The following is a 55,401-nucleotide window of genomic DNA, read 5'->3' as shown; positions in this document are numbered from 1 at the left end:
GGCGCGAATGACGGGATCGTTTCCGTCGCCGCGACCGTGGTGGGCGTGGCCGGTGTGACGAACGATGTCACCCCCATCCTTGTGGCCGGCGCGGCCGCCGTCGTCGGTGGTGCCGTATCTATGGCTCTTGGGGAATATGTCTCCGTCAGCAGCCAGAGCGACAGCCAGCGGGCCCTGATCGAGAAGGAACGCCGCGAACTCGAAGAGGATCCCGAGGGCGAACTGGCGGAGCTCACCGCGATCTACCAGGCCAAGGGGCTCTCGGAGGCCACGGCCCAGACGGTGGCCCGGGAATTGACCGACCACGACGTGCTGGGTGCGCACCTCGAGGCGGAGCTGAAGATCGACGAGCACGAAGTGGTCAGCGCCTGGCACGCCGCCATGGCCTCGGCCATCGCCTTCACCGTTGGCGCGATCCTGCCGTTCCTGACCATCATCCTGACCCTCGCCGAGGTGCGCATCCCGCTGACCTTCGTCGCCGTCGTCATTGCACTGGCCATCACGGGCACGATCAGCGCCAGGATCGGCGGCAGCTCCAAGCGGAAGGCCACCCTGCGCCTGGTGATCGGCGGGGCGCTGGCCATGGCGTTCACCTACGCCGTGGGCCTGCTGCTCGGCACCACCGGCATCGCGTAGGGCGCCGACCCAGCCGGCGGTAAATGACAGCGGGCGGCGTCGCCCAGAACCGATCCCAGGGGTGGGGTCAGCGGGAAAGGACAATGCTGGCAGCCACTGCGGCGGCGAGCAGGAGCACCGCAACGGCGGCCGTGCGGAGCAACCCGGCCGAGGGGGCGTCGGTGCCGCGCCGGAGGACCCGGGCCCGGGCAATCACGCAGCCCGCGATCAGCACCGTTGCCGCTGCGGCGGCCGCGGCGGCGATCCCGAGGCCCAGCGCGTAGCCGCCGGGTCCGCCCTGTTCGGGGGAGTGTTCCTGGATGCGTTCCAACCCAAGGTGAGTGAGCCAGGAGCGCCAGATGAAGAAGTCCGCCACCAGGAGTGCCAGCAGGGTCCGCCGCCAGGCCAGCGAGGTCCGCTCCGGTTGAAGGCCGGGATCCCGGCCCGGGACCGTTCCGCCGTCGGCCACGGCGGTCATCGGCCCAGCAGGATCAGGACGGCGAAGACGACGGCGGCCGCCGCGATCACTCCGGTCATCGCCACCAGCAGCCAGGCGTGCGGGAGTTCGCGGTTGTTCCGCATGGCCTGTTCCTGGAGGGCCCAGCGGCGGTAGGCCTCGACGGCCAGCAGGGCGCCGATGACCGAGAGGACCAGGCACAGCACCACCCGCACCGGCTGGGGCGCGATCTGCGGCGTGAGCTGGTCGATGGCGATAGCCCCCGCGAGAATGGCCATCGCGGTGCGGATCCAGGCCAGGAACGTCCGTTCGTTGGCCAGGGAGAACCGGTAGTCGGGCATCTGCCCCTCCCGACGCCAGCCGGGTTCGCGGGACAGGATCTTCTTCACGGGACTCCCTTCCCCGGCCAAAGGGCCGGCGGCAGCCCGGGTGGCCACCGGATCTAGGCTAGCCCGGACATGACAATGGCGGGGGAGCCGACCAGGTCAGCACCCCCGCCATTGCCGGGTTTCGCGGTACTTAGACGCGCGAGGATCGACCACGGACGAAGTGGAAGATCAGGACGATGACGGCGACGACGAGCAGCAGGTGGATGAACCCGCCGCCGATGCTGCCGAGCAGGCCGAGCAGCCAGAGAACGGCCAGGATAATCGCGATCCAAAGCAACATTATGACTCCTTGATGACTCTTTGGGTGAAGATATGGATGGTTCTTGGTGAGTCCCGGCCCGGGGGCCGCTTCAGAGGAAATAGTAAGGGTGCTTGCGATATTTTGCCAAGTGGCGCGCCGATAACGCTTCCAGCACGGGCCGCAGGTCAGGGTCGGTTCAGTCCGTGCAGCCGTTGACAGGCCGGAGCCTGTCCCTAGAACTGAGTGGTTCCCCGCAGCCGTCGGGGCCGGCCATCCGGGTCGACGATGAGCCGGTAGAGGGGCTCCGCCCAGAGCCGCTGCAGCCGGGTCACGGTCTCGACGGTGTGGCGGCGTACCTGGCCCGCGGGTCGGGGCCCCGTGCGGCCGCCGTCGTGCCAGTGCTGCAGGGCGGCGGCCGTCCCTTTCCAGAGGTCTCCCCAGGAATCGGCGTCGTCCATCCGGGGGTCGGCCGGGTCCAGGCCCAGGTGCTCGGCCCAGAGTTCGCGCCGGAGCTGCCGGGCCAGAGCCGGGGCCACGACGGCGCAGGTCAATTCGCTGTCCGTGGTCCAGGACCGGAGGTTGAAGTTGTCCGAGCCGCACGTGAACCAGGTGTCGTCGATGATGCAGACCTTGGCGTGGACGTACACCGGGGTTCCGGCGGCGTTTTCCAGGTCGAACACGGACACCCGGTCCGGGGCGGCCCGGTGCAGCCGGTGCAGGGCCTGGAGCTGGCCCAGCCGTCGCGGCGGACCGCCGAGGCGGCCGTCCGAGTCCGGATAGCGCGGCACGACGGCGATCACCCGGAGGTCGGGATTGCGTTCCAGTGCGTCGGCGATCCCGTCCGCCACCTCGAGGGACCACAGATACTGGTCCTCGATGTAGATCAGCGACCTCGCGCGGCCGAACGCCTTGGCGTAGGCACGGGCGATGCTGCGTTCGCCGTCGGGCGCGAACGGGAAGGGGGGCCGCTTCACCCCGTAGGTGCGCAGCACCTGGACCGAATGGGTGCCCGCCGGCGGGGGCGGCGGGGCGGTCTCCGGCAGCGGTTCCGGATGCCGCGGCATCCGGGCCAGGCGCTGCAGCAGCATCCGGTAGGGGGTCTTGCGGTCCAGGGGGTGGGGATCGTTCCAGCGTTCGGCGAAGACGGCCAGCACGTCCGCCACGATGGGCCCGCGCAGTTCCAGGGCGGCGTCATGCCACGGCGGGCGCTCACCGTAGCGCGGGTCCATCTCCACGGCCTGCGGATCCCCGGCGTGGTTTGCGTCGTCCCTGCGGCTGTGCGACAGGTCCAGGCCGCCGACGAACGCCACGTCCCGGGCAGGATCGTCCCGGCGCCGGATCACCACCAGTTTCTGGTGGTGGGAGCCAAACATCCGCACCCGCTGGTCGAGCAGGACTTCGCCGCCGGCGTCGTTGATCTCCCGGCCCAGCAGCTCGTTGGAGCGGCCGCTGATCGGTGCTGAAATGCGCTCACCGTGGGAGCGCCACACCAGGCCGCGGACCTCGACGCCGGAGCGCGCCAGGGAAGCCAGCAGGTCGCCGATGGTGGGGCCGTCGGGCACCAGGCGCTCGTCGGCGTCGCCGCGCCAGTCCGTGAACCAGACGCGGTCGCCGGCGGTCAGCGAGGACAGTTCCTCGTGCAGGCGGGCGAAGTAGGTGACCCCGTGGACCAGGGGCCGGACCAGGTTCCCCTCAGACCAGGCGGGACCTCCGTTCCGGCCGTCCTGCACCTCGCTGGCGGGATTACCCCGCTCCGGGCCGCTGAGGAACCATGCACCGGCGTCGCTGTCCATCCAGACCTTCTTTCGGCTGTGGGGGCGGCCGGGACGCTGCCGCCTGCCTCCAAAGGTAGCCGGTGGCGCGCAGATGACGGCTAGTCTCGAAGCACACCGCCCCTGATCCCGCCGGAGGAACCCGCGCCCATGACCGCCAGCAGCCCCACCATCCTCGCCACCTCCGGCGGCCTGCGCCCCGGCACCCGGACCCGCTTCCAGTTCAACAAACTGGTGCATCACGCCGTCGAACTGTCCGGGGTCTCCGGCCGGGCGCCGCGCATCAGCCACGTCGGCACGGCCAGCGGCGACCAGCGCTGGTTCAACCACGAACTCAGCGAGGCCGGCAGGGTGGCCGGGTTCGACCTCAGCCACCTGAACCTCTTCACCATGCCGAACGTCGGGAACATCGAGGATTATCTGCTGGGCCAGGACGTCGTCTGGGTCAACGGCGGCTCGGTGGTCAACCTCCTGGCGGTCTGGCGCGCGCACGGCCTGGACGAAATCTTCCGCCGCGTCTGGGAGGCCGGCGTCGTCCTCGCCGGGGTCTCCGCAGGGTCCATCTGCTGGTTCAAGGGCGGCACCACCGACTCGTTCGGCCCCGAACTCCGGGCCGTGGACAACGGGCTGGCGCTGCTGCCCTACGACAACGGCGTCCATTACGATTCCGAGGCCGCGCGCCGTCCCACGGTGCACCGGCTGGTGGCCGACGGCACGGTGGGGGAGACGCACTGCACCGACGACGGCGTGGGACTGGTCTACCGCGGCACCGAACTCACCGACGTGGTCACCGAAACCCCCGGCAAGGCGGCCTACCGGGTCCGGCTTGAACAGCCCGGAACATCAGAGGCCGCCGTCGTCGAGGAGAGGCTGGAACCCGCGGCGCTCTAAGCCGGACCCGGAACCTACCCGGTGGTGAGCCGGTAGCGCTCGATCTGCTTCAAGCGGCGCAGCAGGCTGTCGCGGCGGGGGTGCGGCACGGCGTCGGCGGGCTCGGCCGTGAGGTCGATGTGCGCGTGCCCGTACTCCCAGAGCAGCAGGTCATCGAGCAGCCGGTCCGGCCCGGGCGAGTAGCGGTGGTCCAGGGCCTTGCGGACCTCGGTGATGCGGGAAGCGCTCAGCAGCCCCGCGAGCTCCACGGTCTGGTTCAGCCCGTGGGCCGCCATCAGCTCCGCGGCCCAGCCCCAGTCGTCGTCGACCTTCCGGTCAACGTGCGGCAGCAGGGTCCGCCAGACGTCGCGGATCCGGTTCGGCGTCAGTTGTGCGGCGCCTTCGCCCTCCATGTCCCAGTAGCTGCGGACCTCCTCGTAGCGTTCGTGCAGGTCCGCGAAGGCGCTTTCCACCGTCTCGAGCATCGCGGCGGTCGCGGTGAACTGCCGGTCGAACTGCGGGGTCCAGGCGCGCGGGTCCTCGGCCTTGAAGCGGATGTCATGCTCGATCTCGCTCCACGCGTGGGCGAAGACCGTCCTGATCTGGCACTCGAAGAAGTAGCTGCCGTTGGGCTGGGCCTCCGGGTTGAAGACCTGCTGATACTCCTTGACCGCCTCATTCTGGATGCTGCGCAGGATCAGGTGCCGGCTGGAGTACCCGTAGGTCCCGGACTCGATCGAGCCGATGTCCTTCTCCCGGTCACCGCGGCAGTCGAAGAGTTGTCGCTGCCGCTTGATCAGGTTGGCCACGACGGCGTTCTCCGCCGGGAGCTTAGTGATCACCCGGATTCCCACCATGTCATTGAGCGTCCGGAACGGATCCGGGAACTTCAGCACCGGCGGCGCCCCGGGTTCCACCGGTTCCTCCACCCGGGAGATCTTCTCGCGGAAGGATTCCACCGTCTTGGTCCGTCCGGTGACGAACAGCGGGGTCACCTCGGTGCCCTTCAGCATGGTGCGCAGCGTCAACAGCACGTCCCGGGTTACGAGTTTCAGGGCAGGGCGGACCCGCTCGTAGAGCTCCACGTTTTCCTGCACCGATTCGCGCAGTGCGGGGTCCAGACGGTCCCAGTTGCTTGCCATGCGCCCCAGCATACGGTGCGGCGCCGACAGTGTGCCCGGGCCCCGCCGCCCTCCGGTTCCCCCGCGGACGTCCGCCCGGGCCTCCGCCGTACGGCCTCGGGCCCACGGTAGGCTCTGGGCATGGCTGATCTGCGGCGTCGGGTGTTGCTCGGTGCTGCGGCTACGGCGGCTCTGGGGGCCGCCGCCGTGGCATGCTCACCCGGCCCCCCGGAGGACACCGTGAAGCGGCAGAAGTATCACTACGGGGACGACCCCAGCCAGTGGGCCGAGTTGTTCCTGCCCGGCGGCACCGAAACCAGGGGCGTGGCGGTGGTCATTCACGGCGGCTACTGGCGTTCCCAGTACGGGGCCGAACTGGGCGAGCCGCTGGCCAAGGACCTCGCGAGCCACGGAATGGCCGCCTGGAACCTTGAGTACCGCCGGGCCGGCAACGGCGGCGGCTGGCCGCAGACCTTCGCGGACGTCCTGAACGGCATCGACAAGCTCCGGGACGCCGCCGGCGAGCACGACCTGGGCCTGGACCGCGTGGTGGCGCTGGGCCACTCGGCGGGCGGCCACCTGGCGGTCTGGGCCGCGGGGCGCAGCCGGCTGGGCGCGCTGGGACTTCCGGACGCGGACCGGCAACTGCAACGCAACGACGACGGCGCGGCGGTGCACCTGACGGGCGTGGTGAGCCAGTCCGGGCTGCTGAACCTGGCGGAGGCGGACCGACTGGACCTCAGCAACGGGGCCGTCAGCAACTTCCTGGGCGGCTCCTCGGAAAGATACCCCAAACGGCATAAGTTTGCGGACCCCATGACCGCCGTGCCCCTCAACGTGCCCGTCGTCGCGCTCCACACCACGGAGGATGACACCGTGCCGATCAGCCAGTCCGAGACCTATGCCGCCGCCGGCCGGGCCGCCGGCGCCGCAGTGCAGCTGGTCAAGGTTCCCGGCGACCACTTCGCCCTCATCGACACGAAGGCGCCGGCCTACCGGAAGTCGCGGGAACTGGTCCAGCAACTGCTCGCCTGAGCCGGCGGCCGGACCGGCCCACGTGCAGCCGGGCCTATCGCCTAGACTGGAGTCAGGTGCGCCGGGAAGTCTGGTCGGCATAATTTCGTCGACCCCACCGTGAGGACTTCCCAGATGAGCCAGACACCCACGACCCCTTCCCCGCAGCCGCCGGGCCAGAAGACGGCTTCGACCCGTCCCGCCCTGTTCAGCCGCGGCAGCTACGCCGAATCACTGCGCATCGGCGAGATCCTCCGCAAGGAAACCGTTGGTGGTGCGCTGCTGGTGGCCGCCGCCGTCGTCGCCCTGATCTGGGCAAACTCCCCGGCCTCGGGGAGCTACTTTGCGCTCCGCGACCTGACCATCGGCTACGAACCCTGGCACCTGAACCTCAGCCTCGGCGCCTGGGCCGCGGATGGCCTGCTGGCGATCTTCTTCTTCCTGGTGGGCCTCGAACTCAAGCGCGAATTCATCGCCGGCGACCTCCGGCAACTGAGCAAATCGATCGTCCCCGTGGCTGCCGCGGCCGGCGGTGTCCTGGTGCCGGCGGTGCTGTACGTGCTGGTGAACCTGGGCAACGCCGAAACGCTCCGCGGCTGGGCCATCCCCACCGCCACGGACATCGCGTTCGCCGTCGCCGTCCTGGCGATCATCGGCTCGCACCTGCCCAGTGCCCTGCGGATCTTCCTGCTCACCCTCGCGGTGGTGGACGACCTGATCGCCATCACCATCATCGCGGTGTTCTATTCCGGGGAGCTGCACGTGCTGCCCCTGCTGCTGGCGCTCGTACCGCTGGGCCTCTACACGTTCCTGGCCCACCGGTACCGGCGGTTCTTCGGCCTGAAGGCTCCCGCCGCCTGGCTGATCCTGCTGCCCCTGGGCGTCATCACCTGGGCCCTGGTCCACGCCTCCGGAATCCATGCCACGGTGGCCGGCGTGCTCTTGGGCTTTGCCATCCCCGTGATCCGTTCGCAGGCCAGCGGCGGCCCCGAGGCCGGGCCCGGACTCTCCGAGATCTTTGAGCACCGCTTCCGGCCCATCTCGGCCGGCGTGGCCGTGCCGGTCTTCGCGTTCTTCTCCGCCGGGGTGGCGGTCGGCGGCTGGGAGGGCCTCGGCTCGGCGCTCTCCGATCCGGTGGCTCTCGGCATCATCGTGGCGCTGGTCCTCGGAAAGCCGATCGGCATTCTGGCGACCACGTGGCTGCTGACCAAGCTGACCCGCGCCCGGCTGGACGGCTCGCTGCGCTGGATCGATATCACCGGGGTGTCCATCCTCGCCGGCATCGGGTTCACCGTCTCGCTGCTGGTGGCAGAGCTGAGCTTCGGCCAGGGCAGCCCCCACGACGACCACGCGAAGGTCGGCATTCTGGCGGCGTCCTTCATTGCGGCCCTCCTCGCCAGTGCGGTGCTCACCACCCGGAACCGGCAGTACCGGATCGCGGAGGAAGAGGAGCGCCGGGATTCGGACCAGGACGGCATCCCGGACGTCTACCAGCAGGACGCCGCGGGTTCCTGACGACGTCGGGTTCCTAACGACTTCGGCCGCTGCGATGGTCCGCCGACGGCGGTGCCCCCCCCTTGTGGGCGTTTAGCGCCGGTGGTCCGTCCCCCGCATCCGCAGGGCCACCACCACGCCGGACGCCGCGGTGAGGGCGGCCACCACCATGATCGCCGGCGGAATCCCGTAGGCGTCCGCAAGGACGCCGGACAGCAGCGCACCTACGGCGAAGCCGCCGTCGCGCCAGAGCCGGTAGACGCCCACGGACCGTGCCCGCCAGCCCGGATGGGCGACGTCGCCGATCGCTGCCAGCAGCGTGGGGTAGACCATGGCCGTCCCGATGCCCATCAGCACGGCGGCGCCCAACCAGGGGCCGAACCCGTGCCCCGCCGCGACCATCACCAGTCCCGCCGCCTGCACGCCCATCCCGCCGGCGATCAGCCATTTCCGGCCGAGGCGGTCGGACGCCGCCCCGGTGACCAGCTGCACCGCGCCCCAGACTGCCGGGTACACGGCGGCCAGGATTCCCACCTGCTCCAGCGGCAGGCCGGCGCTGGTGAACAGCACCGGAAACAGTCCCCAGGCGAGGCCGTCGTTGAGGTTGTTCACCATGCCGGCCTGGCTCACGGCGGAGAGGGAGCGGTCCCGGAAACTGGTGAGCGTGAAGACCTCGCGGCTGCTGAGTCCGCCTGAAACAGCGCCCGCAGCCGGACCCGCCGCCGCACCCGCCACGGATCCGGCGCGGGAGGCCGCCTCGGCCTTGGCGTGGTGGTGGGTCTCGCGGACGGTGAGCACGGACAGGCCCAGCCCCACGGCGATGAACGCGGCGCCCAGCAGGAACGGTGCCGGCCGCAGGCCGTAGGTGGCCGCGAGATAGCCGGTGAAGAGCGCGGTGCCGGCCACGCCCAGGTAGCCTGCCGCCTCGTTGAAGCCCATGGCCAGGCCCCGGCGGTGCGGCCCCACCAGGTCCATCTTCATCACCACGGTGGTGGACCAGGTCAGCCCCTGGCTCACGCCCAGCACCACGTTGGCGGCGACGATCCATGCCCAGCTGGACCCGAAGATCAGCAGCAGCGGCACCGGGAGAGCGATCAGCCAGCCGGTCACCAGTACCGGCTTGCGGCCGAACCGGTCCGAGAGTGTTCCGGCGGCGTAGTTCGTGGCCGCCTTGGCCAGCCCGAAGGCCAGGATGTACGTCAGGGCGGCGCTGTAGGAGTCCAGGTGGAACACCTCGCCGGCCAGCAGCGGCAGCACGGTGCGTTCCTGGCCCAGGGTTCCACCCACCAGCGCGTTGACCGCCACCAGCAGCAGGAACTGCGGGAGGTTGCTGCGCAGGCCAAGGACGACGGCGGAACCGACGGCATCGCGGCGTGTGGCATGGCTGGGGGCGGGAGTCGACATGCCTCAATGATATACCCCTGGGGGTATCTCTATAAAGTGGCCCGGGAGCGGCGCCATACCGGATTCTCTGGCAGAGTATGACCATGCTCACAGTCATTGGCGAGGCCTTGGTAGATGTCGTCCAGCGGTCCTCCGGCACCCAAGCCCACGTCGGCGGCAGCCCCCTGAACGTCGCCATCGGTTTGGCCCGGCTGGACCACCCGGTCCAGTTCATCGGCCGCTACGGCCGGGACGAATACGGCGAAGCGGTGGCAGCGCACCTCAGATCCGGGTCCGTGCTGCTGCCCCTCGGCCCCGATGACCTGCCCACCTCCGTGGCGACGGCGCTGATCGACGACGCCGGGGCGGCCAGCTACACCTTCGACCTCGCCTGGCAGCTGCCCGACCTGACCGAGCGTCTGCCGCTCATGCTGCAGGCCACCACCCTGCTGCACACCGGCTCCATCGCCACCATGCTGGCGCCCGGCGCCGCCGCCGTGTTTGCCGCCGTCGAGCGCGCCCACCCCTCCGCCACGATCGGCTTCGATCCCAACTGCCGCCCGAGCATCATCACCGATGCCGACTACGCCCGGCACCAGGCCGAAAAGTTCGTCGCCCTCGCCGACGTCGTCAAGGCCTCGGACGAGGACCTCGAATGGCTCTACCCCGGCGTGGATCCGCTGGATTCGGCCCGGCGCTGGCTCTCGCTGGGCGGCTCCGAAGGCCCCGCGCTGGTGGTGGTCACCCGCGGCGCCGTCGGCCCCTGGGGCGTCAACGCCGACGGCGAAGCGCAGGCGCCGGCGCCCCGGGTCAAGGTGGCGGACACCGTGGGCGCGGGGGATTCCTTCATGGCGGCGCTGCTGTCCGGCATCGTGGACCGCGGCCTGGACGGCGCGCAGAACCGCGGCGAGCTGCGCTCCCTCTCCGCCGGCAGCCTGCGCGAGCTCCTGGTGCACGCCGCGGCGGCCGCCGCCGTCACCGTCTCCCGGGCCGGCGCCAACCCGCCCGGCCGCGCGGAACTCTCCGCCATGGAACTTGGTAGCGTGAACACCAGCACGGCCCCGTAAGCTCCCGACCTCCGCGTTAGACCTGAAAGGCAGCCATGACCTCCCACGACCCGTATGCCCCGCTCCCGGACGTTCCCGCCTTCGACCTCCGCAGTGAATCCTTCGCCGACGGGGAGACCCTCCCGCCGCCGCAGCGCAGCGGGCTCATGGGCGCCGGCGGCGAGGACGAATCCCCGCAGCTGAGCTGGAGCGGCGCCCCGGAAGGCACCAAGAGCTACGCCGTCACCGTTTACGACCCGGACGCGCCGACGGCCAGCGGCTTCTGGCACTGGGCCGTCCTGAACATCCCGGCGGACGTCACTTCGCTGCCGGCCGGCGCGGGCTCCAAGGACGGCGCACACCTGCCCCGGGGTGCCCTGCAGCTGAAGAACGACGCCGGATTCGCCGGCTTCGTGGGAGCGGCGCCGCCCAAGGGCCACGGCCCCCACCGCTACCTCGTGGTGGTGCACGCCGTCGACGTCGAACACCTCGACGTCGACGCGGATGGCAGCCCCGCGTTCCTCGGCTTCAACCTTTTCAGCCACAGCATCGGGCGGGCCCGGCTGACCGGCATCTACGAACAGCACTGAGAAGTTTCTAACAGCACTGACCGTCGGCGTCCCGGGCAACCGCCCGGGGCGCCGACGTAGACTGGCAGCATGCGGCTGGTAGCGAGCGATATCGACGGAACGATCCTGGGACATGACGGCAGGATCAGCGAACGGACCGTCCGCGCCTTCCACGCCTGCCGCGACGCCGGCGTGGAGCTGGTGTTCGTCACCGGCCGGCCGCCGCGCTGGCTGCACCCCCTTCGGGACCAGCTGGGCCACACCGGAACCGTGATCTGCTCCAACGGGGCCGTGGTCTGGGACCTGGAATCCGACCGGGTCATCTCCTCCCGCGCCCTGGCCCTCGAATCGGTCTTCGAAGCCCGGCGGATCATCCAGGGCATCCGGCCGGACGCGCTGTTCGCCGCGGAAACCCTCGAGGGCTTCCACCTGGAACCGCACTTCCTGGGCGGCAACTCGGCCGGCCTTCTCGACGAGGTCACCCCCGCTCCGCTGCACGAGACACTCCGTCCCGGCGATTCCGTCGTGAAGCTGATGGCGATAATCCGGGAAGGCACTGCGGATGAGTTCCTCGCGGACGTCTCGCCCGCCGTCGCCCACCTCGCCGCCGCCACCCACTCCGCCCCCAATATGGCCCTGCTGGAGCTCTCCCTCCCGGGTGTGAACAAGGCCGTGACCCTCGCCGAATATGCCCGCGCCCTGGGCCTCGGCGCCGAAGACGTGGTGGCGTTCGGCGACATGCCCAACGACATCGAGATGCTGCGCTGGGCCGGCCACGGCTACGCCATGGCCAGCGGCCACCCGGACGCCATCCGCGCCGCCGCGCACACTGCCCCGCACTTCGACGACGACGGCGTGGCCCAGATCCTGGAGGCACGGCTCGCCGACCTCGGCGTCCGCCAGCCCTGACCCTCACCCCGCGGCCCTGACCCGCCGTCATTCCGTCGCGCGGCGCTGACCCGCCGCGCCGCCCGTACGGCAGTCCCGCCCGCGCCGCGGACATGTGATTCCCAGCTTGCGGCCAACTGCCGTTCACCTTGGCCTCTTACGCTCGAGTCACGGAACGGATCGGATGACTGAGGGCGGGCAATCATGGCCAGGAACGTGAAGCGACATATTGACGACCAGCCGCTGCGGCGGGTCACTCCGGACGCCCACTGGCAGAGCCTGCGCCAGGGTGACCGGGTCCGGGTGCGGATGTCCCCGGGCTACGAGGCGGACGGATTCGTGGACGCGCTCACCGTGGACCACACCACCGTCTGGGTGGACCTCGACGGCGGCGGACGCACCCTGCTGCACTGCAGCGACGGCGTCGAAATCCTGCCCCACGGCTAGGACCGCGGCTCCGGTACGCTGACCGGATGAGCGCAGAGCACCCCTTCCTCGCCCGCGACGGCGGCCCAGCCACTCCCGTGGCCATCGCCCACCGCGGGTTCTCGCCGGAAGGTGCGGAAAACTCGATGGCCGCGTTCCGCGCCGCCGTCGGCCTGGGCTACCGGTACCTGGAAACCGACGTGCACACCACCGCCGACGGCGTGCTGCTGCTCTTCCATGACGAGACCCTGGACCGGGTCACCGACGGGGCCGGGCGCGTTTCCGAACTCTCCGCCGAGACGGTGGCCCGGGCGCGCATCGCCGGTACCGAGCCCATCCCGCAGCTCGCCGAACTCGTCGCTGAATTCCCCGACGCCAGGCTGAACCTGGACGTCAAGGACTGGAACTCGGTGGAAACCCTCGCCGCGGCGATCGAACGGCACGGGCTGCACGACCGGGTGCTGGTGGCCAGTTTCTCCGACCGCCGCCGCCGCGCGGTGCTGCGCCGCCTGAGCCGGCCGGCCGCCAGCTCCGCCGGCATGGCCTCCAACGCGCTCTTCGTGCTGCTGGGTCCGCTGCTCCCGACGCCGGTGATGCGGCGCGTGACGGCGCGGGCGCTGCGTGGGGTCGACGCCCTGCAGGTCCCGGTCCGGTTCGGCGCGGTTCCCGTGGTGACGGCGGGCTTCGTGCGGCGCGCCCACCGGCATGGCCTGCACGTCCACGTCTGGACCATCAATGAGGAGGCGGAGATGCACCGGCTCCTCGACCTCGGCGTCGACGGCATCGTCACGGACCGGGCGGACCTGCTCAAGGCCGTGCTCCAAGACCGCGGCCAATGGCGGGACTGAGGGGGCGCCGCAGACCAGCGCTGACCTGACCCCCGCGACGCCGATGCCGATGCACCGGCTCGCCGCTCCGGCCCTGCCCGTGGCTGTCTGCCCCGGCTGGCAGGATGGAGCCATGCGCATCCTGATTGCTCCGGACAAGTTCAAAGGCAGCCTCACCGCGGCCGAAGCCGCCGCCGCCATGGCCGAGGGGGCCCTCCGCGTCTATCCCGAGGCCTCCGTGCTGCAGCTGCCCGTCGCCGACGGCGGCGAGGGGACACTGGAGGCCGCGGTCAGCGCCGGCTACGAGGAGCGGCTGAACGCCGTCGTCGGGCCTATCCTGGCGCCGATCGGCGCGGCCTGGGCGCTCCGGAAGGATGCCTTCGGCGGGGCCACCGCCGTCATCGAGACGGCCCAAGCCTCCGGGCTCGCCCACATGGAACCGACGCCGGAGAATGCCCTGCGGGCGCACAGCTACGGTTCCGGGCAGCTGATCGCCGCCGCCCTCGACGCCGGCGCCACGGAGATCATCCTGGGCGTGGGCGGATCCGCCATGAGCGACGCGGGCAGCGGCGCCCTGCGCGCCCTGGGCCTCAAGCCGCTGGATGCCAACGGCAACGTCGTGCCCCTCGGCGGCGGCTCGCTTGCGGACGTTGTGGCCGTCGACGTCAGCGGACTGGACCCCCGGCTGTCGGCCGTGACGCTGCGCATCGCCGTCGACGTGCAAAACCCGCTCTTCGGCTCGGACGGTGCCGCGCACGTCTTCGGCCCGCAGAAGGGCGCCGACGAGGACGCCGTCGAACGGCTCGACGCGGGCCTGCGGAACTGGGCCTCGGTGCTTCGGCAGGCCACCGGCCGGGACGTGAACGTCCCCGGCGCTGGCGCGGCCGGCGGCTTCCCGGCGTCGTTCCTGGCCTTCAGTAACGCAGCGCTGGAAAGCGGTTTCCAGCTCGTGGCGGGCCTCACCGGCCTTGCCGACAAACTGCGCGGAGCGGACCTGGTGATCACGGGGGAGGGGTCCCTCGATGAGCAGTCGCTGACCGGCAAGGCCCCGGTGGCGCTGGCCGACGCCGCGCACGCGCTTGGCATCCCGGTGATCATGGTCGCCGGCCGGATTCTGGTCAGTCCGGAGGACCTGGAACGGCGCGGTGTGGTTGCCGCGGCGCAGCTCGTGGACTCGGCCCCGAGCCCCGAGGAGGCGCAGGCGAAGGCGGCCAAGTACCTCGCCTGGACCACCAGCCAGGTGCTCGAGGGTGCCTAAGCTGCGGGTGGGGACTCTGGTTTAGCGGCTCCCCGCTGAATAAGATTGCTGCATTGGGGGCCGTGACCCCCTGCCAGGGCCACGCGCAGACCGGTGGCCGTGACAGGAGATCCGCATGTCCATGAAGCGCAGCACCGCCCGCCGCCCCAAGCTCAGGGAACGGCGGCTCGAGGTCGAACACATCAATGTCGTGGACCGGCGTGTAATGCGCAAGGCCCTCGGCGGGACCATCGTCGGCAACACCATGGAATGGTACGACGTCGGCGTGTTCGGCTACCTGATCACCACCATGGGCCCGGTCTTCCTGCCTGAGGCGGACAAGACCGTCCAGAACCTGTTCCTGCTGGGAACCTTCGGCGCCACCTTTGTGGCCCGGCCCCTCGGCGGGGTGTTCTTCGGCTGGCTCGGTGACAAGATCGGCCGACAGCGGGTTCTCGCCATGACACTGATCATCATGGCCGCGTCCACCTTTGTGGTGGGCCTGCTGCCCGGATACGCCACTCTCGGAATCTGGGCGGCCGTGCTGCTGGTCGCCACCAAGCTGATCCAGGGCTTCTCCACCGGCGGCGAATACGCCGGCGCCACCACGTTCGTCAGCGAGCACGCCCCGGACGCCCGGCGCGGCTTCTTCGCCAGCTTCCTGGACCTCGGCAGCTACATGGGCTTCGCCATCGGCGCCGCCCTGGTCACGCTGTTGCAGGTCACCCTCGGCCAGGACACCATGCAGGCCTGGGGCTGGCGGCTGCCGTTCCTGATCGCCGGTCCGCTCGGCCTGATTGCCATCTACTTCCGGATGAAGATCGAGGAATCCCCGGCATTCCAGGCCAGCCTGGACGCCCAGGCCGGCGGCGAATCCGGTGAGTCCGCGGACGCGAAGGGCCCGGTGGCCATCTTCGCCTCGCACTGGCGCGGAATCCTGCTGGCGATGATCCTGGTGGCCGCCGCCAACACGGTGGGTTACGCGCTGACCTCTTACATGCCCACGTACCTGACCTCGAACAAGGGCTACGACGAACTCCACGGCACCCTGCTCACCATCCCCATCCTGGTCCTGATGTCCGCCGCGATCCCGCTGACGGGCAAGCTCTCGGACCGGATCGGCCGCCGTCCGGTGCTCTGGATCGGATCGCTGGGCACCGTGGTCCTGGCTCTCCCGGCGTTCCTGCTTATCGGCGTCGGAGCCATCTGGTCCACGCTGCTGGGGCTGGCGCTGATCGCCTTCCCGCTGACGTTCTACGTGGCCAACCTCGCCTCCACACTCCCGGCGCTGTTCCCGACGGAAAGCCGCTACGGCGCCATGGGCATCGCCTACAACTTCGCCGTCGCCATCTTCGGCGGCACCGCCCCGTTCATCATCGCGTCCCTCATCGCCGGGACGAACAACGAAATGATGCCGGCCTACTACCTTATGGCCACGTCCGCGATTGGCGCGATCGCCGTCTACTTCATCAAAGAAACCGCCGGTCGGCCGCTGATGGGCTCGATGCCGAGCGTCGACACGGTCGAGGAGGCCCACGAGCTTGTGGCGGGACAGGAGGAAAACGAACTGCTGGACCTCAACGAGATGCCGTTCGACGAGACCTACCACCCGGCTGAGGGGGACCGGCCGGCGTCGGAGCAGAGCGCATCAGACCGGGAGGGCGACGCCGGGCGTGACAGCGTGTCGGAACGCAGGGACTAACGCGGGCTCAGGCGCCGGTATCGTAGTGGGGCTCGGCGACAGGCTTCGACTCCGGTGAACCCTTCTCGCGGAGGTAGACCGATGCTCCCACCAGGACGGCGACCGCGAGGAACTCACTCTGCCAGTTCTGGAAGGATTCGAACCAGAAGCGGCTGGTCGCAAGGTAACCGAGCACGCTTACGGTCGGCTGGCCATGATCCATCTGCTCCTGGTTGTATTCGTCGCTGCCCCCGACGGCATGCAGCGCCACGGAGCCGAGAAACAGCACCAGGAACATGATCGAGAGCGAGTGTTCGTAGATCTTCAGGATCCAGCCCCCGTGCCGCACGGGCCACGGCGAGGATGACGATACCCGCGCGGCACCCGGACCGTCGTCCTGCGGTGACTTCCTGCCCAACGGCTTCGATTCCGAGGACCCCCGCTGGAAGAGGAATACCGTCAGGAGGACGTACATCCCCATCTGCAGGAACTCGGATTCCCAGTTCTCAAACGTCGCCTCGAGGAAGGCCCCGGTGCCGAGATAGGCGCCGATACTTACGGCGGGGTGCCCGTGGGCAAGTTGGTCGTCGCTGTAGTCGGCGGCCCCGCTGATCACCATCCCGCCGAAAAACACTATGAACAGGCCGGCACTGGCCAACAGGAGTCCATGCTCCCGCATCCACTTAGTCATCGTTGCCTCCTCCGTTGCCTGAAGACGTGCTGGTATGCGAAGCGCGTTGCCCTTTGGCCCTCCGCCGTAGCCGGTCCGGCACCAGGACCAGGAGCACCAGCAGGACCGCCAGGAGCACCGCACCGGCCACAATCCCGGCGGTCCGGCCGATCGTGACATCGAAAACAAGGGCCGACGTCCCGACGCTGAGAAGGGCGACGGCGGCCAGGGCGGTCTTCGCGATCCGGTCCGCGCTGGAGACCAGAACCTCCTTCAGGCCCTGCCGGAACAGCCGGCGGTGAGCGCTGACCGGCAAGAGAATCAGGGCCGTGGTGAGCGCCGCGAGGACCACGTTGCAGAGATAAAGCCCGATTTCGAAGCTGTCCAGCTTCTCGAAGCGGCTCTGGAACGGCAGCGTCAGCAGGAAACCGGCAAGGATCTGCACGCCCGTCTGCAGCACCCGGAGTTCCTGCAGCAGTTCGCCCCAGTTGCGGTCCATCTTCTCGTCAAAGGTCTCACTCCGCCCGGCTTCCCGGGACTCATCGGTGCGCGCCATCGCTGCTCCTCTACTGAGATTTCACTCTAGTACTAAGCTTACTGACGAATTTCGGGTACGGTGGAAGAGCAGGGAAATTCTGCCAGGCTAACCGCCGGCCGCCGCTAACCAGGAGGAAGCATATGTCTGAAGACCAGCACCGCGTCGTCGAGGAAGAAGCAGGCGGCTACGGTACCCCCACCGCCGAGCAGGAGATGCCCGGCGGCGACACCAAGAGCTTCGCACAGCCGCGCGACGAAGAAGCGTTCGACGCCGCAGGCCTCAACCAGGACAGCCCGGACGGTGAAACCTTCCCGGCCGGCGCCCCGGATCTGAGCCAGTTCGGCGCGGAAGACCAGGACAGTGCAGGAGAACCCGGAGCGGGACGCTTCGGAGGAACGGAGGAGCAGATGAACGCGGAAAACGAGAGCACCGAGCAGGGCTTCGAGTCCGGCGACGAGACCGCAGCCGAGAACGGCGGCGCCGTGCCGTCGTCGGAAGCTGACATGGACTCCGCCAACACCGAGGAGGCCGAACCGGGCCGCCCGTTCTCCTCGGAGTCCGGGCAGGACGCCGCCGGCATTCCCGACGGCTCCGGCACGGATCTGCCGGAGGAGCACTCGCCGAAGGATCGCGACGACGAGGACAAAGAGTCCTTCAACGCCGGGTGATCGCAGGCTTCGTCAGCAGTAAACAGCAAGGGCGGCGCCCCTCCTTTCCGGGAGTGCGCCGCCCTTTGCCATGTTGCCGGCCGCGATCGTCGGCTAGCGGCGCTTCTTGGGGGCGCGCTTGGCTGCTGCGTTCACGGCGCCCCGGGCGGCGGCCGCGGCTGCGCCGTCCTCGGTCTCAGGCTCGGCGACCGTTCCGCGGGCCTTCGCGATGGCCTTCATGCCGTGGTAGATCACCAGCGCGGCGGCCGAGCCGAGGGCGATGCCGGTGAACTTCAGGTCGCCAATGGTCCAGGTGTAGTCGGCGATTCCCACGATCAGGGCGACGGCGGCCGTGGTGAGGTTGACCGGGTTGGAGAAGTTGACCTTGTTCTGCACCCAGATCTTCACGCCGAGGACGCCGATCATGCCGTACAGCATGGTGGCGGCGCCGCCCAGGACACCCGCCGGGACGGTGGCGATCAGTTCGCCGAACTTCGGCGAGAAGCTGAGGATTACGGCGAAGAGGCCGGCAACCCAGTAGGCCGCCGTCGAATACACCTTGGTGGCGGCCATGACGCCAATGTTTTCAGCGTAGGTGGTGGTGCCGGAGCCGCCGCCGAGGCCGGCGAGGACCGTCGCGGCGCCGTCGGCCATCAGCGCGCGTCCGGAGACGCCGTCGAGGTTCTGCCCGGTCATGGCGGAGACGGACTTCACGTGGCCGATGTTCTCGGCAACCAGCACCAGGACTACCGGCACGAAGAGGCCGACGACGCCGAGGTGGAACTCGGGGGTCTGGAAGTGCGGCAGGCCGATCCAGGCGGCGGCGTCGACCTTGGCAAAGTTGACCTCCCCGCGGATGATCGCCACAAGGTAGCCGACGACGACGCCCACCAGGATGCTCAGGCGGCCGAGGATGCCGCGGAAGAAGACGCTGACCACGATGATGACGGCGAGCGTGATCAGGGCGGTGATCGGGGCGGCGTCGAAGTTGTTCTTGGCCGCGGGGGCGAGGTTCAGGCCGATCAGGCCGACGATGGCACCGGTGACGATCGGGGGCATGAGGCGGTTGATCCAGCCCGCCCCGAACTTCTGTACGATCGCGCCGATGATGGCGAGGCCGATGCCGGCCATCACCACGCCGCCGAGGGCGCCGGGGATGCCGAACTGCTGCTGCGAGGCCATGATCGGGGCGATGAAGGCGAAGGAGGAGCCGAGGTAGCTGGGGACGCGGCCCTTGGTGATGACCAGGAACAGCAGGGTGCCGACGCCGGAGAAGAACAGGGTGGTGGCCGGGGGCATGCCGGTGATGATCGGAACCAGGAAGGTGGCGCCGAACATGGCCACGACGTGCTGCATGCCGACGCCGATGGTCAGCGGCCACGCCAGGCGCTCGTCGGGCCGGACGACCTCGCCGGGGCGGATGGACTTGCCGTTTCCGTGGATCTTCCAGTTGGTTCCGAGCATGCTCATGGCAGTGAGCCTTTCAAAAGGGTGTCGCGGGGCTGGGAAGGAATCTTCCGGGTGACACTTTACCGCGCCGGCGTCAGCGGCCGTCGGCCGGCGGGTGCGGCCCCGGCACCCCGGCGGAACAGGAGCACCGCCTGGGGCTGCTTCTCCGTCTCCCTCGGCGGGCGGACCATTTGCTCCACCTGCTCGAAGCCGTGCGCGGCGAAGCTGCGCGCGACGTCGCCGGGGTTGTGCAGTTCGGCGCGGAGCACGACGTCGTGCCCGTACGCGCGCGTCAGGGTGCGGGAGCCGCTTCCGGCCTGGAAGGCAACCAGCGCGGCGCCGGCCGGCCGGAGGACCCGGGCGAACTCCCGGGCGACGGCGTCGATCGCTTCCGGATCGAGGTGGATGATCGAGTACCAGGCCACGACCCCGTCCGCGGAACCATCGTCGGCGGGCAGGGCGGTGAGCTCGCCGGCCGTGAACTCGATCTCCGGGTGCAGGCGCCCGGCCACCCGGACCATGGTCGGTGAGAGGTCGACACCGTTCACGTTCAGCCCGGCGGTCCGGAGGTGGGCGGCATGATCGACGGGCTCCGGCATAGCCCGAGCCTACCGCGGCATGACAGTGCCGCCCGGCCGCGCCGCTGTATGGTGGGCCCGATGACGACGACTGAGCTCCTCGCGGCCTATGATCAGCAGCTTCGCACCGACGCGGAAACTCCCAGTGCGGTGGCCGTCGAACGGTTGGGTCCGCTGCGTCTCGTCACGTTTCCCGGCGGCAGAGGGTTCGTCACCTATCAGGATCTGGGCGGGGCAGACGCGCCGACGATCGCCGGGTGGGTGGCGGAGACCGTCGAGTATTACCGCGCCCAACCCGGGATTGACCGGTTCGAGTGGAAGACCCGCGGCCACGATCACGCCGCCGGCCTGCATGAGGCCCTCCTGGAGAACGGTCTGGAGGCCGACGAGACCGAGTCGATCATGATCGGCGCGGCCAGCGGCTTGGCGGTCGACGTCGACCTCCCGCCGGGCGTTACCGTCCGGCAGGTGTCCGACGAGGCTGGCATCCGGGCGATGTGCGCCATGCAGGACGAGGTCTTCGGCAGCCCCGCCTCGGACGGCAACGCCGAAGCGGTGTTGCGCCGCGCGGCCCGCGACGACGGAATGCAGCTGTGGGCGGCCGAACACGACGGTGTGATCATCAGCGCCGGGCGCCTGGAACCCGTCCCCGGAACCGATTTCGCTGGCATCTGGGGTGGCGCTACGCGGTCGGAATGGCGCGGGAGGGGCATCTACCGCTCGGTCACGGCGGCCCGGGCGCGTGCAGCGTTGGACCTGGGCAAGACGCTCATCCACAGCGACTCGACCGAGTTTTCGCGTCCCATCCTGCAGCGCTCAGGACTGGTTCGGGTGTCGACCACGACGCCGTATCTTTGGCGGCGTTCGTCCGGGGCCGACGGGAGCTGATGACCGACGTGTGGGACGGTGTGAACGGCCGTCGCACGGGGCGAGCTGCCACCGACTACGACGCGTACGCTGCCAAGATGCGAGGGCTGGTGGCATCCGGGCGGGACATGGAGGCCGATGCTCGATTCGTCGACACGTTGGTTCCGCGAGGGGCGGTCATCCTCGACGTGGGCTGCGGGATCGGCTCCGCCGTGGCCGCACTGCGGGAACGAGGCCATGAGGCGTTCGGTGTCGACCCGACGCCTGCTGTGCTCGAAGTGGCAACCCAAAGCCATGATCCTGCCTGGTTTCGGAAAGCTGCGGCCGCCGATCTGTCCTTGAGGAAGTTCGGCTTGGTGGACCTACCCAAGAGCTACGACGCAGTCATGGTGTCCGGGAACGTGCCGGCGTTTCTTACCGACGCGGAACTGGGGGGCGTCTTTGACCTAGCTGCCGAGATCCTTGTTCCAGCCGGACAGTTGGTCATTGGCACGACCACCCAGGCTCGCGGCGGCCCGGCAACCCAGGATGAACTCGCCGTCGGTGCCGGCCTTGGCCTCAGTCACCGCTTCTCTGACTGGCATTTGGGAGCATTCTGCGACTCCTCACCATGGTCCGTCAGCGTCTTCACAAACCCCGGCGCCCGGAGGGCGACGTTTGGCCCGGACGGCATGTTCATTCTGAATTCTTAGGTTTCAAACGCAGGGAGAGAGTGTCACAGCCGAGCGGCGCCTTTGTCCTCGCGATCTCCTTGTCTCGGCGCCTTCTCGTTCCCCGCCCTCGTTCGTAGTGGTAGTTCCGCGCTCAGCACTGCTGGATCGGCCGCGGTTCTCCTCTGCCTCAGCGCGTCACCGTGTGAAGTAGGGGTTTTGTCGGGGTTTTTGGTGAGGGTCGAGGTGGGGTGGCGGGATGTACCAAGGAGTCCCGTTGCGGGACTGGATGGTCCATTGTTCTTTGTGGATCAGGTGATGGTGGTGTGAGCACAACAGGACACCGTTATCCGTGCTCGTTGGGCCGCCGCGGGACCAGTAGTCGATGTGGTGGGCTTCGCACCACGGGGCCGGGATGGTGCAGCCGGGGAAGGTGCAGCCCTTGTCGCGGGCGGTGATGGCTTTGCGGATGTGGGACGGGAAGATTCTGCTGGTCCGGCCGATGTCCAGGACGCGGCCTTTGGTGCCGAGGAGGACGGGAATGATGTCCGCGTCGCAAGCGATCTTGCGGATGGTGGCGGCGGTGACGGGGCCGGTGAAGGCCAGCGACCCGGTCCCGGCCAGGCCTAGGGTGCCGCGCCCATCCGGGGTTCTGGCGGTGCCATCGTCGGTGGTGAGGCGGGTAAGGAGGTCGCGGTAGTCGATGGTGACCAGGACCTGGGGGCGGAGACCTCCGGCCGCGGGGAGCCCGCCGCTGGCGAGGGAGATTTTGGAGCCGGCGACCAGGCCGTCGAGCAGCCGTTGTGGACGGGTCCGGAGGTCCAGCCGCTCGTCGGGTATGCCGGGCTCCCCGGCGAAAGGATCCCCGGCCCCGGCCGGTGTCCCTGCAACCTGACTGGTTCCGGTGCGGGGGTTGGTGGCGGTGTTCATGACCGTGAGGAGGTGTTCGAACTGGTCAGTGGTGGCGAAGATTTCCAGGTGCTGGAGACCGTGCCGGGGTCGGCGGATGAACGCTCCCTGGAGTTGGCGGAGGAGCTCTTCGGTGGGTTCGGCGCCGTCCTGGTCCAGGCCGTCGACCCAGCGGCGGGCGACCCGGGTGAGGAAGTCCGGGTCGTGAACCGCCGCGACAGTGGTCAGGGCTTCTTCCATCCGGGTCACGGTGGCCGTGTCGGTCAGGAGCCGGACCCGGGCGAGGGCCTGGGTGATGATGGTCGCGGACCGGGAAGGGAGCTCCCCTTCCGCGAACGCCGAGGCCAGTTCCTCGTGAACGGCTGGAATTCTTTGGCCCGTCAGCCCAACCCTGGGCAGCAGTTCCCCGGCCAGGCATAGACGCCGGTGGGCTTCGGCGGTGCTGATCCGGAGGCGGTCGCGCAGGAAGTCAGTGGTCCGCCGATACCCGTCACCCTCGGGCCCGGGCGCGGAGCGATCAGAAGCATCGGCTGCGGCCCGGGTTCGCGTTCGGTCGACGGCTCCTGCGGCAACCACCTGCAGGAACTCCACTGCTCGGGCGATTTCCTCCACGTCCCCGGCGAAAGCCGCGGCCTCAGTGAAACCCAGGAGCCCGGCGTCGTCGACCGCGGCCGCGCAGACCTCGCGCAGCGCGGCGGTGATATCCCCCAATGCAATACCGCCGCGCCCGCCAGTTACCGGTCCGGGGACCGGAAGAAACGAAACCGCAGCCGTTGCGTTCATGGGTTAATCCTGTCCCCGACCACTGACAATTAAGCTCGCACCGGTGAACCGAACACGCCCGTCACAGACCAGCCGGGGAGCCGGTAGAGAAGAAACCGCAGCCAGTGCGTCCATGACCTGATACTCCCGCCGACCTCTGACAATTAAGGCCGCCCGCCAGCCGCGGCAGCCATGCCCGCCCACCAACCCCGCCCAACAACCCGAAACCAGCACCAAAGCCACGGAACCGCATAGATTGGTCCGGTGGAGAACGAAGAGGTCCTGGACGGCGGCAATTCGAGCGTAGTGGTGCGCGTGGGGGACACCGTCCGCCGCAACACAGGTCCGTGGACCCCCGCCGTGCACGAGTTCCTCAACGCCCTCCACGCCGGTGGCGTCACCAACGTCCCGGAGGCGCTCGGGCTCGACGAGCAGGGCCGCGAGATCCTCACGTTCGTGCCGGGCGACGTCGTTCGCTACCCACTCCCCGCCTGGATCTGGCACCCGGATATCCTCCGCGACGCCGCCACCATGCTGCGGAAAATCCACGACGCCGGAGCTCACCTCGCGGACCCAAGTCGGCCCTGGCTGCTGGCCAGCCACGAACCGGCCGAGGTCGTCTGCGCCAACGACTTCGCGCCCTACAACATGGTGTTCCGGGACCGGAAACTCACCGGGGCCTTCGACTTCGACGCCGCCTCGCCCGGCCCCCGCATCTGGGACGTCGCCTACTTGGCGTATCAACTGGTGCCGCTGATCGAAGGCACCGGCCCCGGGGAGCCCGCGGAGGAGGAAAAGCCCGGCCGGCTGGACGATCTCATCGAGGCCTACGGCCAGCCCTTCGCGCACGCCGACATCTTTGAGACCCTCGGCCGGCGGCTGCTGGAACTCGCGGACTACTCGGACCGGCGTGCCGTCGAGAGCGGACGCACGGAACTGCACGAGCACGCCGCCGGCTACCGCCGGGACAGCGCCCGGATGTTCGCCCGCGCCCAGGCGCCGGATGTGGCTGATCTCACGTCTTGAGGCGGGAAGCGGCCGGTGAACGCCCCGGTTAATCCCTAAGACAGCAGCGCTCCCTATGCACGGACTACGCACGGACAACGCACGGACCGGGCCGGGAAGCAGCAACGCAGACCAGGGAAAAGAGACGCACATGACCATCGCCCACGAAGAAGCAGTAATCGACGCCGAGGCTGTAGACGCCATCTTCGCCCAGGCCCGCACCGCGAACGCCTTCACCGGCGAGGTCACCGACGAGCAGGCCCGCGCCATCTACGAACTGACCAAGTTCGGCCCCACCGCCTTCAACTCCCAGCCGCTGCGCATCACCTACGTCCGCTCGGACGAGGCCCGCGCCACGCTGGTGGACGCCCTGTCCGCCGGTAATCGCGCCAAGACCGCCTCGGCACCGCTGGTCGCCATCCTCAGCACGGACACCGCCTGGCACGAACAGTGGGACGCCTTCCTCCCCGGCTACAACGCCCCGAAGGCCATGTACGACGCGTCCCCGGACCTCGCCGCCGCCACCGGCAACAACAACGCCCACCTGCAGGCCGGCTACTTCATCCTTGCCGTTCGCTCCCTCGGCTTCTCTGCGGGCCCGATGACCGGCGCCGACTTCGCCGCGATTGACGCCTCGTTCTTCCCCGACGGCAGCCAGAAGAGCTTCATGGTGGTCAACATCGGCCGCCCCGCCGAAAACGCCTGGGGCGCCCCGAAGCCCAAGTTCGCCTACGAAGACGTCGTCCGCACCGTCTAGGTCGGTGGCAGACTGGGCCCATGCGGAACCTGGTGGCCGTCGCCTTCGTAGAGCCCGTCAGCGCGGGGCTGGTCTTCGCGCGCGACGCGTGGCCGCTGCACATCACGCTGGTGCGCTTCGACGTCGCGGAGCCGCCTGCGGAGGCTAACGACGACGGCGGCCCCGGCGCCCCGGCGTCGGGCGCAGCGCCCTCGTCTTCGGGCGGGACTCCGGAAGCCGGCCCACCGGAAGCCGGCCCGCTGGCGTCGCACCCTCTGGAAACCGACGTCGCCCGGCGCATGGACCCGGTGGTACGCGCCGCCCTCGGCGAGGTCCTTACCGCGGGGGAACCGGCCAACTTCGGCCGGAACGGCTCGATCCCGGTCACCCTGATCGAACCCAACGACCGCCTCCAGCGGCTGCACGAAGGGCTGCTGGACGTCGTCGAATCGCTGCGCGGTCGGGTCGCCACGAGTGCCTACACCCGGTCCGGCTACCGCCCCCACGTCTCCCATTAGGGCACCAAACTGCTGAAAACCGGTGACCGGCTGGTCCTCGACCGGGTCGCGCTGGTGGACATGGCGCCGGGCGGCATCCACAGTTCCCGCGAGGTCCTGCGGCTGTGGGAAGCCACATTGTGAATTAAGCTCTTCATTTTTATCGTGGGGTGCCATACTGGGGGCACATGGGGAGTCTGACACCGCTGAAATGGGGTCACCGGGTGCTGGCGGGAGAAAAAGCGGATGGTGCTTGATACGTCGACCCTGCGAGTTTCGCTGGCCGTCGTCACGCTGACACTGTTGTTCCTCTTCTTCTTCATCACGTACCGCAAAACCCGCTCGGCCTACAGTGCCTGGTGGTGTTCCGCTCTGCTCTTGTTCCTCACCGGCTCCGCCTCCTATCTGCTGGACGGAACCGTGCATCAGGAGTGGGCCAACCCGCTCGGGAACACCCTCCTGGTCGGCGGCGCGGGGGCCATGTGGGCCGGGGCCCGCTCGCTCCGCCGCACCAGTCCCAGGATCTGGTACCTGCTCGCAGGTCCAGTTGTCACCGGTATCGTCTCAATCTTCGACAACCCGGCCACGAACAACTGGTCCGGCGGCCCGGTTCTCCTGGGGCTGATGGGCCTCATGCTGGGGCTGTCCTCGCGGGAGCTCTTCCTCCTTGAGGTCGACTACTCCCGCGTCCACCGGCCGCTCGCCTACGGCTCCGCCCTGCTGACCATCTTCTACGTCGGCCGTCTGGTGGTGTTTCTGCTGCAGGGGCCGAACAGCCCGGTGTTCGTCACGTATTTCGGCTCGGTCGTGACCACCGTGCTGACCACGATGGTCCTGGTGGTGGCGTCCTTCACCATGGTGGAGCTGAGCAACGAACAGCTGACCCGTGACCTGCGCGCGCGGGCGACGATGGACGGTCTGACAGGGCTGCTGAACCGGACCGCGTTCATGGACCTCGCCGCCGATGAGCTGCGCAGGCTTAGTAACGCCCGGACGCCGGCCGCCCTGGTGTTGGCCGACCTGGACCACTTCAAGACCGTCAACGACCGGTACGGCCATGCCGCCGGCGACGTGGCGCTGCAGGCCTTCGCCCAAGCTTGCATCGAATCGGTCCGCTCGACCGACTTGGTGGGCCGCTATGGCGGTGAGGAATTCATCCTTCTCCTGCCCGGTGTGAGCCCCGAGCGTGCCGGCGACATGACGGCCAACATCAGCCGGCGGCTGCAGGAAAAGCAGCCGCAGGTGGAGGCCAAGCTTCCGACCGTCAGTTACGGCATCACCGCCACCCGGCCCGGGCGTGCGGACCTGAAAGCGTTAGTGGAGTGCGCCGACGCCGCCCTCTACCGGGCCAAGACCCAGGGCCGCGACCAGTCGGTGCTGGCGGCCACCCTCCGCGAGGAAGAGACCGCCGGAACCGTCTGAGCCGGACAGCCAGCGCGCGGGGCGCCCGCCGAAGCAGGCGCCGCGAGCGAACCAGCCGAACAGGCCCCCGGGGCGCCGCAGCGCCCCGGGAACGGGTCAGGAGATGACCGAGTCCACAAGCGCCTTCGCCTCGGCCTGGACCTGCTTGAGGTGCTCCTCGCCCTTGAAGGACTCGGCGTAGATCTTGTAGACGTCTTCGGTACCCGAGGGGCGTGCGGCGAACCAGGCGTTCTCCGTGACCACCTTGAGGCCGCCGATGGCCGCGCCGTTGCCGGGGGCCTCGGTCAGCTTAGCGGTGATCGTCTCGCCGGCCAGTTCCGTCGCGCTGACGTCCGAGGAGGAGAGTTTGCCCAGAGCTGCTTTCTGCTCGCGGGTCGCAGCCGCGTCGATGCGGGCGTAGACGGGGTCGCCGAACTGGTCGGTCAGGCCCTTGTAGAGCTCCGACGGCGAGCTGCCCGTGGCGGCGGTGATCTCGGAGGCCAGCAGGGCCAGCAGGATGCCGTCCTTGTCGGTGGTCCAGACGCTGCCGTCCATCTTGTTGAAGGAGGCGCCGGCGGATTCCTCGCCGCCGAAGGCACCCTCACCGGAGAGCAGACCCGGCACGAACCACTTGAAGCCCACGGGTACCTCCACGAGCTTCCGGCCCAGGCTTTCGGCGACCCGGTCGATGATCGAGGACGACACGAGGGTCTTGCCGATCACAGACTGCGGGTTCCAGCCGGTGCGGTGCCGGTACAGGTAGTCGATGGCGACGGCGAGGTAGTGGTTGGGGTTCATCAGCCCGCCCCGGCCGTTGACGACGGGCGTCACGATGCCGTGCCGGTCGGCGTCGGCGTCGTTGCCCGTGGCGATGTCGAAGGGGGCGGCGCCGTCCGCACCCGCTCCCATCCGCTGGATCAGGGAGGCCATGGCGGCGGGGGAGGAGCAGTCCATCCGGATCTTCTCGTCCCAGTCGAGGGTCATGAAGGCCCACTGCGGGTCCACGGTGGGGTTCACCACGGTGAGGTTCAGGTGGTGGCGTTCGCCGATCTCGCCCCAGTAATCCACGGAGGCGCCGCCCATCGGGTCCGCGCCGATCCGGACGCCGGCGTCGCGGATGGCGTTCAGGTCCAGGACGGAAGGCAGATCGTCGACGTAGCTGGAGAGGAAATCGAACTTGCCGGTGGTGCCGGCGGCCATCGCCTCGGCGATCGGAACCCGCTTGACGCCGCGGAGGCCGTTCTCGAGCAGTTCGTTGGCGCGGTTGGCGATCCAGCCGGTCGCGTCGGTGTCCGCCGGGCCGCCGTGCGGGGGGTTGTACTTGAAGCCGCCGTCGCCGGGCGGGTTGTGGCTGGGGGTCACCACGATGCCGTCCGCCTGCGGGGCGCCGGCCGAGGCCTTGTTGTTGTGCGTAAGGATCGCGTGGCTGAGCGCCGGCGTGGGCGTATAGCCGTGGCGGGCGTCGATCAGCACGTGCACGCCGTTGGCGGCGAGGACTTCCAGTGCGGAGTTCTGCGCCGGTTCGCTCAGGGCGTGCGTGTCCTTCGCCAGGTACAGCGGGCCGGTGATGCCCTGCCCGGCACGGTATTCCACGATCGCCTGCGTGATGGCGAGGATGTGCGGCTCGTTGAACGAGGCCTTGAGGCTGGAGCCCCGGTGGCCGGAGGTGCCGAACACCACCCGCTGGCCGGGGTCTTCGAGGTTCGGCGCGACGTCGTAATACGCGTCGAGGAGCGCTGTGAGGTCAACAAGGTCCTGGGGTTGGGCAACTGTGCCCGCGCGGCTAGCCATGGCTCCAGCATGCCAGAACCACGGCCCCGGTGGCACGGTTTGGTCGCAATGCGGCCGCGGGTGACGGCGGAAACGATGTCGGGACGGTCGGCGGAAATGACGGCGGGAACCGCTGCCGCGCCCGCCGGCATCGCGGCGGTACGCTGGACGAACACACGTGAACAAGGGGAGTGCGATGACCGAGCAGACCGGGCCCGGGTACGACGGCGGCTACCGCGGTCAGGTACCGCCGATGCCGCGGTCCGCGCCCCACCAGGGGATCCCCGCCGGCGGTTACGGCCCGGCCGGCTCGGGCGCTGGCGGCCCCGGCGCCTACGGCCCCCCGGACTACCGGGGAGGCGCACGTCGGCAGCCTGCCGCGGTCGACGCCTACGGCCAGCCGCTCTATTACCCGGTGGCTGCCGCCCCGAAGGGCCTCAGCATCGCCAGCCTGTGCTGCGGCATCGCGGCCTTTCTGGGACTGGGCTTCTTCCTGCTCCCGCAGCTCGCTGCCGTCTTGCTGGGTCACCTTGCGCTGCTCCGCGAACCGGGAGGCCGCGGCCTGGCCATTGCCGGCCTGGTCCTGGGCTACATTGCGATTGCCATCACGCTGCTGGTGGTCATCGTCCTCGGCGTCGCCTTCTCTAACGCGGACTTCGTTACCCGATAAGGGCCTCCAGCAGCCGCCCGGCGTTGGCCTCCAGCCAGTCGCGGCGGCGCTGGATCAGTCCGCCCACGCCCTCGTCCCACATCCGGGCCCAGCCGCCGCCGAGCGTCCGGGCCCGCTCCTGCATCCGGCCGTAGCTCAGCTCCGCCGCCTCGACGCCCAGGGCGGGCACCCGGCGTCGTTCCTCCGGGGTCCAGCCGTAAGCGTCGGCAAAGATGCGCAGCCTGCGGAAGGGGTCCGTGCCGGCCCAGCCGGGCCACGTGTCCTCGGGGGCGCGCAGCGGAACCCAATGCATCGCCGCGTTGTAGGAATCGCGCAGGGCGGTGGCGGGACCGGCAAGGTCGAAGTCCACCAGCCCCGCGGCCAGGCCGTCCCGGACCACAACGTTCTGCGGCGTCACATCCAGGTGGCACACGAGGGCCGGGCCGTCTGCGGTCCGTAAGGAATCAGGAACGGGGAACGGCCGGTCCGGGAACGGGTGGGTGTCCGGGACGTACCCGGCGGAGGCCGCGTGCAGCCTGAGGACCAGGCGGCCCACCGAGGCCAGCAGCTCCTCGGACTGCACCCACGGTTCCGGCTTGGCCCCGGCGCAAGCCCCCGACAGGTACGTCAGCACGTCACGGCCCTGGCCGTCGCGGCCTAGGAACCGGGGCGACCCGTCGAACCCGGCCTCCTCCAGCCAGTCCAGGTACGCCGCGACGGCGAGGCTCTGGGGCTGATGCGGCCGGCGGATGGTCCCGCCGACCCGCACCACCCCCTCAGTAACATCGCCCGCCGGCATGAGTTCGACGTCGGACGCCTCGCCGGGGGCGGGGACGTAGACGCGCGCCTCAACCGGCGGGCGATGCGGGGTGCTCATTCGGCCTAGCGTACGCCGCCCATGAGCTTCTTGATGGCCGGGGACGCGGCCGCGAGGCCGACCGCCAGGACCATCGCGGTGCCGCCGACGCCGATGAAGTACGGCAGCTCATCGTCCGGGTTGTAGAGGCCCGAGAGGATGCCGGCCAGCGTGGTTCCGAGCGACACCGACAGGAAGAACAGCGCCACCATCTGGGTGTGGAACGCCTGCGGGGCCAGCTTGGTGGTCACGGACAGGCCGATCGGGGAGAGGAACAGCTCCGCGAGAGTGAACAGGAACAGAATCCCGATCAGCGCCAGCAGCGGGGTCTTGCCGCCGCCGGCCAGCGGGATGAACGCCAGGAACGCCAGGCCCATCACGAACAGGCCGATGGAGAACTTCAGCGCCGAACCGGGCTGCTTGCGGCCCAGTCGGGTCCACAGCGCGGCCATGACGCCGGCGAAGATGATGATGAACACCGGGTTGATCGACTGGACCCAGGCGGCGGGCATTTCCCAGCCGAAGAGGTTCCGGTCCAGCTTCTCCTCCGAGTACACGGCGATGAAGGTGAACTGCTGCTGGAACAGGGCCCAGAACGCGGCGGAGGCGATGTACAGCGGGATGAACGCGGTCACCCGGCCGCGCTCCAGCGTGGTGACCTTCTTGCTGCTGTAGATCAGCACGAAGTACAGCACCGAGGCGCCGATCGCGGCGTAGGCCATGGACATGGCCAGGTTCTTGGCGTTGACCGCGCCGGTGCCCAGCAGCAGGGCAATGACGACGACGATCGCCGCGAAGATCAGGCCGTAGCGGGTGCGCTGGTTGGCCGGCAGCGGGTTGGGGACGCGGTGCGCCTCGGCGGGGAGCTTGCCGCGGCCCATCGCGTAGATGCCCAGGCCGATGGCCATGCCGATGGCGGCGGCGCCGAAGCCCCAGTGGAAGCCCTGGCTTTCCTGCAGCCAGCCGGTCACCAGCGGGCCGATCAGGCCGCCGGTGTTGATGCCCATGTAGAAGATCGAGAAGCCGGCGTCGCGGCGTTCGTCCTTTTCCCGGTACAGGCTGCCCACGAGCGCGGTGGCGTTGGCCTTCAGTCCGCCGGAGCCGATGCCCACGAGCACCAGACCGGTTATCAGGCCGGGGATGCCCGGGATCAGCGCCAGGCCGATGTGGCCGGCCATGATCATGATCGCGGAACCGAAGAGGACCCGCTCGGAGCCGAAGAGCCGGTCGGCGAGCCAGGCGCCGAGGATGGTGGAGAGGTAGACGCCGCCGCCGTACGCGCCGACCAGGCTGGCGGCGAGGGCCTTGTCGATCTCCAGGCCGCCCTGGGTGGCCGAGAAGTACATGTAGTACAGGAGGATGCCCTGCATTCCGTAGAAGGAGAAACGCTCCCACATTTCTACGGAGAAGAGGCTGGCCAGCATTTTCGGGTGGCCAAAGAAGGAGGTGTCGCCCGGCGTAGTCGCGGGGGGATCAGCTAAATGAGTTGTGCTCATTTACTTAATGCTGACACCGGAGCCCGGGATTGTCACATTCGGAAAGCCCCCGGCGCAAGTCAATGCCGGGGTGTTTCGCGATGTCTCCGCACGTGGATCCGCTAGTCGGCGTCGAACAGGATGACCTGCCGCACGGCCTTCCCGTCGGCCAGCTGGTCCATGGCCTCGTTGATCCCGGACAGGCTGATCCGCGAGGTGATGAGCTCCTCGACCGGCAGCCTGCCCTCCCGCCAGAGCCGGGCGTAGGTGGGGATGTCGCGGGCCGGGACCGCGGAGCCGAGGTAGCTGCCCACGATGGTCCGCGCCTCGGCGGTGATGGTCAGTGGGGACAAGTGCGCGAGGGCGTCCGGGGCGGGCAGGCCGGCGGTGATGGTGGTGCCGCCGACGGCGGTGGCGGCGAACGCGGTCTCGAAGGCGCGGGCGCTGCCGGCGCACTCAATGACGTAGCGCGCCTTCACGCCCAGCTCGGGCAGTTCCTGCGGGGTGTACGCCTCGTGGGCGCCGAGGCGCCGGGCGTGTTCCAACTTCTCCGGGAGCGTATCAACGGCGATGATGCGCGAGATCCCCTGGGACACGGCGGTGATCAGCGCGGCCATGCCGACGCCGCCCAGGCCCACGATCATCACGCTGTCCTCGGGGCGTGGCCTGGCGGCGTTCAGGACGGCCCCGCCGCCGGTGAGGACGGCGCAGCCGAGGACGGCGGCGATGTCGGCGGGAATGTCGTCATCCACCGGCACGGCGGAGGCGCGGTCGACGACGGCGTGGCTGGCGAAGCCGGAGACGCCGAGGTGGTGGTGGACCGGTTCGCCGTCCCGGCTCAGGTGCCGGCTGCCGTGCAGGAGGGTGCCCTCGTTGTTGCTCTTGGAACCGGCGGTGCAGGGGAGCCGGCCGTCGGCGGCGCAGTTTTCACACTGTTCGCAGCGCGGCAAAAAGGACATCACCACACGTTGGCCGGGCGCAAGGTCCGTGACCTCGGCGCCGACCTCGACCACCCGGCCGGCCGCCTCGTGGCCGAGCAGCATCGGCACGGGCCGGACCCGGTTCCCGTCCACGACGCTGAGGTCCGAGTGGCAGATGCCCGCGGCCTCAAGCTTGACCAGGATTTCGGTGGGGCCGGGGCCGGTGAGTTCCAGTTCCGCGATGCTGATGGGTTTGGACTCCGCGAACGGCCGGGACCGGCCGATCTCCTCAAGCACTGCTCCGGTGATCTTCATCGATCCCTCTTCCGTCGTCGGGGCCGCCAGTGGCCGTGTCCGCTCCAGTAAACCGCAGCCGGGGGCGGCCGGGAAATCCGGTGCCCCGGCTCCGCGGGTCAGAAAGCCGGCGTCAGTAGCCCAGCTGCGCCGCGACCTGCAGGAGCAGGGCCTCCGAGCCCATCGGCCCGACCAGCTGGATGCCCATCGGCAACCCTTCGCCCGGCTGCCCGCCGGTCCAGTACACGGGGATGCTGATGGCCGGGAGCCCGCAGACGTTGATCATCGAGGACCAGGGCGCGAACTGGCACTGCCGGCGGTAGTCCTCGTCGGCGTCGCCGGCCCACTCCGCGGCGGGCCAGTACCCGTCGCCGTGCACGGCCCCGGTGAACCAGCCCACCGGGCGCGGGGTCTGCGCCAGCGCGGGCATCAGCATCAGGTCCCACGCCGAATACTGCGCCAGCGTGTCCCGCTGGAAGGTCCGCAGGAAGGACAGGGCCTCCTCCAGCTTGGCCGCGCTCCGCTGCTGCGCCCGGCGCCGGAACGTCCGGGTCAACGGGGTCAGCAGCGGTTCGCGCTGCGGCGGGATCCGGGCGCTTCCGACGCCGGCCGTCCAGGCGGTGGTGAACGCCGCCGGGTACCGGTTGTCGTACCGGATGGATGCCTCGCCGGTCCGGTGCCCCGCCCGCTCCAACAGGTCGATCCCGGCGGCCAGCGCGGCCAGGGCCTCGGGCTCGGGGGTGATCGGATAGGCGGCCTGCCACGGGTTGTCCAGGCTGACGCCGATCCGGAGCGGGGGAGGGGCCTGCCCGGTGCGCTCCAGGTACCCGGGCCGGCCCGGCTCCGGCGGTGCGAGGGCGTCCAGCAGCAGTGCGGCGTCCGCGGCGGAGCGCGCCAGCGGCCCGGCCACCACCAGCGCGGCCCGGTCGCCGGGGCTCTCCCCGGCGGGCACCAGCCCGCGGCCGGGCTTGAGCCCCACCAGGCCGCAGGCCGCCGCCGGGATGCGAATGGACCCGCCGCCGTCGGAACCCGGCGCAAACGGCAGCAGCCCCGCCGCCACGGCCGCCGCGCTGCCGCCGGAGGAACCGCCGGAGCTGCGGCTGGGGGAATACGGATTGCGCGAGGGCGGGGCGATCCGGTTCTCGCTGTACGCGGTCAGCCCGAACTCAGGAACCTGGGTCTTGCCGAGGGAGACGACGCCGGCGCCCTTCAACGCGGCGGCCAGGGCACCGTCCTCCGCCGCCGGCCGGGCCTCCAGCGCCGCGCTGCCGTGGCTGGTGGGGACACCGGCGACGTCGGTCAGGTCCTTGAACGCCACCGGCATGCCGTGCAGCGGCGGGAGCGAGTCCACGGCGCCGGCCTTGGAGGCCCGGTGGAACGCGTCGTCGGCGTCGTCGGCGTCCCTGGCGGCCTGCTCCGCGGTGACCGTGACGAAGGCGCCCAGCCGCGGATTCTGCTCCCCGATCCGGGCGAGGAAATGCGCCGCTGCCTCGCGGGCGGACAGCCCGCCGGCGCGGAGGGCGTCCCGCAGCGCTACGGCGGATAGTTCGTGGATCTCAGCCAAGGTTCGCTGCCATCGGTCTCCCTACGTCGTCCCAGAAGCGTAACCTGACGCGCCGGACGCGGGAGGGCGCAGGGCTGGCGATACGCTGGAGGCACACCTGGTACTGCGGAGAGGACTGCCATGAGTGACATCGATACCGTGACCGTTTCCGACATCCCCGAGTCGGCGAAGATTCTGGACGTCCGCGAAGACTATGAATGGGCCGCCGGACACGCCGAGCGCGCGCTGCACATCCCGCTCGACCAGCTGCCCGGCCGCATCGACGAGCTGGACCCGGACGAGGACCTCTACGTCATCTGCCGCACCGGCGGCCGCTCCTTCCGTGCCGCCCAGTGGCTGGTGGGCCACGGCTACTCGGCGCTGAACGTCGCCGGCGGCATGGACCAGTGGCTGGAGACCGGCCTGCCGCTGGTGTCCGACAACGGCCTCAAGCCCGTCATCCTCTAACTCCAAGGGACCCCATGCCTGCCGCACCGCTCACGTACACGTTCCTGGGACCGGAGGGAACCTTCACCGAGGCGGCCCTGCTGCAGGTTCCCGGCGCCGCGGAGGCCGTCCGCGTCCCGGCGTCGAACGTCAACACCGCCCTGGACAAGGTCCGCGCCGGCGAGGCGGACGCGGCCATGGTGCCGATCGAGAACTCGGTGGAAGGAGGCGTGACCGCCACCCTGGACGCCATCGCCACCGGCCCTGAGTTGCGGATCCTCCGCGAGGCGCTGGTGCCGATCACCTTCGTGCTGGTGGCCCGGCCCGGGGTGCGGCTCGAAGACGTCCGCCGGGTCTCCACCCACGGCCACGCCTGGGCGCAGTGCCGGCTCTGGGTGGACGCTCATATTCCCCATGCAGAATACATCCCCGGGTCCTCGACGGCGGCCGCGGCCATGGGACTGCTCGACGGCGCCCCCTACGACGCCGCCATCTGCGCGCCGATCGTCGCCGCGGAACAGCCCGGCCTGCAGGTCCTGGCGGAGAACATCGGCGACAACCCCGGCGCCGTCACCCGGTTCGTGCTGGTGGGACGTCCCGGCGAGCTGCCGGCAGCCACGGGTTCAGATAAGACCACCGTGGTGGTGCCGCTGCCGGAGGACCGGCCCGGTGCGCTGATGGAGATCCTGGACCAGTTCGCCAGCCGCGGGGTTAACCTGAGCCGGATCGAGTCCCGCCCCACCGGACAGTACCTGGGCCACTACTTCTTCAGCATTGACGCCGACGGCCACGTGCTCGACGCCAGGGTGGCAGACGCCCTAGCCGGACTGCACCGGATCAGCCCGGCCACCCGGTTCCTCGGCTCCTACGGCCGCGCGGACGGTCAGCGCACCGAGGTCGAGCCGCACACCTCGGACCAGGCGTTCCACGCCGCGCACGCATGGGTGCAGGGCCTTCGCTCCGGTACCGCCCCGGATTCCAGCGGGGAAACCCCGGCCGCCGGATAGCACTCCCGGCATTCGCCCAAAGCGAAGACAAATGCCCCATCCTGCACTTTCGCCCCTCGTAAACGGGCGTATGCTGGCGGGAACCAAACCGGGATAGACCTCGACTGGAGGGAGCAGGGCATGTCAACGACGAGCAATGACAACGATGGCCAGGGGATGATCGTCAACCCCAAGCCGACGGCGGAGAACCAGGACTGGGACGGCGACGACGCAGACCGCGCGGACCGCCTGCGCTTCGAAGAGGAGCAGGCCATGATCCGCGAACAGAGCGAGGCGCGCGCCGCCAAGGCCGCCGAGGACGCGAAGAAGGCTGAAGAGGCCGACAAGGAAGCCAGCTAGGCTAGACGGCTTCGTCTTCCCGGACCCGCACCAGCAGGGACCGGGGGGCGATTTGGACGGTGACCTTCGTGGCCTCGCCCGAGGGGTCACCGTCCACCTGCGTCGGCATCGGCTCGGCGCAGGTGATGACCACCTTGCCCGAGCGGTAGTAGGTCATCACGGGCAGGTTCCGCTTGTGCTTGAGCACGATCTTCCAATACATCGCCAGCCAGCCGATTGCGCTGCGGGGGCTCATCACCACCACGTCCAGCATCCCGTCGTCGATCATTGCCTGCGGGATGAAGTCGATGCCGCCGGGAATGAGGCCGCAGTTGGCGAACAGGACGCTGCGGATCTTGCGTGACTGCTCCGGTTCGTCGTCCAGGGAAATGGAAACCCGCTTCCGCCTGCCCGGCAGGTGCCGCACCCCGGCCTCGGTGTAGGCCAGCCAGCCAACCGCCTTCTTCAAGCCGTCGCTGGTGTCACTGACCACCTCTGCGTCCAGTCCGATCCCGGCGATCACCAGGAAGGCGTGCTCCGACGACTGACCGGTGATGCCGTTGGCCACCGTCATCCGGGCGGTGTCGATGAAGCGCTGGTGCCCGAACAGGGCCGTTTCCACGCAGGAATGCAGGTTCCCGATGTCCAGGTGGATGTTGCGCGCCAGCAGGTTGCCGGTACCCAGCGGCAGCAGTCCCATGGCGATGTCCGAGTGGGCCAGGACGTCGGCGACCACCCGCACGGTGCCGTCCCCGCCGCCCACCAGGACGACGTCGGCGCCGGCCGCGACGGCGGCACGCGCCTGCGAGAAACCGGGATCCTCCGCCGTGGTCTCGTAAAACAGCGGGGCCTCCCAGCCGGCCGCCAGGCACGCACCTTCCACCAGGGCACGGGCCTCGGACGCGCGGGCCTTGATGGGGTTTAGCACCACCGCGACCTTCTGCCGCTCCAGGCCCGGATGGTGGGTGTCCTCCCAGACGGCGCTGCGCGTGTGCTTGGCCTTGAGACGGCGCACGCCCCACCAGCTGGAGACGGCAAAGGCCAGGGCTCCAGCGATGACGAGGTAGAGCAGCCAGTCGCGCATGGTGCTCCAACACTAACCCGGGGCCGCCCCGCGGCCGGACTGCCCGGCGTCACCGTGCGGATTCGATACTCTTGTCTGGTGATCGACGTAAAAGACCTCAGCGAAAATCCGGACAAGTTCCGCGCCAGCCAGCGCGCCCGCGGCGCCGACGAATCCGTGGTGGACGCGATCATCGCCGCGGACGCGTCCCGGCGTGCGGCCCTGATCCGCTACGAGAACCTCCGCGCCGAGCAGAACGCCTTCGGCAAGAAGGTGGCGCAGGCCAAGGGCGAGGAAAAGCAGGCCCTGCTGGCCGAGGTCAAGGTCCTTGCCGCGTCGGTCAAGGAAGCGTCCGCCGAGGCCGACGCCGCCCAAGCCGCCCAGGAGGAGCTGCTGCGCGGCATCCCCAACCTCGTCGAGGACGGCGTCCCCGAGGGCGGTGAGGACGACTACGTCGTGGTTAAGACCGTCGGCACCCCGCGCGAATTCACCGATTTCGAGCCGAAGGACCACCTGGAAATCGGTGAGCTGATCGGCGCGATCGACATGGAGCGCGGCGCCAAGGTCTCCGGCTCCCGCTTCTACTTCCTCCGCGGCGTCGGCGCCCGGCTGGAGATGGCGCTGCTGCAGATGGCCATGGACCAGGCCATCACCGCCGGCTTCGTCCCGATGATCACCCCCACGCTGGTCCGTCCCGAAACCATGCAGGGCACCGGTTTCGACGTCAAGCACGACGCCGAAATCTACCGGCTCGCCGAGGACGACCTTTACCTGGTGGGCACCTCCGAGGTGGCCCTCGCCGGCTACCACGCGGACGAGATCCTGGACCTCTCCGCCGGTCCCATCCGCTACGCCGGCCAGAGCTCCTGCTACCGCCGCGAGGCCGGCTCGCACGGCAAGGACACCCGCGGGATCATCCGCGTGCACCAGTTCAACAAGGTGGAGATGTTCATCTACACCACGGTCGAGGACGCCGCCGCCGAGCACGCCCGGCTGCTGGCCTGGGAAGAAGAAATGCTGGCCAAGTGCGAGCTTCCCTACCGGGTGATCGACACCGCCGCGGGCGACCTCGGCACCTCAGCGGCGCGGAAGTTCGACTGCGAGGCGTGGGTCCCCACCCAGGGCGCCTACCGCGAGCTGACCTCCACGTCCAACTGCACCACCTTCCAGGCGCGTCGGCTGAACATCCGCGAACGCGTGATCACCGAAGACGGCACCGCCAAGGGCACCCGCGCGGTCGCCACGCTGAACGGCACCCTCGCCACCACGCGCTGGATCGTGGCCATCCTGGAACACCACCAGAACCCGGACGGCTCGGTCAACGTGCCGGCCGCGCTGCAGAAGTACCTCGGCGGGATGACCGTCCTGCCCGTCCTCTGACCATCCCCTCCAGCCCCCTCCGCCAGCCTCCCGCCGTCCGCCCCGCTACTGCGTCACCCAAGTGTTCACGGGCGCTTCATTTCGTGCTGTGGCGCGCGTCCTAGCTGGCTGTCGGGGGTGTCTGCTCTACTTGTTAGATGACTACATTGACTGAAACCTCAGTCGCTGGCAACGACGACCAGCGCAATGCCAACGACAAGCTGATGATCGCCCTCGACGTCGACGGAACCCTCGTCGACCACGACGGCCACATGTCCGTTCCCGTCCGGGAAGCCGCGCAGGCCGTGGTGGCCGCGGGCCACGAGGTCATGATCGCCACCGGCCGCTCCCTCGGCGCCACGCTGCCCATCATCGAGCACATCGGCATCGAGACCGGCTACGCCGTCTGCTCCAACGGCGGCGTCACCCTCCGCGTCGACTCCGGCCTCGCCGAAGGCTACGAGGTGCTGCACAGGGCCACCTTCGATCCCGGACCCGCGCTGCGGGCGCTCCGGAAGCGGCTGCCCTCCGCCAAGTACGCCCTCGAGGACGCCGACGGCAACTTCCTCTCCACCGAACGCTTCCAGGACGCCAGCTTCGGCGTCGAGGCGATCGGCGTGGACTTCCAGACCATGCTGGAGGCCACCGCCGTGCGCGTCGTGGTGTTCAGCTCGGAGAACACCCCGGAGGAGTTCAACGCCGCGATCCGCCACGTCGGGCTCGCCGGCGTCACCTACTCCGTGGGCTGGACCGCCTGGCTGGACATCGCCGCGGCCGGCGTCACCAAGGCCAGCGCGCTCGAGCAGCTCCGCGGCCGGCTGAGCATCGGGGCGCACCGCACCGTGGCGGTCGGCGACGGACGGAACGACATCGAGATGCTGACGTGGGCCCGGCGCGGGGTGGCCATGGGCCAGGCTCCCGCCGAGGTCATTGCCGCCGCGGACGAGGTCACCCACTCGGTGTTCGAGGACGGCGCGGCCCACGTGCTGCGTAGCCTGCTCTAGCGCACCTCGAGGATCAGGGACAGCAGCCGGGCGGCCGCGGGCCGTGCGGCGTGCTCCTCGTTCCACTGGGCGCGGGCCACGGCCTTGCTCACCGCCTGCGTGGTGATGCCGAGCTCCTCCGCCACGGCCTTCTGCTGGCCCCGGACGCCGGGCGTCAGCAGGTCCAGGACCCGCCATTCCGCCGCGCTGCGGTCGTGCACGATCTGGCCCAGCAGGCGCAGCACCGCCTCCGCTTCCGCGGCCAGCTCGGCCAGCGGGCCCTCGACGGCCACGGGGATGCGCTCCTTGCCGTTGCGCAGCCGGTCGACGGCCCGCCTGGCGTAGACCAGCCCGTGGCCGGAGGCGTCCTTGATCTGGTTGGGCAGCGGTTCGTTCACGGGCCCGACGCCGATCCCGACGTACCAGGCGCCGGTGCGCAGGGCGATAAGCGCCGCGTCCACGGCCTGCCGCGGGCAGTCCACGATGCCCTGGACCTCATCCTCGACGGACCGGTCGAAATCGAGGCGCGCCGGAATGTGCCGCAGGTCCTTGAGGAGCTGCGGCACGCGGTCGCCGTCGTGACGGCTGTCAGTCTGGTTGATGGTCAGGGTGAACATTCTGGGTGCCACACTACCGCGTGGCTGTTTCGCCGCAAACGGGCGACGTCGGCCGTCACAGTGTCGCCGCGGAGGTCCCGGACCAGCGTCCGGACCGCTGAGGCTTGTCAGCGCCTGCGGGAGATGTTGCGATGGACGCACACGCTGCCGACGGCGGCACGAACGGGGTGGAGTGCACTGTGGCGAATGTGGTGGGGCGGGAAACCGGGCGGCGGGACGCGCCAGCGGGGAGCACAGACGAACTGGACCTCGTCGACCGGTGGTGGCGCGCAGCCAACTATCTCTCGGTCGGGCAGATCTATCTGCGGTCCAATCCGTTGCTGAGGGAACCGCTGAGCGCCGGGGACACCAAGTCCCGTCTGCTCGGACACTGGGGCACCACGCCGGGCCTGAACTTCATCTATTCACACCTCAACCGCGTCATCCGCCGCGACGCCCAGGAGATGGTGTTCGTTGCCGGGCCCGGACATGGCGGACCGGCCGTGGTGGCGAACGCCTGGCTGGAGGGGACGTATTCCGAGATCTACAGCAACGTCGGCCCCGACGAGGTGGGCCTGGCCGAGCTGTTCCGGCAATTTTCCTACCCCGGCGGCATACCCAGCCACGCCGCCCCGGAAACCCCGGGATCCATCAACGAGGGCGGTGAGCTCGGGTACTCGTTGGCGCACGCCTACGGCACCGTCTTCGACAACCCGGAGTTGATCACCGCCGTCGTGATTGGCGACGGCGAGGCCGAAACCGGGCCGCTGGCGGCCAGCTGGCACTCCCACAACTTCCTGGATCCGGCGCACGACGGTGCCGTGCTGCCGATCCTGCATTTGAATGGCTACAAGATCGCCAATCCCACGATTCTCGCCCGGATGCCGGAGTCCCAGCTGGAGCAACTGCTGCGCGGCTACGGGCACACCCCGCACTTCGTGACCGTCGCAGACCCGGAGGACACGGCCGCGGCACACCGGGACTTCGCTGCGGTCCTGGACCGCTGCCTTGCCGAGATCCGCGCGATCCAGGCGGACCACAGGGAGACTGCGGCCCCCGGGCGTGGCGCCCGGAACGATGCGCCCGCTGCCGCGTGGCCGATGATCGTTTTTCGTTCCCCGAAGGGCTGGACCGGACCGAAAACCGTCGACGGACTGCAGGTTGAGGGAACCTGGCGCAGCCACCAGGTGCCCCTCGCGGAGGTGCGGACCAACGCCGAGCACCTGGCGCAGTTGGGCCGCTGGCTTGAGTCCTACCGCCCGGCGGAGCTCTTCGACGACGGCGGCCGGCTCCGGTCCGACGTGGCCGCCAACGCCCCCGACGGGGACCTGCGCATGAGCGCCACCCCGCACGCCAACGGTGGCGTCCTGCTGCGCGACCTGCGTCTCCCGCGCTACTCCGACCACGTGGTGGACGTCGAGCAGCCGGGCCGGGAACGGGTCAGCGCCATGATGACCCTCGGGTCCTGGCTGAGGGACGTGATAGCCCTGAACCCGGAGACATTCCGGCTTTTCGGCCCGGACGAGACGGCGTCGAACCGATTGCAGGACGTCTACAAGGTCACCGACAAGGTCTGGCAGTACCGGATCGAGGAGGTCGACGAGCATCTCGCCCGGGCCGGGCGGGTGATGGAGGTCCTCAGCGAACATCTGTGCCAGGGCTGGCTAGAGGGCTACCTGCTGACCGGCCGGCACGGCGTGTTCAGCTGCTACGAGGCATTCATCCACATCGTCGACTCGATGTTCAACCAGCACGCCAAGTGGCTCAAGGTCCACCGGCAGCTCCCCTGGCGCCGGCCCGTGGCATCGCTGAACTACGTGCTCTCCTCCCATGTCTGGCAACAGGACCACAACGGGTTTTCGCACCAGGACCCCGGCTTCATCGACCACGCGGTCAACAAGAAGTCCGAAGTCATCCGCGTCTACCTGCCGCCGGACGCCAACACCCTGCTCTCGGTTATGGAGCACTGTCTCGGTTCCCGGGATTACGTCAACATCGTGGTCAGCGGTAAGCAGCCCTCGCCAACCTGGCTGGGGCCGGCCGAGGCCTCCCACCACTGCCAGCGCGGCCTGGGGATCTGGGAATTCGCCGGCTCGGAGGTCCCCGGCGAGGAACCCGACGTCGTGCTGGCCTGCGCGGGCGATGTGCCCACCGTGGAGACCGTGGCCGCGGCCGAGCTGCTCAGGGCCGGTGCGCCGGGGTTGAAGATCAGGGTGGTGAACGTTGTGGACCTGATGCGGCTCCAGGACGCCGCCGAACACCCGCACGGGCTCTCGTCCCGCGACTTTGACGGCATCTTCACGGCCGACAAGCCGATCATCTTCGCTTACCACGGCTACCCCTCGCTGATCCACCGGCTCTCGTACCGGCGGACCAACCAGGAAGGCCTGCACGTGCGCGGCTATAAGGAGGAGGGGACCACGACGACGCCCTTCGACATGGCCATGCTGAACGGGATCGACCGGTTCCAACTGGCCATCGACGCAATCGACCGGGTGCCGGGGTTGGCCGAGCGGCATTCACTGTTGCGACAGTCGCTACAGGACCAGCGCATCCGGGCTCACAATCACACTCGCGAGTTCGGCGAAGACGCCAAGGAAATCAGCGGTTGGACCCTGGGCGGCCGGTAGCCGCCCGCCCCCTAGCCGGCCGCCAGCAATGTGTCCAGACCGCCCGTTGGTACGTGGATCCAGCCCTCGCTCCGGGCCGCCGCGGCGTGCGCTTCATCCGGCCCGACGGTTGCCCCGACCGCCACGGCCCGGGCCGTGAGGGCTGCGATCACGGCGTCGAACAGGTCATCGGACGCGGCCAGGCGTTCCTCGTGGCCGGCGAGGTCCAGCCACGGCGCGGCGTCGCGCAGCGCTGCCAGCAGGCCGCCCAGCCGCTCCGCCTCGGGCCCGCCCCGGCCCTTGTACCCGCGGGCCAGGAGCCCCCAGGTCTTCAGCGACCCCGCCGGGTACACCTCGGCCAGCCGTCCGCTGCCATCCCGCGGCTGCAGTCCGTGCTCCCGGGCGATCTTGGCCTGGATCACCGCGCAGCGCATCGCCGGGTGCGCCAGCCGGTCTGCCGAGACACTCAGCGGGATCAGGCCGGACAGCCCGGTGGTGAACCGGTCCGTCTCCCGGTACGCAAGCAGCCGGCGGCCCTCGATGCCGTCGTAGTCCAGCACCGGGTACGGCTCGCCGGCCAGGTGCGCGGCGATGAAGGGCAGGAACGCGTCGGGCCAACCCACCGGGCAGTCGATGCCCGTCATGGCACAGCCGCCGAAGAGCCGGACGATCTCGGCGTCGTCGACGTCAAGGGCCAGGTGCACCAGCGTTGCGGTCCCACCCTCCCACTCGAGGACGGCGGCCGCGGTCTTCTTCGTCGCCGCGGCCAGGTCCACGCCGAGGGTCCGCACGGCTTAGACCGCCCGGTAGCGGAGTGCGCCGGGGATCCCGCCGTCGTCGTCGAGCCCCTCACCGGAGGCGAAGCGGGCCCAGAGCGCCCGCATCGCCTTGCCCGGGACGTTGACGTCCTCCCAGCTGGCGCCCGCGAGCAGGCCTACCCCGGCCCAGGTCTGCTCGTCGCCGAAGAGCAGCGGCAGGTCCACGGTGTGGGCGGCCCCGTAGATGTTCCCCGGGGCGTGCCAGGAGAGCAGGTAGCGGTGCGCGCGGCCGCCCGCGCGGACGTGGCGGCGGGCGAACTTCCGCGTCGCCCGGCCGTAGACGGCCTCGGTGACGGCCCAGTTGACGGCCTTGACGACGGCGTTCCCCAGCACCGGGACCCGGCCAATCCGGCCCACGACGCGGTTGCGCGGCAGGAACATCCGCGCCTCTTCCGTGGTGTGTCCGATCAGGACCTCGATCCCGGCGGCGGTGGCGTCCCAGGCCTCCTCGATGTCGGCCTCGGGCGGCAGCGGGTCGTGGCCGTACTGCGTGCCGAAGGGCATGGCGGAGGCCAGTCCGAACTTCCGGGCCGTGCGCGCCACACTGGCCTCGGCGGCGACGACATCCAGTGCCGGGGTGTCCTCGGTGATGTGTTGGGCCGCGGCACCCATGGCGGCGCTCATCTTGTGGCGTCCGCGGGTGATGCCCAGCGGGGCGCTCTGGATGATGGCGCGGCGGAACAGCGACGGCGCCTCCGGCACGGCCATCAGGTGGGCGACGGCGTCCCCGCCCGCGGACTGGCCGAAGGCGGTCACGTTCTCCGGGTCGCCGCCGAACGCGGCGACGTTGCGGCGCACCCAGCGGAAGGCCTCCAACTGGTCCAGCAGCCCCAGGTTTGCCGGGCGGCCGTCGCCGGCGGCGAGGTAGCCGAAGAGGCCCAGCCGGTAGGTGACCGAGACGACAATCACCCGGTTCTCCGCCACCATGGCCTTGGGGTCGAAGATCGCCAGGTCGCCCGAGCCTGAGGTGTAGGAGCCGCCGTGCAGCCACACCATCACCGGGACCCGCTCGTCCGGCCCCAGACCCGCCGGCATGGTGATGGAGAGCCGCTGACAGTCTTCGCTGCCGGGCAGTTCGCCGTACCGGGTGCCCAGGATGTCGTCAAGGAACGGCACCGGCGCCTGCGGGCAGGCGGGGGAGGGGGTCGTCGCGGCGAAGGGCGCGGTCCATCCCGGGGCCGGGGCCGGCGGCTGGAACCGGGCGGCCGAGGCATAGGGGATGCCGGTGGCGCGCAGCACCTCGCCGTCGTGCCAGCCGGTCACGGGGCCGCAGGGCGGGTTAAACGCAGGCTCGGTGGTCATGAACCAACGATTTCACATCTTCCTGATTCACGGCTGGCAGTGTGCGCCGTCCACCCGGTGTCAGCAGCTGATCTAGACTCCGCCCCTTAAACGCCGGAGGCCACCCGGCGCCGCCGCCCCTGACGGGCGGTCGGCGCGGGGTGGCCCCGGCAGATGACGCTTAATGCTTTGTCGGTTACCGACGCGGCCTTAGTGAGCGTGCGGAACGAAGCGCTTGATTGAGGCTTCCAGTTCGGCTTCGGCGGCGGCGCGGTCGCCCCAGCCCTCGGCCTTGACCCACTTGCCCGGCTCCAGGTCCTTGTAGCGGGTGAAGAAGTGCTCGATTTCCTTGATCAGGAACTCGCTGACGTCGCTGATCTCGTTGATGTGGTCGAAGCGGGCGTCGGCCGGCACGCAGAGGACCTTGGCGTCCCCGCCGCCGTCGTCGGTCATGTTGAACACGCCGATCGGGCGGGCCTCGACGATCACGCCGGGGTGCAGGTCGAAGTCCTGCAGCAGGACCAGGGCGTCCAACGGGTCGCCGTCCTCGCCCAGGGTGTTCTCAAAGAAACCGTAGTGCGTGGGGTACTGCATGGAGGTGAACAGGACGCGGTCCAGGCGGACGCGGCCGGTCTCGTGGTCGACTTCGTACTTGACGCGCGATCCCTTGGGGATCTCGATGGTCACGTCATGCTTCATGGAATGCTCCTCGACGGATGTAAGGGGGTGCGCGGCACGGGCTGGCGCCCCAAAAAGGCCACCCGGTACCGCCGACTATTATTGAGGATATAGCGACAGGCCCTGGTTTCAGGAACTAGCGGGGACATTTCGGAACTAAGGACCATCAGCACCATGACACGCACAACCAGCCCGCGCGGGCAGGATTCCCGGGCCGCCGGGTGGCGCCGGAGCGTTCCGGCCGTGCTGTTGGGGCTGCTGGTCATCGCGCTCGTGATCCCCGCCGGCTTCGCCCTTGGCCCCGGATTCGCCGGCCCGTCCCGCCCCCCGGCAGTGCCAGCGGCGGGCCCGTGGCAGCTCCCGCCGTCGGCCCTCACCGCCGTCCCCGGCGCGGTTAAGCCGCTCGACGACGCCGCCCCCGTCCCGAACGCGGCCACCCTCGCGGACCGGCTTAACGCCACCCTGAAGACCGACGGCGGCGGCACCTTCACCGGGATGGTGCAGGACGCCGTCACCGGCGAGGTCCTCTTCGACCGGGCGGGCGACGAGGGCCGCGCGCCGGCGTCGAACATCAAACTGCTCACCGCGGCCGCGGCCTTCCGCACCCTCGGCCCGGACCGCCGCTTCACCACCCGGGTGATTGCCGGCGCCACCCCCGGCACCGTGGTCCTCACCGGCGGCGGGGACGTGCTGCTGGGCGCCGGGGATTCCGCCCCGGATGCGGTGCTGGGCCACGCCGGCCTGGCGACCCTGGCCACGTCCACCGTCACGGCCCTCCGGCAGGCAGGTGTGACCGGTGCGGTCACCGTGCAGCTGGACGATTCACTCTTCACCGGCCCGTCGCTCAGCCCCGCCTGGAGCCCGGAGGACGTGGCCGCCGGCGAGGTGGCGCCGCTGTTCCCGCTGGCGCTGAACGGGGCCCGGTTCGCGCCCGGCAGCACCGCCGGCGCCCGGCCGCAGGACGCGGCCATGACCGCCGCCGAGGCCTTCGCCGCCCGGCTGGGGGAGGCCGGCGGGTCTGCGGGCATCACCGTGGCACCCGGCGTCGTACGCGCCAAGGCGCCCACGCCGGAAGCGGGTGGCAAGGGCCAAGGAAGCAAGGATCAGACAGGCAAGGGCGACGGCGGCGCGTCCGGCGGTTCGTCCGATAGTTCGTCCAAGGCGGCGGACGCCGGTCCCCGTGCCGGGACTGTGCTGGCCGAGGCCGACTCCGCGACCGTCAGCGAACAGGTGGACCTGCTGCTGCGCACCTCGGACAACTACCTCGCCGAGGTCATGGGCCGCATGGTGGCCCTTGCCAGCGGACAGCCGGGCAGCGGCGAGGGCGCCATCGCCGCCGTCCTGAAGCAGCTGCAGGAACTCAAGATCCCCACCGACACCCTGCACGCCGCGGACCTGGCCGGGCTGACCCTGGACAACCGGGTCACCGCCCGGCAGCTGACGGCACTGGTCCGGGCCATGACCAACGGTCCCGACACCCGGCTCCGCTCCGCGCTGGCCGGCTTCCCGGTGGCCGGGCTTACCGGCACGCTCGGCAGCCGGTACACGGATGCCACCACTGCCGCCGGTGCGGGCCTGGTCCGCGCCAAGACCGGAACGCTGAACTCCGTGATCGCCCTCAGCGGCTACGTGGTGGACGCCGACGGCCGGCTCCTGGTCTTCTCCTTCATCGGCAACGGCCTGACCCCCGGGGCGGCCGGGAACAAGGAAGCCCTGGACCGGACCGCCTCCACCCTCGCGGCCTGCGGCTGCCGCTGAGGGAATTGCCCGCACCGTCGAAACGGGCCAGTCCTGTGCGGCGGCCCGGGCCCTGTGATCTGATGGGGACTATGGAGACCCCCTCGCGTGCCGGATCAGCAGAGACGTCAGCCCAGGCCCAGGCCCTGGTGAATTGGGAGCTCGCGGCGTCCACTGCCGCGCGGCTCACCCCGGCCGGTCCCACGCTCGGGACCAAGGAAATCGGAGCCGCGGTGGAGAACCTCCGCCTGATGGCCGACCTCTCCGTCCCGCACGTCCACGACATCACCGGCCTGGAGGCAGCCCGGGACCTGCGCGACTCCTCCGTCCTGGTGGTGGACCGCGCCTCCTGGGCCAAGGCCAACACTCAGAGCTTCGCCGTCATGCTGCAGCCCGCCATCGAGAAGATGCTGGAGGGCCGCCGCGGCAGCATCAGCCCCGGCAGCGCGAGCGTCGGCGGCGCCATCACCGGCAGCCAGCTCGGCGCGATCCTGGCTTTCCTCTCCAGCAAGGTCCTCGGCCAGTACGACCCGTTCTCCGCCCTGGCCCCCGGCTCCACCGCCCCGGCCGCCGGCCGCCTGCTGCTGGTGGCGCCGAACATCATCTCGGTCGAGCGGGAACTGAACGTCGCCCCCGAGGACTTCCGGCTCTGGGTCTGCCTGCACGAGCAGACCCACCGGGTCCAGTTCGCCGCCGCCCCCTGGCTGCGGCACCACATGCTGGACCAGATCGAGGGCCTCAGCGGGCACCTGCTTGGCAACGTCGACTCGATCATGGAACGCGCCGCCGCGGCGGCCAGGTCGCTCAAGGACCGGTCCGCTCCCGGCGCAGCCCCCGGCCGCGGCGCCATCCTGGACCTGCTGCAGGACCCTGAGGAGAAGGCAGCAATCTCGCACCTGACCGCCGTGATGAGCCTGCTCGAGGGCCACGCCAACGTGGTCATGGATGCGGTGGACGCGAGCATCGTGCCGTCGGTGAAGACCATCAGGCAGCGCTTCAACGCCCGCGGCAAGGACCGCGGCGCGGTGGAGAAGTTCATCCGCAGCCTGCTCGGCCTGGACGCCAAGATGCGCCAGTACAGCGATGGCTCGAAGTTCGTCCGCGAGGTGGTGGACGCCGTCGGCATGGCCGGGTTCAACCGGGTCTGGGAGTCCGCGGACCACCTGCCCACCGAACCCGAAATCCACGACCCCAAGCTCTGGGTCGAACGGATGGGCCTCTAAGCGGCATGCCGACCACGAACGAACCCGCCACTGCGGACGCCCACGACAACATTACCGAGCCCGTTAGCGGACACACCGCCGGCCGGCGCCGGCCCGGCCGCCTCTCGCCAGTGATCGGCAAGGCGCGGAAGCTGCTCGAAACGGCCCTCGCCGACGCCGGCTACCCCGAACGCGTTCTCGTCGCCTGCAGCGGCGGCCCGGACTCCCTGGCGCTCGCGGCCGCCGCGGCGTACTTCGCCCGCCGCGGCCACGTGGACGGCCACCCGATCAGCGTGGGCGCCGTCGTCGTCGACCACCAGCTGCAGCCCGGGTCCGCGGAGGTCGCCCGGACCGCCGCCGCGGCGCTCCGGGAGCTGGGACTCGCTCCCGTGGAGATCCGGACCGTCACCGTCGCCGCCACCGGGATGGGGCCCGAGGCCGCCGCCCGGGAGGCCAGGCATGCCGCCCTGGACGCGGCCGCTGACGACGCCGGCGCGCAGGCCATCCTGTTCGGCCACACCCTGGACGACCAGGCCGAGCAGGTCCTGCTGGGCCTGGCGCGCGGCTCCGGCACCCGCTCGTTGGCCGGCATGCGGCCGGCCCGCGGGCGGCTGATCCGGCCGTTCCTGGGCCTGCGCCGGGCCGAGACGCTGGAAATTTGTTCGGCCGAAGACCTGGACCCCTGGCACGACCCAAGCAATGCCGACCCCGCCTTCGCCCGCTCCCGCACCCGGGTGGAGGTCCTGCCGATGCTGGAGGAGAAACTGGGCCCCGGCGTCGCCGAATCCCTGGCCCGCACCGCCGCCATCCTGCAGGCCGACGCCGACTACCTCGACGCCGTGGCCAACGACACGTACCTCACCCTGAAAACCGACGACGGGGGGGACCTCGGCCTGCCCGAGGATGAGCTCCGTGCCCTGCCGGCCGCGCTCAGGTTCCGGGTGATCGCCAAGGCCGCCGCCGAGGTCGGCGGCCAGCAACCCAGCCACCAGCGCCTGCTCGCCGCCGAGGACCTGCTGCGGCGCCGGGGATCTGCCGGACCCGTGCAGCTGCCCGGCGGTGTCAGCGTCTACCGGCTCTCGCTCGCCCAGCTGCAGGCGGCCGGGGAAGTGGCCACCCAGCCGTCCAGCCAGACGCCCGGCCGGCCCGCGGAGGCCGGCCAGGCCGCCGGCGGCGTTCCCCGCGAGGCGGCCCGCTGTGGGAAGCTAGTATTCCGGCCTCACAAACGGCCCCAAGATTAGTCGCACCCGCATCTACACAGGAGCCATTGGTGGATTCAAACGACGTCCAGGCGGACCTTAAGCACGTTCTCTACTCCAAGGAACAGATCCAGTCCCGCATCACCGAACTCGCCGCAGAGATCGACCGGGACTACGAGGGCCGCGAGCTGCTGATTGTCGGCGTGCTCAAGGGCGCTGTAATGGTCATGGCCGACCTCGCCCGCGCGCTGCACAGCCACGTCTCCATGGACTGGATGGCTGTTTCCTCCTACGGCTCCGGCACCCAGTCCTCCGGCGTCGTCCGGATCCTCAAGGACCTGGACACGGACCTGATGGGCAAGGATGTCCTGATCGTCGAGGACATCATCGACTCCGGCCTGACCCTGTCCTGGCTGAAGACCAACCTGGAATCCCGCGGCACCGCGTCCGTGGAAATCTGCACCGCCTTCCGCAAGCCCACCGCGGCCAAGGTCCAGATCGACGTCAAGTACGTCGGCTACGACATCCCGAACGAATTCGTGGTCGGCTACGGCCTGGACTACGCCGAGAAGTACCGCAACCTGGACTTCGTGGGCACCCTCGCCCCGCACGTCTACGAGTAAGTCCGCCGCGCCGCCGCCGGCGCCCGCGGGACCGGCGGCCGGGGCCGCAACCCGCCCTCCGCTACGCCCATAGGGAACTTTTGATCCCGACCGCGCGTGAGGTACAGCGACGGTGTATAGCTAGACTGACGCAGCACCACACGCGCGCCCATGGGACGCCGTGCAGCACTACCAGGAGGGACGGGGCCAGCCCCCGATCAGATGAAAGCTAAGAGTTTCTTCAAGGGCCCCGGCATCTGGATTGTCGTCGTTATCGGCATGCTCCTGCTGGCCTTTGCCACCCTCGCCCCGGGCGGGTCGAGCCGCATCGACACGGACAAGGGCCTGGCGCTCCTGACCGACGGCGGCAAGGTTGAACAGGCCAAGATTTTCGACGCCGAGAACCGCGTGGACCTGGTCCTGAAGGACAACCTGCAGATCGACGGCCAGGACAAGGGCAAGAACGTCCAGTTCTACTTCGTCAACGCCCGCGCGGCCGACGTCGTCAAGGCCGTCACGGACTCCAAGCCGCCGAGCGGCTTCACCGACCAGCCGGTCGAGAGCAACTGGTTCTCCGGCCTGTTCTCCCTGCTGGTGCCGGTCCTGCTGCTGGGTGTGCTCTTCTGGTTCCTGCTCTCCCGGATGCAGGGCGGCGGCTCCAAGGTCATGCAGTTCGGCAAGTCCAAGGCCAAGATGGTCAACAAGGACATGCCGCAGGTGACCTTCAGCGATGTCGCCGGTGCGGACGAGGCCGTCGAGGAACTCCAGGAAATCAAGGAATTCCTCCAGGAACCGGCCAAGTTCCAGGCCGTCGGCGCCAAGATCCCCAAGGGTGTGCTGCTCTACGGCCCTCCCGGCACCGGTAAGACGCTGCTGGCCCGCGCCGTCGCCGGGGAGGCCGGCGTCCCCTTCTTCTCCATCTCCGGCTCGGACTTCGTTGAAATGTTCGTCGGTGTCGGCGCCTCCCGCGTCCGTGACCTCTTCGAACAGGCCAAGGCCAACTCCCCGGCGATCATCTTCGTCGACGAGATCGACGCCGTCGGCCGTCACCGCGGCGCCGGCATCGGTGGCGGCAACGACGAACGCGAGCAGACCCTCAACCAACTCCTGGTGGAGATGGACGGCTTCGACGTCAAGACCAACGTCATCCTGATCGCCGCCACCAACCGGCCGGACGTGCTGGACCCGGCGCTGCTGCGGCCCGGCCGTTTCGACCGTCAGATCTCCGTCGAGGCCCCGGACCTGATCGGCCGCGACCAGATCCTCAAGGTCCACGCCAAGGGCAAGCCGATGGCTCCCGGCGTCGACCTCAAGGCCGTGGCCAAGAAGACCCCCGGCTACACGGGTGCCGACCTGGCCAACGTGCTCAACGAGGCCGCGCTGCTCACCGCGCGTTCCAACGCGAACCTGATCGATGACCGTGCGCTGGACGAGGCGATCGACCGCGTCATGGCCGGCCCGCAGAAGCGCAGCCGCGTCATGAAGGAACACGAGCGCAAGGTCACCGCTTACCACGAAGGCGGCCACGCCCTCGTTGCCGCCGCCCTGCGGAACTCCGCCCCGGTCACCAAGATCACCATCCTGCCCCGCGGCCGGGCCCTCGGCTACACCATGGTGGTGCCGGAGAACGACAAGTACTCCGTGACCCGTAACGAGCTCCTGGACCAGATGGCCTACGCCATGGGCGGACGCGTCGCCGAGGAACTGGTCTTCCACGACCCCTCCACCGGCGCCTCGAACGACATCGAGAAGGCCACCGGCATCGCCCGGAAGATGGTCACCGAGTACGGCATGAGTGAGCGCGTCGGCGCGGTCCGCCTCGGCCAGGGCGGCGGCGAGCCGTTCCTCGGTCGCGACGCCGGGCACGAGCGCAACTACTCGGACCAGATCGCCTACGTCGTGGACGAGGAGGTCCGGCGCCTGATCGAGAACGCCCACGACGAGGCATACGAGATCCTCACCGCCAACCGCGACGTCCTGGACCAGCTGGCCCTCGAACTGCTCGAGCGCGAGACCCTGAACCAGAACGAGATCGCCCAGGTCTTCGCGGACATCCGCAAGCGCGACTTCCGCGAGATCTGGCTCTCCAAGGAGACCCGGCCCATCCACGACGTCGGCCCGGTGGAGTCCCGCCAGGAGAAGGCCGAACGGGAGGCGCAGGAGGAAGCCACCCGGGCCCGCCTGGAGGAGCCGCTGGACACCCGGCCGCCGCACGCCCAGGGCGTTCCCGGCCAGGAGCCCTTCCAGGGCGGGACCACGGATCTGGGGCCTGACGGCCACCCCGGCTAGGCTTTTACTGTGACTTCCTACTTCGACGACGACGACGTTTCGGCCGCCGCCGCTCCCTTCCGCCCGGAAAATTCCGCGGCGGCAGGGGCCGACGGCGGCGCCGCCACGCTGGTGGACCAGCCCCGGATCGAGGCGGCGGTGCGCGAAATCCTGCTCGCCATCGGCGAAGACCCGGACCGCGGCGGCCTGCTGGACACCCCGAAGCGGGTGGCCAAGGCCTACGCGGAGATGTTCGCCGGCCTGCACCACGACCCGGCCGAAATCCTCGCCACCACCTTCGACCTGGACCACGAGGAACTGGTCCTGGTCAAGGACATCCCGTTCTACTCCACCTGCGAACACCACCTGGTGCCGTTCCACGGCGTCGCGCACGTCGGGTACATCCCCTCGCACGACGGCAAGGTCACGGGCCTGAGCAAGCTGGCCCGGCTGGTGGACCTCTTCGCCCGCCGCCCGCAGGTGCAGGAACGGCTCACCACCCAGATCGTCGAGGCGCTCACCACACACCTCAAGCCCCGCGGCGCGATCGTCGTCGTCGAATGCGAGCACCTGTGCATGTCAATGCGCGGCATCCGCAAACCCGGCGCGAAGACCGTCACCAGCGCGGTCCGTGGGCAACTGCATGACCCGGCCACCCGCGCCGAAGCCATGAGCCTCATCCTCGGAAGGTAGAAAAGACACACTATGGACTCCCTCGCCGCAGCCCCCGGAACCGGGCCTGCCACCTCGCCGCTGCCCGTGCTGCGGAAGCCGAGGCCGGCAGCAGCCTTGAAGGACCTGCCCACGAACCGCACCCTGGTCATGGGAATCCTCAACGTCACCCCGGACTCGTTCAGCGACGGCGGCCGGCATGCCACGCCGGAACAGGCCATCTCCGCCGGGCTGCGGATGTACTACGCCGGCGCGGACATCATCGACGTCGGCGGCGAATCCACCCGCCCCGGCGCCGCCGAGGTCACCCCGGATGAGGAACAGCGCCGCGTGCTGCCCGTGATTGAGGCGCTGGTGAAGGCCGGCGCCCTGGTCAGCATCGACACCACCCACGCCGCCACGGCCGAGGCAGCCCTGGCCGCCGGCGCCGCCATCATCAACGACGTCTCCGGCCTGACCATCGAACCGGAGATGGTGGAACTCGTGGCCCGCAGCAAGGTGCCCTATGTCCTCACCCACCGCCGCGGGGACGCCCGCACCATGGACTCCCTGACCGACTACCGGGACGTTGCCGCCGACGTGGCGGCCGAGTTGGCCGGCGTCCGGGACAAGCTGGTCGCCGCCGGCGCCGTGCCGGAGCAGATCATCGTGGACCCGGGACTGGGCTTCGCCAAGAACGAGGCGCAGAACTGGGAACTGCTGCAGCACCTGGACGTGCTGCAGGCCATGGGCCACAAGGTGCTGGTGGCAGCGTCCCGGAAACGCTTCCTGGGCAGCCTACTCACAGTCGCCGGCAAGGCCGCCGCCCCCGAGGACCGCGACGCTGCCACCGCCGCCATTACCGCCATCAGCGCCTTCCGCGGCGCTTGGGCCGTCCGGGTCCACGACGTCGGGGCGAACCTCGACGCGGTCAAGGCCGCCGCCCGGATGACCCCGGCCGGCAACAGCTAGGCCGGCGGCACCATGGACCGGATCGCGCTCAGCGGCGTCACCGCCGTCGGGCACCACGGCGTGTTCGACTTCGAACGGCGGGAGGGCCAGCCCTTCGTCGTCGACGCCGTCCTGCACCTGGACTTCACCGCCGCCGCCGCGAGCGACGACGTGCTGGACACGGCGCATTACGGTGAGGTGGCCGAATGCATCCGTGGCTGGATCACCGGTGCGCCGGTGAACCTGATCGAGGCCCTGGCCGTCCGGATCGCCGAGGATCTGCTGGAACGCTTCCCGGTCACCGCCGTGGACATCACCGTGCACAAGCCCAAGGCCCCGATCCAGGTCCACTTCGGCGACGTGGCCGTCACCGTGCACCGGGAACGCCCATGAGCTCCGCCGCGCACGCTCCGGCCTCGCCGGAACCCGCACCGTATACCCGTGCCGTCCTCGCCCTCGGCAGCAACCTCGGCACCCGGAATGACACCCTCTCCGCCGCCGTCGCCGACCTCGTCGACCCGCCGGAGGTGCGGCTGCTGGCCATCTCGCCGATCGTGCAGACCAAGGCCGTCGGCGGCCCGCCCAACCAGCCGGACTTCCTGAACATGGTGATCGCCGTCGAGACCTCGCTGTCTCCGCGGCAGCTCCTGGACCACTGCCACGCCGTGGAACAGAAGCACCACCGGGTCCGGGAGGTTCACTGGGGCCCGCGGACCCTGGACGTGGACATCGTCACCTACGGCGAGCTGGTCAGCGACGATCCGGTCCTGACGCTGCCGCACCCGCGCGCGGCCGAGCGGGCGTTCGTGCTGTACCCGTGGTCCCTGATCGACCCCGCGGCAGAACTGGGCGGCGAACGCGTGGCCGACCTCGCCGTCCGGGCCGCCGACTTCCGGGACCTGGCCCCCTTCGACGGCTTCGAGGAACTCAACGGCGCCTCCGGCTCGGCGGTGTCGCCATGAAGCTGACCAACCCGCTGGTGCTGCTGGTGATCGGCGTCGGCCTGGCCGCCGCCGGCTGGGCCGCGACCCTGCTGGCGGCCCGCTACAGTCTGGCCACCCCGGTGCTGCCGCTGACCGGCCTGATCACCATGGGCGTGATCGTGGTCCTGACCCTGGTGCTGGGCCTCCGGGTGCTGCGCTGGCGCAACGGCAAGAAGAAGCAGCTGTTGAACCCCATCCTGGCCGCCTGGACCCTGGTCCTCGCCCAGGCCTGCGCCTACACCGGGGCCATGCTGCTGGGCTGGCACGCCGGGATCTTCATGGACCAGCTCCGGCTCTGGAACGTCCGCAGCGGCCAAGCCATCACCTGGCAGATCGCGGCCATGGCCGGTGGCGGCCTGGTGATGATCGTGGTGGGCCTGATGGTGGAGCGGTTCTGCCGCAT

Annotated in this window: 56 protein-coding genes (2 of these 56 running past the window's edge); 35 read left to right on the top strand and 21 right to left on the bottom strand. The window is 69.8% G+C overall.

The features are described from left to right. Positions 1 to 636: the 3' portion of a VIT1/CCC1 transporter family protein gene (locus ABC337_RS07705; RefSeq protein ID WP_412884469.1), read on the top strand. The gene continues 84 nt to the left of window position 1, outside the view; only the last 636 of its 720 coding nucleotides appear in the window; its start codon lies off the left edge, out of view; its stop codon occupies positions 634 to 636. A gap of 67 nt (positions 637 to 703) precedes the next feature. On the opposite strand, the gene ABC337_RS07700 is transcribed toward ABC337_RS07705, so the two are convergent. From ABC337_RS07700 to ABC337_RS07685, 4 genes are all read right to left on the bottom strand, one after another. Then, positions 704 to 1,093: a DUF202 domain-containing protein gene (locus ABC337_RS07700; RefSeq protein WP_412884470.1), complete on the bottom strand. Its 390-nt coding sequence runs from the start codon at positions 1,091 to 1,093 to the stop codon at positions 704 to 706. Then, positions 1,090 to 1,461, bottom strand: coding sequence for a YidH family protein (locus ABC337_RS07695; protein ID WP_377971079.1), 372 nt, complete (start codon positions 1,459 to 1,461; stop codon positions 1,090 to 1,092). The genes ABC337_RS07700 and ABC337_RS07695 overlap by 4 nt, the downstream gene beginning before the upstream one ends. Positions 1,462 to 1,591: 130 nt before the next feature. Next, positions 1,592 to 1,741, bottom strand: coding sequence for a lmo0937 family membrane protein (locus ABC337_RS07690; RefSeq protein WP_290257060.1), 150 nt, complete (start codon positions 1,739 to 1,741; stop codon positions 1,592 to 1,594). Positions 1,742 to 1,935: 194 nt separating this feature from the next. After that, positions 1,936 to 3,495, bottom strand: a complete 1,560-nt coding sequence (locus ABC337_RS07685; RefSeq protein WP_412884471.1) for a phospholipase D-like domain-containing protein — start codon at positions 3,493 to 3,495, stop codon at positions 1,936 to 1,938. Positions 3,496 to 3,624: 129 nt separating this feature from the next. On the opposite strand from ABC337_RS07685, the gene ABC337_RS07680 reads away from it, so the two are divergent. Next, on the top strand, positions 3,625 to 4,365 hold the full coding sequence (locus tag ABC337_RS07680) for a Type 1 glutamine amidotransferase-like domain-containing protein (RefSeq protein ID WP_412884472.1): 741 nt from the start codon (positions 3,625 to 3,627) through the stop codon (positions 4,363 to 4,365). 14 nt (positions 4,366 to 4,379) lie between these two features. Here ABC337_RS07680 and ABC337_RS07675 read toward each other — a convergent pair whose 3' ends face one another. Further along, complete coding sequence (locus ABC337_RS07675) at positions 4,380 to 5,486, bottom strand: GTP pyrophosphokinase (RefSeq protein ID WP_412884473.1); 1,107 nt, start codon at positions 5,484 to 5,486, stop codon at positions 4,380 to 4,382. Positions 5,487 to 5,705: 219 nt separating this feature from the next. Here ABC337_RS07675 and ABC337_RS07670 point away from each other — a divergent pair, with 219 nt between their 5' ends. Together ABC337_RS07670 and nhaA are read left to right on the top strand one after the other, a co-directional pair. Then, positions 5,706 to 6,500, top strand: a complete 795-nt coding sequence (locus tag ABC337_RS07670; RefSeq protein WP_412884970.1) for an alpha/beta hydrolase — start codon at positions 5,706 to 5,708, stop codon at positions 6,498 to 6,500. A gap of 114 nt (positions 6,501 to 6,614) precedes the next feature. After that, entirely contained in the window at positions 6,615 to 7,994 is a 1,380-nt protein-coding gene (gene nhaA / locus ABC337_RS07665; protein WP_412884474.1) for a Na+/H+ antiporter NhaA, read from the top strand. A gap of 72 nt (positions 7,995 to 8,066) precedes the next feature. Here nhaA and ABC337_RS07660 read toward each other — a convergent pair whose 3' ends face one another. Beyond that, the gene (locus ABC337_RS07660) at positions 8,067 to 9,377 is read right to left on the bottom strand and encodes an MFS transporter (RefSeq protein ID WP_412884475.1); all 1,311 of its coding nucleotides are present in this window, start codon (positions 9,375 to 9,377) and stop codon (positions 8,067 to 8,069) included. A gap of 83 nt (positions 9,378 to 9,460) precedes the next feature. Between ABC337_RS07660 and ABC337_RS07655 the strand changes: the two genes are divergently transcribed. The 7 genes from ABC337_RS07655 to ABC337_RS07625 all read left to right on the top strand — a co-directional run bounded on the left by ABC337_RS07655 (position 9,461) and on the right by ABC337_RS07625 (position 16,051). After that, on the top strand, positions 9,461 to 10,423 hold the full coding sequence (locus tag ABC337_RS07655) for a PfkB family carbohydrate kinase (protein ID WP_412884476.1): 963 nt from the start codon (positions 9,461 to 9,463) through the stop codon (positions 10,421 to 10,423). Positions 10,424 to 10,458: 35 nt separating this feature from the next. Then, a complete protein-coding gene (locus ABC337_RS07650; RefSeq protein ID WP_412884477.1) occupies positions 10,459 to 10,992 on the top strand; it encodes a YbhB/YbcL family Raf kinase inhibitor-like protein in 534 nt (177 codons plus the stop codon). A 69-nt stretch (positions 10,993 to 11,061) separates the two neighbouring features. Next, on the top strand, positions 11,062 to 11,880 hold the full coding sequence (locus ABC337_RS07645; protein WP_412884478.1) for an HAD family hydrolase: 819 nt from the start codon (positions 11,062 to 11,064) through the stop codon (positions 11,878 to 11,880). Positions 11,881 to 12,063: 183 nt separating this feature from the next. After that, entirely contained in the window at positions 12,064 to 12,306 is a 243-nt protein-coding gene (locus ABC337_RS07640; RefSeq protein ID WP_412884479.1) for a hypothetical protein, read from the top strand. Between the two features lie 26 nt (positions 12,307 to 12,332). Beyond that, entirely contained in the window at positions 12,333 to 13,133 is an 801-nt protein-coding gene (locus ABC337_RS07635) for a glycerophosphodiester phosphodiesterase family protein (RefSeq protein ID WP_412884480.1), read from the top strand. A gap of 112 nt (positions 13,134 to 13,245) precedes the next feature. Continuing rightward, positions 13,246 to 14,370 carry a glycerate kinase gene (locus ABC337_RS07630; protein ID WP_412884481.1) on the top strand — a complete coding sequence of 375 codons (1,125 nt, stop codon included), beginning with the start codon at positions 13,246 to 13,248 and terminating at the stop codon, positions 14,368 to 14,370. 115 nt (positions 14,371 to 14,485) lie between these two features. Further along, positions 14,486 to 16,051 carry an MFS transporter gene (locus ABC337_RS07625; protein ID WP_412884482.1) on the top strand — a complete coding sequence of 522 codons (1,566 nt, stop codon included), beginning with the start codon at positions 14,486 to 14,488 and terminating at the stop codon, positions 16,049 to 16,051. A 7-nt stretch (positions 16,052 to 16,058) separates the two neighbouring features. Here ABC337_RS07625 and ABC337_RS07620 read toward each other — a convergent pair whose 3' ends face one another. Together ABC337_RS07620 and ABC337_RS07615 are read right to left on the bottom strand one after the other, a co-directional pair. Next, positions 16,059 to 16,721: a DUF6766 family protein gene (locus ABC337_RS07620; RefSeq protein WP_412884483.1), complete on the bottom strand. Its 663-nt coding sequence runs from the start codon at positions 16,719 to 16,721 to the stop codon at positions 16,059 to 16,061. Continuing rightward, on the bottom strand, positions 16,714 to 17,256 hold the full coding sequence (locus tag ABC337_RS07615) for a DUF6328 family protein (protein ID WP_412884484.1): 543 nt from the start codon (positions 17,254 to 17,256) through the stop codon (positions 16,714 to 16,716). The genes ABC337_RS07620 and ABC337_RS07615 overlap by 8 nt, the downstream gene beginning before the upstream one ends. Before the next feature lie 122 nt (positions 17,257 to 17,378). On the opposite strand from ABC337_RS07615, the gene ABC337_RS07610 reads away from it, so the two are divergent. Further along, entirely contained in the window at positions 17,379 to 17,906 is a 528-nt protein-coding gene (locus ABC337_RS07610) for a prolipoprotein diacylglyceryl transferase (protein WP_364137981.1), read from the top strand. A 93-nt stretch (positions 17,907 to 17,999) separates the two neighbouring features. On the opposite strand, the gene ABC337_RS07605 is transcribed toward ABC337_RS07610, so the two are convergent. Both ABC337_RS07605 and ABC337_RS07600 read right to left on the bottom strand, forming a co-directional pair. Next, complete coding sequence (locus ABC337_RS07605; RefSeq protein WP_412884485.1) at positions 18,000 to 19,355, bottom strand: uracil-xanthine permease family protein; 1,356 nt, start codon at positions 19,353 to 19,355, stop codon at positions 18,000 to 18,002. A gap of 59 nt (positions 19,356 to 19,414) precedes the next feature. After that, on the bottom strand, positions 19,415 to 19,933 hold the full coding sequence (locus tag ABC337_RS07600; protein WP_412884486.1) for a class I SAM-dependent methyltransferase: 519 nt from the start codon (positions 19,931 to 19,933) through the stop codon (positions 19,415 to 19,417). Positions 19,934 to 19,993: 60 nt separating this feature from the next. Between ABC337_RS07600 and ABC337_RS07595 the strand changes: the two genes are divergently transcribed. Together ABC337_RS07595 and ABC337_RS07590 are read left to right on the top strand one after the other, a co-directional pair. Continuing rightward, positions 19,994 to 20,800: a GNAT family N-acetyltransferase gene (locus ABC337_RS07595; RefSeq protein ID WP_412884487.1), complete on the top strand. Its 807-nt coding sequence runs from the start codon at positions 19,994 to 19,996 to the stop codon at positions 20,798 to 20,800. Beyond that, complete coding sequence (locus ABC337_RS07590) at positions 20,800 to 21,471, top strand: class I SAM-dependent methyltransferase (protein ID WP_412893219.1); 672 nt, start codon at positions 20,800 to 20,802, stop codon at positions 21,469 to 21,471. Before ABC337_RS07595 ends, ABC337_RS07590 begins: the two co-directional genes overlap by 1 nt. A 156-nt stretch (positions 21,472 to 21,627) precedes the next feature. Here the strand turns inward: ABC337_RS07590 and ABC337_RS07585 are convergent, their stop codons facing one another. After that, positions 21,628 to 23,049, bottom strand: a complete 1,422-nt coding sequence (locus ABC337_RS07585) for an HNH endonuclease signature motif containing protein (RefSeq protein WP_412893218.1) — start codon at positions 23,047 to 23,049, stop codon at positions 21,628 to 21,630. A gap of 315 nt (positions 23,050 to 23,364) precedes the next feature. Between ABC337_RS07585 and ABC337_RS07580 the strand changes: the two genes are divergently transcribed. The 4 genes from ABC337_RS07580 (at position 23,365) to ABC337_RS07565 (ending at position 26,760) form a co-directional block, all read left to right on the top strand. Continuing rightward, positions 23,365 to 24,126: a phosphotransferase gene (locus tag ABC337_RS07580; protein ID WP_412884490.1), complete on the top strand. Its 762-nt coding sequence runs from the start codon at positions 23,365 to 23,367 to the stop codon at positions 24,124 to 24,126. Between the two features lie 130 nt (positions 24,127 to 24,256). After that, positions 24,257 to 24,862 (top strand): malonic semialdehyde reductase, encoded by a 606-nt coding sequence (locus ABC337_RS07575; RefSeq protein ID WP_290257041.1) that lies wholly within the window; start codon positions 24,257 to 24,259, stop codon positions 24,860 to 24,862. Between the two features lie 20 nt (positions 24,863 to 24,882). Further along, positions 24,883 to 25,359, top strand: coding sequence for a hypothetical protein (locus ABC337_RS07570; RefSeq protein ID WP_412884491.1), 477 nt, complete (start codon positions 24,883 to 24,885; stop codon positions 25,357 to 25,359). Positions 25,360 to 25,584: 225 nt separating this feature from the next. Further along, positions 25,585 to 26,760, top strand: a complete 1,176-nt coding sequence (locus ABC337_RS07565) for a GGDEF domain-containing protein (protein ID WP_412884492.1) — start codon at positions 25,585 to 25,587, stop codon at positions 26,758 to 26,760. A gap of 96 nt (positions 26,761 to 26,856) precedes the next feature. Here the strand turns inward: ABC337_RS07565 and pgm are convergent, their stop codons facing one another. Then, positions 26,857 to 28,530, bottom strand: a complete 1,674-nt coding sequence (gene pgm, locus ABC337_RS07560; RefSeq protein ID WP_412884493.1) for a phosphoglucomutase (alpha-D-glucose-1,6-bisphosphate-dependent) — start codon at positions 28,528 to 28,530, stop codon at positions 26,857 to 26,859. Between the two features lie 175 nt (positions 28,531 to 28,705). On the opposite strand from pgm, the gene ABC337_RS07555 reads away from it, so the two are divergent. Then, positions 28,706 to 29,179 (top strand): DUF4190 domain-containing protein, encoded by a 474-nt coding sequence (locus ABC337_RS07555; RefSeq protein ID WP_412884494.1) that lies wholly within the window; start codon positions 28,706 to 28,708, stop codon positions 29,177 to 29,179. Here ABC337_RS07555 and ABC337_RS07550 read toward each other — a convergent pair. The 4 genes from ABC337_RS07550 to ABC337_RS07535 all read right to left on the bottom strand — a co-directional run bounded on the left by ABC337_RS07550 (position 29,169) and on the right by ABC337_RS07535 (position 34,267). After that, positions 29,169 to 30,035, bottom strand: coding sequence for a phosphotransferase (locus ABC337_RS07550; protein WP_412884495.1), 867 nt, complete (start codon positions 30,033 to 30,035; stop codon positions 29,169 to 29,171). The genes ABC337_RS07555 and ABC337_RS07550 overlap by 11 nt on opposite strands. A gap of 5 nt (positions 30,036 to 30,040) precedes the next feature. After that, positions 30,041 to 31,510, bottom strand: a complete 1,470-nt coding sequence (locus tag ABC337_RS07545; RefSeq protein ID WP_412884496.1) for a peptide MFS transporter — start codon at positions 31,508 to 31,510, stop codon at positions 30,041 to 30,043. Between the two features lie 101 nt (positions 31,511 to 31,611). Then, the gene (locus ABC337_RS07540; protein ID WP_412884497.1) at positions 31,612 to 32,724 is read right to left on the bottom strand and encodes an alcohol dehydrogenase catalytic domain-containing protein; all 1,113 of its coding nucleotides are present in this window, start codon (positions 32,722 to 32,724) and stop codon (positions 31,612 to 31,614) included. A gap of 112 nt (positions 32,725 to 32,836) precedes the next feature. Next, entirely contained in the window at positions 32,837 to 34,267 is a 1,431-nt protein-coding gene (locus ABC337_RS07535) for an amidase (protein ID WP_412893217.1), read from the bottom strand. 120 nt (positions 34,268 to 34,387) lie between these two features. On the opposite strand from ABC337_RS07535, the gene ABC337_RS07530 reads away from it, so the two are divergent. From ABC337_RS07530 to ABC337_RS07520, 3 genes are all read left to right on the top strand, one after another. Beyond that, positions 34,388 to 34,714, top strand: a complete 327-nt coding sequence (locus ABC337_RS07530) for a rhodanese-like domain-containing protein (protein ID WP_412884499.1) — start codon at positions 34,388 to 34,390, stop codon at positions 34,712 to 34,714. A gap of 14 nt (positions 34,715 to 34,728) precedes the next feature. Further along, on the top strand, positions 34,729 to 35,700 hold the full coding sequence (gene pheA / locus ABC337_RS07525) for a prephenate dehydratase (RefSeq protein ID WP_412884500.1): 972 nt from the start codon (positions 34,729 to 34,731) through the stop codon (positions 35,698 to 35,700). A gap of 120 nt (positions 35,701 to 35,820) precedes the next feature. Next, positions 35,821 to 36,039, top strand: a complete 219-nt coding sequence (locus tag ABC337_RS07520) for a hypothetical protein (RefSeq protein WP_412884501.1) — start codon at positions 35,821 to 35,823, stop codon at positions 36,037 to 36,039. A 1-nt stretch (position 36,040) separates the two neighbouring features. On the opposite strand, the gene ABC337_RS07515 is transcribed toward ABC337_RS07520, so the two are convergent. Further along, positions 36,041 to 37,102, bottom strand: a complete 1,062-nt coding sequence (locus tag ABC337_RS07515) for a diacylglycerol/lipid kinase family protein (protein ID WP_412884502.1) — start codon at positions 37,100 to 37,102, stop codon at positions 36,041 to 36,043. A gap of 78 nt (positions 37,103 to 37,180) precedes the next feature. Here ABC337_RS07515 and serS point away from each other — a divergent pair, with 78 nt between their 5' ends. Together serS and ABC337_RS07505 are read left to right on the top strand one after the other, a co-directional pair. Continuing rightward, entirely contained in the window at positions 37,181 to 38,461 is a 1,281-nt protein-coding gene (gene serS / locus ABC337_RS07510; protein WP_412884503.1) for a serine--tRNA ligase, read from the top strand. A 137-nt stretch (positions 38,462 to 38,598) separates the two neighbouring features. Beyond that, entirely contained in the window at positions 38,599 to 39,444 is an 846-nt protein-coding gene (locus ABC337_RS07505; protein WP_412884504.1) for an HAD family hydrolase, read from the top strand. Here the strand turns inward: ABC337_RS07505 and ABC337_RS07500 are convergent. Then, positions 39,441 to 40,040, bottom strand: a complete 600-nt coding sequence (locus ABC337_RS07500; protein WP_290257025.1) for a hypothetical protein — start codon at positions 40,038 to 40,040, stop codon at positions 39,441 to 39,443. The genes ABC337_RS07505 and ABC337_RS07500 overlap by 4 nt on opposite strands. Before the next feature lie 131 nt (positions 40,041 to 40,171). On the opposite strand from ABC337_RS07500, the gene ABC337_RS07495 reads away from it, so the two are divergent. Continuing rightward, a complete protein-coding gene (locus tag ABC337_RS07495) occupies positions 40,172 to 42,649 on the top strand; it encodes a phosphoketolase family protein (RefSeq protein ID WP_412884505.1) in 2,478 nt (825 codons plus the stop codon). An 11-nt stretch (positions 42,650 to 42,660) separates the two neighbouring features. Here ABC337_RS07495 and ABC337_RS07490 read toward each other — a convergent pair whose 3' ends face one another. From ABC337_RS07490 to ABC337_RS07480, 3 genes are all read right to left on the bottom strand, one after another. After that, a complete protein-coding gene (locus ABC337_RS07490; protein ID WP_412884506.1) occupies positions 42,661 to 43,419 on the bottom strand; it encodes a DUF429 domain-containing protein in 759 nt (252 codons plus the stop codon). Between the two features lie 3 nt (positions 43,420 to 43,422). Beyond that, positions 43,423 to 44,748 carry a carboxylesterase family protein gene (locus tag ABC337_RS07485; protein ID WP_412884507.1) on the bottom strand — a complete coding sequence of 442 codons (1,326 nt, stop codon included), beginning with the start codon at positions 44,746 to 44,748 and terminating at the stop codon, positions 43,423 to 43,425. A 189-nt stretch (positions 44,749 to 44,937) separates the two neighbouring features. Next, entirely contained in the window at positions 44,938 to 45,426 is a 489-nt protein-coding gene (locus tag ABC337_RS07480) for an inorganic diphosphatase (RefSeq protein WP_290257022.1), read from the bottom strand. A 153-nt stretch (positions 45,427 to 45,579) separates the two neighbouring features. On the opposite strand from ABC337_RS07480, the gene dacB reads away from it, so the two are divergent. The 10 genes from dacB to ABC337_RS07430 all read left to right on the top strand — a co-directional run. Then, complete coding sequence (dacB, locus tag ABC337_RS07475; RefSeq protein WP_412884508.1) at positions 45,580 to 47,163, top strand: D-alanyl-D-alanine carboxypeptidase/D-alanyl-D-alanine endopeptidase; 1,584 nt, start codon at positions 45,580 to 45,582, stop codon at positions 47,161 to 47,163. A gap of 62 nt (positions 47,164 to 47,225) precedes the next feature. Beyond that, positions 47,226 to 48,365, top strand: coding sequence for a zinc-dependent metalloprotease (locus ABC337_RS07470; protein WP_412884509.1), 1,140 nt, complete (start codon positions 47,226 to 47,228; stop codon positions 48,363 to 48,365). A 131-nt stretch (positions 48,366 to 48,496) separates the two neighbouring features. Beyond that, on the top strand, positions 48,497 to 49,585 hold the full coding sequence (gene tilS, locus ABC337_RS07465) for a tRNA lysidine(34) synthetase TilS (RefSeq protein WP_412884971.1): 1,089 nt from the start codon (positions 48,497 to 48,499) through the stop codon (positions 49,583 to 49,585). Positions 49,586 to 49,614: 29 nt separating this feature from the next. After that, positions 49,615 to 50,166: a hypoxanthine phosphoribosyltransferase gene (gene hpt, locus ABC337_RS07460; protein WP_290257019.1), complete on the top strand. Its 552-nt coding sequence runs from the start codon at positions 49,615 to 49,617 to the stop codon at positions 50,164 to 50,166. A 201-nt stretch (positions 50,167 to 50,367) separates the two neighbouring features. Beyond that, entirely contained in the window at positions 50,368 to 52,434 is a 2,067-nt protein-coding gene (gene ftsH / locus ABC337_RS07455) for an ATP-dependent zinc metalloprotease FtsH (RefSeq protein WP_412884510.1), read from the top strand. Between the two features lie 9 nt (positions 52,435 to 52,443). Beyond that, entirely contained in the window at positions 52,444 to 53,106 is a 663-nt protein-coding gene (gene folE / locus ABC337_RS07450) for a GTP cyclohydrolase I FolE (protein ID WP_412884511.1), read from the top strand. Positions 53,107 to 53,118: 12 nt separating this feature from the next. Then, a complete protein-coding gene (gene folP, locus ABC337_RS07445; RefSeq protein ID WP_412884512.1) occupies positions 53,119 to 54,036 on the top strand; it encodes a dihydropteroate synthase in 918 nt (305 codons plus the stop codon). Positions 54,037 to 54,048: 12 nt separating this feature from the next. Then, positions 54,049 to 54,408, top strand: a complete 360-nt coding sequence (folB, locus tag ABC337_RS07440) for a dihydroneopterin aldolase (RefSeq protein ID WP_412884513.1) — start codon at positions 54,049 to 54,051, stop codon at positions 54,406 to 54,408. Further along, positions 54,405 to 54,977, top strand: coding sequence for a 2-amino-4-hydroxy-6-hydroxymethyldihydropteridine diphosphokinase (folK, locus tag ABC337_RS07435; RefSeq protein WP_412884514.1), 573 nt, complete (start codon positions 54,405 to 54,407; stop codon positions 54,975 to 54,977). The genes folB and folK overlap by 4 nt, the downstream gene beginning before the upstream one ends. Then, a protein-coding gene (locus tag ABC337_RS07430) for a DUF3180 domain-containing protein (protein ID WP_412884515.1) crosses the window boundary here: on the top strand, positions 54,974 to 55,401 show its 5' portion. 97 nt of this gene lie beyond the right edge of the window; 428 of the gene's 525 nt are visible here — the first part of the coding sequence; it begins with the start codon at positions 54,974 to 54,976; the stop codon falls past the right edge of the window. Before folK ends, ABC337_RS07430 begins: the two co-directional genes overlap by 4 nt.

The organism is Arthrobacter phoenicis, assembly GCF_047238215.1.
Taxonomy (GTDB): Bacteria; Actinomycetota; Actinomycetes; order Actinomycetales; family Micrococcaceae; genus Arthrobacter.
The sequence above is the reverse complement of the archived record's forward strand: the minus strand, read 5'-3'. Positions and strand labels throughout refer to the sequence as shown.

Excerpts from the sequence above, each read along its gene's own strand:
- ABC337_RS07700 (WP_412884470.1), bottom strand. The coding sequence starts at position 1,093 with ATGACCGCCGTGGCCGACGGCGGAACGGTCCCGGGCCGGGATCCCGGC.
- ABC337_RS07690 (WP_290257060.1), bottom strand. The coding sequence starts at position 1,741 with ATGTTGCTTTGGATCGCGATTATCCTGGCCGTTCTCTGGCTGCTCGGC.
- ABC337_RS07685 (WP_412884471.1), bottom strand. The coding sequence starts at position 3,495 with ATGGACAGCGACGCCGGTGCATGGTTCCTCAGCGGCCCGGAGCGGGGT.
- ABC337_RS07680 (WP_412884472.1), top strand. The coding sequence starts at position 3,625 with ATGACCGCCAGCAGCCCCACCATCCTCGCCACCTCCGGCGGCCTGCGC.
- ABC337_RS07675 (WP_412884473.1), bottom strand. The coding sequence starts at position 5,486 with ATGGCAAGCAACTGGGACCGTCTGGACCCCGCACTGCGCGAATCGGTG.
- nhaA (WP_412884474.1), top strand. The coding sequence starts at position 6,615 with ATGAGCCAGACACCCACGACCCCTTCCCCGCAGCCGCCGGGCCAGAAG.
- ABC337_RS07660 (WP_412884475.1), bottom strand. The coding sequence starts at position 9,377 with ATGTCGACTCCCGCCCCCAGCCATGCCACACGCCGCGATGCCGTCGGT.
- ABC337_RS07655 (WP_412884476.1), top strand. The coding sequence starts at position 9,461 with ATGCTCACAGTCATTGGCGAGGCCTTGGTAGATGTCGTCCAGCGGTCC.
- ABC337_RS07650 (WP_412884477.1), top strand. The coding sequence starts at position 10,459 with ATGACCTCCCACGACCCGTATGCCCCGCTCCCGGACGTTCCCGCCTTC.
- ABC337_RS07645 (WP_412884478.1), top strand. The coding sequence starts at position 11,062 with ATGCGGCTGGTAGCGAGCGATATCGACGGAACGATCCTGGGACATGAC.
- ABC337_RS07640 (WP_412884479.1), top strand. The coding sequence starts at position 12,064 with ATGGCCAGGAACGTGAAGCGACATATTGACGACCAGCCGCTGCGGCGG.
- ABC337_RS07635 (WP_412884480.1), top strand. The coding sequence starts at position 12,333 with ATGAGCGCAGAGCACCCCTTCCTCGCCCGCGACGGCGGCCCAGCCACT.
- ABC337_RS07630 (WP_412884481.1), top strand. The coding sequence starts at position 13,246 with ATGCGCATCCTGATTGCTCCGGACAAGTTCAAAGGCAGCCTCACCGCG.
- ABC337_RS07625 (WP_412884482.1), top strand. The coding sequence starts at position 14,486 with ATGTCCATGAAGCGCAGCACCGCCCGCCGCCCCAAGCTCAGGGAACGG.
- ABC337_RS07620 (WP_412884483.1), bottom strand. The coding sequence starts at position 16,721 with ATGACTAAGTGGATGCGGGAGCATGGACTCCTGTTGGCCAGTGCCGGC.
- ABC337_RS07615 (WP_412884484.1), bottom strand. The coding sequence starts at position 17,256 with ATGGCGCGCACCGATGAGTCCCGGGAAGCCGGGCGGAGTGAGACCTTT.
- ABC337_RS07610 (WP_364137981.1), top strand. The coding sequence starts at position 17,379 with ATGTCTGAAGACCAGCACCGCGTCGTCGAGGAAGAAGCAGGCGGCTAC.
- ABC337_RS07605 (WP_412884485.1), bottom strand. The coding sequence starts at position 19,355 with ATGAGCATGCTCGGAACCAACTGGAAGATCCACGGAAACGGCAAGTCC.
- ABC337_RS07600 (WP_412884486.1), bottom strand. The coding sequence starts at position 19,933 with ATGCCGGAGCCCGTCGATCATGCCGCCCACCTCCGGACCGCCGGGCTG.
- ABC337_RS07595 (WP_412884487.1), top strand. The coding sequence starts at position 19,994 with ATGACGACGACTGAGCTCCTCGCGGCCTATGATCAGCAGCTTCGCACC.
- ABC337_RS07590 (WP_412893219.1), top strand. The coding sequence starts at position 20,800 with ATGACCGACGTGTGGGACGGTGTGAACGGCCGTCGCACGGGGCGAGCT.
- ABC337_RS07575 (WP_290257041.1), top strand. The coding sequence starts at position 24,257 with ATGACCATCGCCCACGAAGAAGCAGTAATCGACGCCGAGGCTGTAGAC.
- ABC337_RS07570 (WP_412884491.1), top strand. The coding sequence starts at position 24,883 with ATGCGGAACCTGGTGGCCGTCGCCTTCGTAGAGCCCGTCAGCGCGGGG.
- ABC337_RS07565 (WP_412884492.1), top strand. The coding sequence starts at position 25,585 with ATGGTGCTTGATACGTCGACCCTGCGAGTTTCGCTGGCCGTCGTCACG.
- pgm (WP_412884493.1), bottom strand. The coding sequence starts at position 28,530 with ATGGCTAGCCGCGCGGGCACAGTTGCCCAACCCCAGGACCTTGTTGAC.
- ABC337_RS07555 (WP_412884494.1), top strand. The coding sequence starts at position 28,706 with ATGACCGAGCAGACCGGGCCCGGGTACGACGGCGGCTACCGCGGTCAG.
- ABC337_RS07550 (WP_412884495.1), bottom strand. The coding sequence starts at position 30,035 with ATGAGCACCCCGCATCGCCCGCCGGTTGAGGCGCGCGTCTACGTCCCC.
- ABC337_RS07545 (WP_412884496.1), bottom strand. The coding sequence starts at position 31,510 with ATGAGCACAACTCATTTAGCTGATCCCCCCGCGACTACGCCGGGCGAC.
- ABC337_RS07540 (WP_412884497.1), bottom strand. The coding sequence starts at position 32,724 with ATGAAGATCACCGGAGCAGTGCTTGAGGAGATCGGCCGGTCCCGGCCG.
- ABC337_RS07530 (WP_412884499.1), top strand. The coding sequence starts at position 34,388 with ATGAGTGACATCGATACCGTGACCGTTTCCGACATCCCCGAGTCGGCG.
- pheA (WP_412884500.1), top strand. The coding sequence starts at position 34,729 with ATGCCTGCCGCACCGCTCACGTACACGTTCCTGGGACCGGAGGGAACC.
- ABC337_RS07520 (WP_412884501.1), top strand. The coding sequence starts at position 35,821 with ATGTCAACGACGAGCAATGACAACGATGGCCAGGGGATGATCGTCAAC.
- ABC337_RS07515 (WP_412884502.1), bottom strand. The coding sequence starts at position 37,102 with ATGCGCGACTGGCTGCTCTACCTCGTCATCGCTGGAGCCCTGGCCTTT.
- ABC337_RS07505 (WP_412884504.1), top strand. The coding sequence starts at position 38,599 with ATGACTACATTGACTGAAACCTCAGTCGCTGGCAACGACGACCAGCGC.
- ABC337_RS07500 (WP_290257025.1), bottom strand. The coding sequence starts at position 40,040 with ATGTTCACCCTGACCATCAACCAGACTGACAGCCGTCACGACGGCGAC.
- ABC337_RS07495 (WP_412884505.1), top strand. The coding sequence starts at position 40,172 with ATGGACGCACACGCTGCCGACGGCGGCACGAACGGGGTGGAGTGCACT.
- ABC337_RS07485 (WP_412884507.1), bottom strand. The coding sequence starts at position 44,748 with ATGACCACCGAGCCTGCGTTTAACCCGCCCTGCGGCCCCGTGACCGGC.
- ABC337_RS07480 (WP_290257022.1), bottom strand. The coding sequence starts at position 45,426 with ATGAAGCATGACGTGACCATCGAGATCCCCAAGGGATCGCGCGTCAAG.
- dacB (WP_412884508.1), top strand. The coding sequence starts at position 45,580 with ATGACACGCACAACCAGCCCGCGCGGGCAGGATTCCCGGGCCGCCGGG.
- ABC337_RS07470 (WP_412884509.1), top strand. The coding sequence starts at position 47,226 with ATGGGGACTATGGAGACCCCCTCGCGTGCCGGATCAGCAGAGACGTCA.
- ftsH (WP_412884510.1), top strand. The coding sequence starts at position 50,368 with ATGAAAGCTAAGAGTTTCTTCAAGGGCCCCGGCATCTGGATTGTCGTC.
- folP (WP_412884512.1), top strand. The coding sequence starts at position 53,119 with ATGGACTCCCTCGCCGCAGCCCCCGGAACCGGGCCTGCCACCTCGCCG.
- folB (WP_412884513.1), top strand. The coding sequence starts at position 54,049 with ATGGACCGGATCGCGCTCAGCGGCGTCACCGCCGTCGGGCACCACGGC.
- folK (WP_412884514.1), top strand. The coding sequence starts at position 54,405 with ATGAGCTCCGCCGCGCACGCTCCGGCCTCGCCGGAACCCGCACCGTAT.